A 57,671-nucleotide genomic window follows, 5' to 3' on the forward strand; every position below is an offset into this window, starting at 1 on the left:
TGAAATTCTTTTTTGGAGTGAAACTCGCTAAATTTCAAAGGCTTATCTTGCCGTCTCGCCGCGTTTTGCGTTGCCGCTCAAGCAGCGAGGGCGCGAACTATACGAGCCCATAATGGGCTTCGCAAGTACTTTTATGACAAAACTGTAAAAAAGATTTTTCGCGCCCGGAACGGTTAAATTTCGCTCACGCAACGCGGCTAAAAAGGTGGTACTTCTTCTTACCCAGGCGGACGATAAAGAAGCGTCCGTGCAAGGCCTTATCCGCAGTAAACACCGCTGCGGGATCAGCATTGACGTCCATACCGACACCAATGCCATTTACCAGTACCGCATTGCGCCCCAGCGCATCTTTGACCGGCTTGCCTGATGGCGCCATCCCGGCTTCAACCAGCAGCTGGATCAGACTCAGGTCACCAAAGGATTCCGGCAGGTCGGAGCTGGGCAGTCCATCCAGACGCAGCTGCTCCAGGTCGCTGGCGGACAGTTCGTCGATGGTTCCGGAGAACAGCGCCTCGGAGATACGCTCCGCGGCAGTCAGGCCTTCCTCACCGTGCACCAGGCGAGTCACCTCTTTTGCCAGGATACCCTGGGCTTCAGGGCGACCCGCGCGCTCGCTGTCAGCCTTTTCGATCTCGTCGATCGCATCCACGCTCAGGAAGGTGAAGTAGCGCAGGAACTTGTACACGTCCGCATCGGCAGTATTCAGCCAGAACTGGTAAAAGGCATAGGGCGAGGTGCGCTGGGGGTCCAGCCAGATGGTGCCGCTTTCGGTCTTGCCGAATTTGGTGCCATCCGCTTTGGTCACCAGCGGCAGGGTCAGGCCGAATACCTTCCCACGGTGCTGGCGACGGGTAAGGTCGACACCGCCGGTAATATTGCCCCACTGGTCAGAGCCGCCAATCTGCAGGGTGCAGTTGTGGCGCTTGTACAGTTCGGAGAAGTCCATGGACTGCAACAGAATGTAGGTGAACTCGGTAAAGGAGATGCCTTCCCCCTCACGCTGGATCCGCTGCTTGACGGATTCCTTGTTCACCATATTGTTGACCGAGAAGTGCTTGCCCACATCGCGCAGAAAGTCGAGCACGTTGAGGTCTTTGGTCCAATCCAGGTTGTTGACCACCAGCGCCGCATTATCCTTTGCGTCGAAATCCACAAACGCACTGACCTGGCGTTTGATTTTCTCAACCCAGTCGGAAACCACCTCGGGGGTATTGAGGGAGCGCTCCTGGGCTTTGAAGGAAGGGTCGCCAATCAGGCCGGTTGCGCCGCCAACCAGCGCAATCGGTTGATGACCTGCCGCCTGAAACCTCTTGAGAGTCAACAGCGGGACTAGACTGCCTATATGCAGGGAATCCGCAGTGGGATCAAAGCCGCAATACAGTGTGCGACTCTCTTCTGCCAGGTGCTGTTCCAGTTCGCCATCACCGGTGGCCTGATTGACCAGCCCGCGGCGCGTGAGATCTTCCAGCAGTGTCGCATCCACTCCGGCCATGGTATCCCCTTGCGATAAATTCAGATGTGCTCGAGACAACCCGCCAAACCACATTTGACGGGCAAAAATTGGGCTGCAAATGTACCGAATCCTGCGCTAAATACAAGCGGAGCCGTGCACTGGCGAGAAGCAGCCGGGTTTCGGCCCCACAACCGGATTTTGTGGCAGGGCAGAGGAACTGAATCATGGACAGACAGGTCAATTACCCCGTGAACCAGGGCGTGAATTTTGTTATAAAGTCGTCCCGGTGTTCGTTTTTTAGGCACAGTGACCGGAATCCAATTAAAACCAACGTCAGCGCTACCCTCGTTTAAGATCATGCAGAAACAACGCAACAACCCACGCCTGCTGGGCGCCCTGGGCAAGAATTTCCCTCGCACGCACGCTCTGGCAGCGGGTGCAGCCAGTTTTGCCCTGGCGCTGACGCTCTTTGTGTCTACCCCGGAAGTGGAGGCCAAGCGGACTTCGCTGGAGGTTTCCCTCAGTGCACCGGAAGATCTGGTGCAGACGGCGTCAGCCGAAGCCCCGGCACCTGCCGATGCACCACAGAGCGTCATGGAAGGACTGCGGGTGGTACAGGAAACCGTGCGCAATGGGGATACCCTGTCCGACCTGTTCCAGCGCGCCGGCATCAGCAGCGCCGAGATGTACCAGCTGCTGTCCAGTGGTAAAGAGGCAAAGCAGCTGGCCAAGCTGGTCCCCGGTGAGGAGCTGACATTCCAGATCGACGGCAAGGGCAGCCTGCAAAGCCTGGAGCTGCACCGCGATCGCCTGAGCAAGGTGGAATTCAGCCGCGATAACTCCGACCAGTACAAGTACGCCCTGCACCAGCGCGAAGCGGATAAGTACACCGCATTCCGACAGGCAAAGATTGAAAGCTCGCTGTTTGTGGACGGTACCAAGGCCGGCCTGAGCAACAACCTGATCATGGAGATGGCCGACATCTTCGGCTCGGATATCGACTTCGCACTGGATATCCGCAAGGGCGACAGTTTCAGCGTGATCTTTGACGAGAAGTTTCTCGACGGCGAAAAGATCGGTAACGGTTCAATTCAGGCGGTGACCTTCACCAACCAAGGCAAGACCTTCAGCGCGGTGCGCTACACCGACAGCAACGGTGACACCAATTACTACACTCCCGACGGCAAGAGCATGCGCAAAGCCTTTATCCGCACCCCGGTGGATATTGGCCGTATCAGCTCGCACTTCAACCCTCGCCGTTTGCACCCGATTTTCAAGACCCGCCGCCCGCACAACGGCACCGACTACGCAGCCCCGCGCGGCACCCCGGTGTACTCCGCCGGTGATGGCCGAGTCATCAAGGCCGGTTACAGCAAAGCCAACGGCAACTACGTGTTTATCCAGCACGGTGAGCGCTACATCACCCGCTACCTGCACCTGAACAAGAAGCGCGTGAAGCGTGGCCAGCGCGTCAAGCAGCGCCAGGTGATCGGCACTGTAGGCTCTACCGGTTACGCCACCGGCCCGCACCTTCACTATGAATTCCTGGTGGATGGCCATCACCGTAACCCTGCCACCATCGTGCGCAAGCTGCCCAAAGCGAAAGCCATTCCCAAGTCGGAGATGGCTCGCTTCCAGACCCAGACCCAGCCGCTGATGGCGCAGCTGGAACGCTTCGAGCAACCCGCACTGGCGCAGAACGGCGACGAGAAGGACTCCGTAAACTGAATGACGGACCTCTACATTGGCCTGATGTCGGGTACCAGCGTCGACTGTATCGATGCGGTATTGGCGGAGTTCTCCGAAGTTGACGGTGAGCTCCGCTGCCACACCCGGGCCGCCCTGGGGCACCCCATCTCAAACGAAATGCGCGAGGCAATACTCGCACTCTGCGCACCTGGCCCCTCGGAACTCGACCGAGCGGGGCAACTCGACCGGCGCCTGGGCGAGGAATTTGCCGCGGCCACCCTGGCGGTATTGCAAAAAGCCGGGGTAAAGCCGTCTGCGGTTAAGGCCATCGGCAGTCACGGGCAAACCGTGCGACACAGGCCCCCGGGTAGCGTTTCCACCCCCTTTTCCCTGCAACTCGGCGATCCCAACACCATCGCGGCACTGACCGGCATCACCACGGTGGCGGATTTCCGCCGCCGCGATATGGCGCTCGGCGGTCAAGGGGCACCGCTGATGCCCGCGTTCCACAACGCGGTATTCCGCACTGGTCGCGACCGCGCAGTGGTCAATATCGGCGGCATGGCAAATATCACCGAGCTGGCCGCCGACGGCCAGGTTCGCGGTTATGACACCGGTCCCGGCAACGCGCTGCTGGATTACTGGGTCAAACTGCACCTCGGCCAACCCTACGATGCCGACGGTGCGTGGGCGGCAAGTGGCGCCCCCCATCCCACACTGCTCAACCGCCTAATGGGAGATCCCTTTTTTGCCGCGCCGGCACCCAAGAGCACCGGACGGGAGGCTTTCAATCCCAGCTGGCTGGAACGTGCCAGCGCGGGGCTGGAGGTGCCCCCCGCCGACGTACAGGCGACGCTGGCGGAAGTTACCGCAGCCTCTATTGCCAACGGTGTGCGTGAATTTGCCCGCGGCGGCGAGCTACTGGTGTGCGGCGGCGGCGCTCGCAACAATGACCTGATGGAACGCCTGCGCAGACGCCTTCCCACCTGGTCGGTGACAGCTACAAACGAATACGGGATCGATGCGGACTGGGTAGAGGGAGCGGGTTTTGCGTGGCTGGCCCGTCAGACCATGCTGGGCCTGCACGGCAACTGCCCGGCAGTGACCGGCGCCGACAAAGAGACCGTGCTGGGCGGGATATACCCCGCCTGACGTCAGATCGCTGGCGCGGAATAGTCCGGGATTCAGATAGAGAAGGAAGATCCGCAGCCGCAGGTAGCGGACGCGTTGGGGTTCTGGACCACGAAGCGCGAGCCAGACAGCCCCTCTTCATAATCCACGCTCGCACCCACCAGATACGGGTAGCTCATGGCATCGACCAGGACCTGAATGCCGTCTTTTTCGACCACAGCATCATCCTCGGCCACCAGCTCATCGAAGGTAAAGCCATACTGGAAGCCGGAACAGCCGCCGCCAGTAACAAATACGCGCAGCTTGAGCTCCGGATTGCCTTCCTCTTCCAGCAGCCCTTTGACCTTGGCAACGGCCTTCTCGGTCACCTGAACGGGATCGGGAGAAAAGGAAACAGCTTCAGACATAAATCACTCTCGAAACGGGTTTACAGCCGTCGCCACGGAGGCGCGACTGCCCACTGCCGAATGACAGCGGTGCGGGCGCATTATGGGTAAACCCCAGCAAACAGGTCAAGTATTGCCAGTCTGAAGGGGTTTGACCAGTCGCGCCCGTCGCATTATTCCGCGTCGACGGTTACCTCTTCGGAATAACCCAGCATACGGGGCTCACTGGTGTTGTCGACTTCGACATTGGATACCAGGGAACCGTTGACCTGAGCGCCCTTGACCATTTCGATCAGCTTGTAGTGGACGTTGCCCTCAACGATCGCCTTGGATGCCAGCTCCAGGTGGCCGCTTGCGTGCACGTCACCCTTCACATTGCCGTTGACCACGACATTGGGTACACGGATTTCACCCTCAACCACACCGCCATCGACGATCTGCAGACGGGCATCACTGTCACTGTGCGCACATACGTTTCCGTTGACGCGACCTTCGATGACCAGATTACCGCGGAAGTGCAGGTCGCCGGTTACTTCAGTGTGACGCGCGATCAGGGTCGTATTGTTGCCACCAGTGCTAGCCATAGTTTTCTCTTTCTTTTTCAACATAATTCAACCAAAACCTCATGAATTGAGCGGAGCCTGGTCACTCCTTTGGTGCGCTGCTGCGCCCGCTTCAGCAATCAACTCTGCTGCACCAGCCAGCCGTAACGCTGGTCAATATTGAAACCTTTGCGCTTGCTGGATTTGAGCGACAGCTCGACGCCTTCAGGGACGAAGCCCTCCGGCAACTGTAGCTCTCCCTCGATATTCTGGAAGTACTTGAATCGCAGGGGGATAGACTCGCTCTCCACCTCCGACGAGAGGTCCGCCAGTGCGTACCGACGTGCCTCGCCATCCACCTGGCCGACGATGGTAAAGCGCACCGCACCGGTCACTACCTGGTGACGGGCGGCAGACTGCTGAACCAGCAACTTGTACTGATAGCGACGCTCACCCGCTTCGGAAATGCTGAAGCGGCCGATGGAGACCCCATCGCTCCCCTCTGAGGGTGCCATGATACCGCGGTAGAAGGAGATTTCCTGGCGCAATTCCGCAATCTGGTTTTCCTGTGCAATCAGCTCTGCACGCACAGACTCACTTGCCTGTTCGCCAATGGCCACGGACTGTTCGGCGGTGGCCGCACGCACCCGCAGGCTCTCTATCTCGGCGCGCAGACGATCGACTTCTTGCTGAGACTTAACGTGTGCACGGGTCTTCTGATCTAGGTTTTTGCTCAGCTGGTACTGGCCCGCAAAAAAGGCGCCGGCACTGGTAGACAGCACCAGCAGGGTCACCCCCAGCACAGAGAAAATGCCGTGGATGGGCCTGTGGGGCACCACCTTCATACGGTATTGCTTGCTGCCTTTAACTTTACGCGTCATGGATTCCGGATAGTGTCTTTTTGGTGTGGATTCTGTGTCGTGTATTTATCTATCGAGCCACTGCCAACGATTCTAAGGCAGCAGTGCCGGGCTCTCCAGCCCCTGGTTCTCATTTAAGCCAAACATGATATTCATATTTTGTATCGCCTGGGCAGAGGCTCCCTTGGCCAGGTTGTCGATGACCGATAAGACAACAACCGTATCGCGGCCCTGGGGTCTCACCACCGCCAGACGACACACGTTGGTGCCTTTCACGCTGCGGGTCTGCGGGTGGCTGCCGGCCGGCATCACATCCACAAACGGCTCGTCGCGGTAACGCTGCTCGAACAGCTGTTGCAGCGCCTCCTGGGTGGCCTCCGCGGCCGCCGGATTCTTCAGCTTGGCGTACATGGTGGCGTGGATACCGCGCACCATCGGCAACAGGTGCGGTACAAAGGTCAGATCCACGGCACCGCCAGCAGCGAGTCCCAGCCCCTGCTCGATTTCCGGCAGGTGACGATGCCCCGCGGCAGCGTAAGCGCGAAAGCTGTCGTTGTTCTCCGCAAACAGCAGATCGGTTTTGCCCTGGCGACCGGCGCCACTGGCACCACTGGCCGCATTGGCGATCAGCCCTGCGGGCTCCACCAGCCCCGCTTCCAACAGCGGGATCAGGCCCAGCTGGATGGCGGTGGGATAGCAGCCCGGGCAGGCGATCAGCTGGGCATCACCGATTTGCGCCCGGTTGACTTCCGGCAGGCCATACACCGCCTGCGCGGCCAGCTCGGGGCAGGCGTGCTCCTGTCCGTACCACTGCTCCCAGGTGGGGATATCCTGCAGACGGAAATCAGCGGACAGGTCGATGACCCGTACACCGCGCCCCACCAGCTCTGGCACCTGGGCCTGGGCCACACCGTGGGGCGTGGCAAAGAAAACCACATCGCAGGTCGCCAGCTCATCAACATCCGGGGCAGTGAATTTCAGATCGTAGTGACCGCGCAGGCTGGGGAAGAGTTCCGCGACCGGCGTGCCGGCTTCCGCACGGGAAGTAATCGCTCGCACCTCTACACCCGAGTGGCCCGACAGCAGGCGCAGCAATTCCACGCCGGTATACCCTGTTCCACCTACGATTGCCGCTTTGATGACGCTCACTTCTGTTCCTCGCTGATCACTGTCCTTGGCGGGGACCCCGCCGCCCTCTGCTGGCGGGCCATGTCCCCTGTATACTGAGCCGTGCACTCTACCATAAGCCATCGATTTTAAAGGACTAACCGTGCGGCGCCGCCAGCAGTCAGAACCCCAGGCCTTCTCCGCCCCCCTCCCCCATTCAAGCCGCGGCGGGCTGCTAGAGCGGGCGCGGACACAGTTATCCGCCCAGCAGGCGCTGTCCCTGCTGGTGCTACTGGCCCTGATCATCGGGGTCTGCGCGGGGCTGGTGGTCATCGGCTTCCGCCAGCTGAGCGAGGGTCCGGCGATCCTCTACCTTCCGCAACTGGAAGACTTTGAGTCACTCCCCCCCACATGGCGCTTTGCGCTACCACTGGGCGGCGCCCTGGTGCTCGGACTGATATTCCAGTGGGTCGCGCCGTCCGGACGTCCCACCGGGGTGGTGCACGTGCTCGACCGCCTGCACAACCACCAGGGCAAAATGCCGATCAAAAACGCCATTCTCCAGTTCCTGGGCGGCGCACTAGCGCTGCTCAGCGGCCAGTCGATCGGCCGCGAAGGCCCCTCGGTACATCTGGGAGCCGCCAGTGGCAGCTGGGTGGCGTACCGCCTGCGACTGCCCAACAACACCGCACGCACCCTGCTCGCTTGCGGTGTGGCCGCCGCCATTGCCGCCTCATTCAATACGCCGCTGGCGGGGGTGATCTTCGCCATGGAAGTGGTGATGCTGGAGTACACCGTGGCCGGGTTCCTGCCGGTGATGATTGCCGCGGTCAGTGGCAGCGCGGCAACACGCCTGGCGTTTGGCCACCAGGCTGCGTTCAGCGTTCCGGCCTCGCAGCTGGAATCCCTCGCCGAACTTCCGATTCTGTTTGTGTGTGCGCTGGTGATCGGCGCACTGGCTTCGCTGTTTATCGTCAGCCAGCGCCGTCTGGTGCCGCTGCAGCAGAAGCATTCGCCGATCTTGCGATTCCTGCTCGCGGGCGCAGCCACCGGTCTGCTGGCCCTGTGGGTACCGGAAATCCTCGGCACCGGTTACGACACCCTCGAGCTGGCCATGCTCGGGCAACTGGGTATTGCCGCACTGTCCGCCATTGTCCTCGCCAAACTTACCGCCACGGCCCTGGCCACGGGCCTGGGGATTCCCGGCGGCGTTATCGGCCCGAGCCTGATCCTGGGGGCCTGTATCGGCGGCGCCGGCGGTCACCTGGCGAACCTGTGGCTGGGCGCGGCCACCGCTAGCCCCGGGCTCTATGCGATGGTGGGGATGGCGGCAATGATGGCGGCGCTACTCAATGCTCCGCTCGCCGCGCTGCTGGCGATCCTTGAGCTTACCTACAACCCCAATGTGCTGTTTCCCGGCATGATGACCATCGTGGTAGCCTGCCTGGTCAGCCGCCAGCTGTTTTCCTGCGAGGGTATTTATCAGGAATCCCTGCGCGCACTGGGTAAAAGCGGCACCCCCAGCTGGCGCGCACAGCTACTTAGCCGGGTGGGAGTCGCCAGCGTGATGGAGCGTGCCGTAGCGGTCACCCCCCAGAGAATGGAGCGAACCCATGCCGAGCGACTGATCGAGCAGCAGCCCGCGTGGCTGCTGATTGGCGGTGTCGATACTCCGCAGGCACTGCGCACGGCTGACCTCGCCAATTTCCTGCAGCGCCCGCAAAAAGAACCGGAAGCGGAGGGCGCCCCTCCCAAGGAAGAGGAAAAAGTCGATCTGCTGCGTCTGCCCGGCGAGCGCCTGCAACTGGCGCCGCTCAGTTGGCGCGCCACCCTGCTGGAGGCCCAGGAGCAGCTGGAAAGGCACGGCGCCGACGCGCTGTATATTGGCCGCGACTACGATCAGGGCAACCCGGGTGTACTGAATAGCGACGTGGCGGGTATTATCCTGCCGCAGCATATCGAGCACTACTATCGGCAGTAACCGCCCGCGGTGATGGCCAGCGACATATTCAAAATAACTACGCAGACCGGACCAGATTCCGGATAAGGAGCTTCAATGCTTTGGGTCAAGGCTTTTCATATCGTCTCCATGGTGTGCTGGTTCGCCGCCCTGTTTTACCTGCCGCGCCTGTTCGTGTACCACGTGGACGCCACCGACGCACTCAGCAAAGACCGCTTCTGTATCATGGAGCGGCGCCTGTATCGCGGCATCGCCATTCCCTCGATGATCGCCACCATCGTGTTTGGCGTCTGGCTCTTCAGCTTTAACCCACGCTATTACGAAACTGCCGGCTGGATGCATGCCAAACTTACCCTGGTGATCCTGCTGATCGGCTATCACCATATCTGCGGCAGCTATGTGAAGAAATTTGCCGCCGGCACCATCACCAAAAGCGGCCGCTTTTTCCGCATTTTCAATGAGCTACCGGTACTGGTTCTGCTGGCGATTGTGATCCTCGCAGTGGTTCGGCCGTTCTGATCTCACGGGTCAGGGGCGCACCAGGACACCCAAGCGCCCCGTGCCCGGCCGATGGCGAGGCTAGAATAACTACATCGATCTTCAGGTCCTGAACGGTTATGGATACACGCCAGCCCATCATTCTCACCGTCACCCACCACGACCCCAGCGGCAGCGCGGGAATCACTGCAGATACGGAAACTGCTGCCAGCCTCGGCTGCCACTGCACCTCGGTGGTGTCGGCAATTACCGTGGGTGACACCCGCGACCTGGCCGGCGTTGCGCCGGTAGACGATAGCCTGCTGGTGGAACAGGCCCGCGCGGTACTCGAAGACATGCCAGTGGCGGCCATCAAGATCGGCTACCTGGGCTCGGTAGAAAATGTGCACGCGCTGCACAGCGTGCTGCGCGATTACCCGGACATTCCGCTGATCATCGACCCCGATGCGACCCTCGCGGACAAAGAGAGCCTGCTGGCACCGCCGCTGTGGCGAGCCATGTGCGACCTGCTGTTACCCCTAGCCACCCTGGTGGCGCCAAACCGTCGTGAAGCCCGCGCCATGGCAGGAGAAGCGGACGTGCACGATGCCCAGGCTCAGGAATTACTGGAAAGCGGCTGTCGCTACCTGCTGCTCACCGGCGTACCGGCGGCGGACCAGCAACTGGAAAACCGCCTGTACGAAACCCGCGGACTGATACGTGAATTCCGCTGGCAGCGTTTGCCGCCGGCGGCCTATGGCGTTTGCGGCACTCTGACCACTGCAATCGCCTGCCATATTGCCCACGGCCTCAATATTCTCGAGGCAGTGAACCGCAGTCAGCAGTTCACCTGGAGCGCAATCGCCGGCAGCCGTCGCCTGGGTATGGGTCGCCCGGTGCCAAACCGCCTGTTCTGGACCTGCAAGGACTGACGGCGAAGGCCGCGGCTCAGCGCCTAATCTCACCTCTACTGCCAATCCGGGCCTCCTGGATTGATTTCTGTTGCGCAAACCGCGTCAGCGTTTGCGGCAAGCGGCGGCGGTGAAGATAATACGCGCAACTTTCCATTCCATTTTGATCCCTTCTTTCAATCCAACCCGGTTCCCGAAAAGCTATGAGCAAGTCCGAATCCCTCTTCGCCGACGCCCAAAAGGTCATTCCCGGTGGTGTCAATTCACCGGTACGCGCATTCCGCGCGGTAGGCGGCACGCCCGTATTTATCGAGCGCGCCGAGGGCGCCTACCTCTACGACGCCGATGAAAAACGCTATATCGACTATGTGCAGTCCTGGGGACCGATGGTGTTGGGTCACGCGCACCCGGACGTGATCGACGCGGTGGTTGAGCAGGCCCAGTCCGGCCTGAGCTTTGGCGCGCCGACCGAACTGGAAACTGAACTGGCGGAAGAACTGTGCCGGGTATGGCCGAATATGGACCTGGTGCGCTTTGTAAACTCCGGTACCGAAGCCACCATGAGCGCGATCCGCCTGGCCCGCGGCTACACCGGCCGCGACAAGATCGTAAAATTCGAAGGCTGCTATCACGGCCACTCCGACTCCCTGCTGGTAAAAGCAGGCTCCGGCGCCCTGACCATGGGCGTGCCGTCCTCCCCCGGCGTACCTGCCTCGCTGGCAGACCACACCATTACCCTGACCTACAACGATATCGAGGGTGTGAAAAAGTGCTTCGCCGAAATTGGCGATCAGATCGCCTGTATCATCGTCGAGCCAGTGGCGGGCAATATGAACTGCATCCCGCCGGTACCGGGCTTCCTGGAAGCACTGCGTGAAGTGTGCGATCAGTCCGGTGCGGTGCTGATCCTGGATGAGGTGATGACCGGTTTCCGCGTCAGCCTGACCGGCGCCCAGGGCCACTTCGGTATCGAGGCGGACATCACCACCCTGGGCAAGGTGATCGGCGGCGGTATGCCGGTAGGTGCCTTCGGCGGCAAACGCGAGATCATGGAGCAGATTGCACCGCTGGGCCCGGTGTATCAGGCGGGTACCCTGTCGGGTAACCCGATGGCGATGGTTGCCGGCCTGGAAACCCTGCAGCTGATTCAGGAGCCGGGCCTCTACGACGCCCTGACCGAGAAAACCGACCGTCTGGTAGACGGGGTTCTGGCCGCGGCAAAAGAAGCGGGTATTCCGCTTACCGCCAACAAGGTAGGCAGTATGTTCGGTTTCTTCTTTACCGATGCGGATCAGGTGACCAATTACCAGCAGGTTATGGCCTGCGATACCGAGCGTTTCAATCGCTTCTTCCACGGCATGCTGGAGGAAGGGGTCTACCTGGCACCGGCATCTTACGAAGCCGGCTTTATGTCCGCCGCGCACAGCGACGAGGATATCGAAGCCACCATCGCTGCGGCGCGCAAGGTGTTTGCACGCTTGAAATAAACACGTCGCGAACCTCTTATCCGCCGGACTTTCCGACCTCGTCGAAAATTCAGGGCGAAGGCGCTGATACCGGGTGTGGTCTTGCGAGACCGTCTGCGGCCAGGACGGCCGCAGCCGAGCCTCCAGGGATGGGTTGAGGGGGGGCGCCTAGCTCGTGTATCGCAAGACCACACCCGGTAGCAGCGCCGCCACCAACCTGTCCGAACTCCACCAGCCCCCATTACTTGCCAGGGCTAGCGTTCTGTCATATAAAAATGTATACATTTTTTAAAGAGTATACATTGTGCAGCGATCCCTCTGGGCGGATACCAGCCTGTCCTCCGTCAGCGCCGGCTTTGTTGCGGTACTGGTGGGGTTTGCCAGCTCCGTTGCGATTGTCCTGCAGGCCGCCGCGGCTGCGGATGCCAGCGAGGCAGAAATGGTTTCCTGGATCGGTGCCCTCGGGCTCGGTATGGGCATCACCTGTATCGCCTTCTCCTGGTACTACCGCGCGCCGGTCATCACCGCCTGGTCCACCCCCGGAGCGGCGCTGCTGGCCACCAGCCTGGCCGGGGTTTCCATGGCAGAAGCGATCGGTGCCTTCCTGTTCAGTGCGGTACTGACCCTGTTACTGGGACTCTCCGGGGCTTTCGAGCGGGTGATGTCACGGGTGCCGCTGCCCATTGCCAGCGCCATGCTGGCGGGGATCCTGCTGCAGTTCGGCCTGTCGGTATTCACCTCGCTCGAGGCCAATCCGGTGCTGGTGGGCTGTATGCTGCTCACTTACCTCACATGCCGGCGCTGGCTGCCGCGCTATGCCATCATCCTCGTTTTATTCGCTGGCTTTGCTGCCAGCTGGGGACTGGGACAGGTGCGCCCCGAACAACTCAGTTGGGCATTGAGCCGGCCGGTGTGGGTGACACCGGTGTTCAATCCCGCGGTTTTGCTGGGTGTTGGGTTACCGCTGTTTATTGTCACCATGACCTCGCAGAATATTCCCGGTGTCGCCACCCTGCGCGCCAGCGGCTACCAGAAGGTTCCGGTTTCCCCGGTTATCAGCGGCACCGGTCTCACCTCACTGCTGCTGACGCCGTTCGGCGGTTTTGCTTTTAATCTGGCCGCCATCTCCGCCGCCATCTGTACCGGCCCCGAGGCCCACCCGGATCCGGAGCGACGCTACACCGCCGGTATCGCGGCCGGCGTTTTCTATTTACTGGCTGGCCTGTTCGGTGCCAGCGTGGTGGCGCTGTTCAGCGCTTTTCCGCAGGCGATGATCGCCACCGTTGCCGGACTGGCGCTGCTCGGCACCATCGGCAGTAGCCTGGCGGGTGCCAGCAGCGACAGCGACGGTCGCGAGGCCGCACTGGTTACCCTGCTGATCACCGCCTCCGGGGTCAGCTACCTGGGTATCGGCGCCGCCTTCTGGGGACTCGCGGGCGGGCTGATCTGTCACCGGTTGCTCCACAGGAAAAACTGAAATGGGCCTGTACCAAAGACTGAAATCAGACTTGCAGCAGGGACGCTTTGCCCCGGGCACGGTGCTCAAACAGACGGAGCTGGCCGAGCAGTACGATGTAAGCCGGATTCCGGTGCGGGATGCGCTCGCGCGACTGAAAAATGAAGGCTGGCTGACGGGACACGGTAAACGCGGCGTTGCGGTACCGCGGTTCGATCCGCTGGAAGTGGAAGACCTCTACCTGATGCGCATGCGTCTGGAGCCGTTACTGCAGGAGCTCGCCATACCGCATTTAAATGGGGAAATCCTTGGCCGTGCGCGAGATTACCTCGATGCGATGCAAGCATCAGCGCAACCGTTACAAACGCAGCCCCCGGAAATCAGCGCCACGGAAATCGGCGCACTCAACTGGCAATTTCACACCTGCTTGTACCGTCCCGCCAATCGCCCCACCCTGTTCGCCGCAGTGGAACAGCTGCACCTTCAGTGCGAGCGCTATATCGGTTTCCAGTCCCGCAGCCTCGATTACCAGGCCACCAGTCAGCGGGAGCACTACGAACTGCTGGACCTGTTGCAAAACGGTGATGGCAAAGCGGCGACCGCACTGCTTGAGCAGCATATTGCCGCGGCCGGCCGCGCGCTCGTCGAACACCTTCGCAGTGACGGCAGCGCCGAGTGAAGCTAAACCGCGAGCGCCGCCATGATTAGCAGCCCCAGACAACAGAAGAAACCGGAGAACCAGCACAGGGAGCGTGCGGCTGCCCAGTCTTTCAGATAGCAGATCCCGTAGAGAATCCGGGTGGCAATAAAGATCAGCGAAAGTCGCGCTAACCACTGCTCGTCGACACCCGCCGCGATGGCCGCAAACACCCCCGCGATAAATGCCGGCAATATCTCGAAACTGTTGCGCTGAGCCCAGTCCGCACGCCGCGACAGTCCGGACTGCTTTTCCAGAAATGCGCGCGGCGACCGGTTGTTGTACCTTCCCTCTGCGGTGGCTTTGGCGATGGCAGCAAATGTGGGCGGCATCAAAATCGCCACCAGCAGACACCAAAAGGCAACAGACATCAGAACCACTCCCGTTTTGTTATGATTGCGCCAGCTTAGTCGCCGCCCAGAGTGCGCGCCAACCCCTATCTACCAGCCGGAGTGACCATTCATGAGTATCAGCCTTCACCGCGGCGCTTACCCCCATTCCCGTCCGCGCCGCCTGCGTGCCAGCGAGTTCTCTCGCCGCCTGGTGCGGGAAAACCGGTTAACCACCGATGACCTGATCCTGCCCCTGTTTGTTATCGAAGGCCGCGGGGAGACCCAGCAAATTGCCTCAATGCCCGGTGTCGAGCGGCTGACCGTAGATCTGCTCACCGCAAAAGCCAAAGAACTGGTAAACCTCGGAATCCCCGCGGTTGCGCTGTTCCCGGTAGTCGACCCATCTGCCAAGTCCGACGATGCTCGTGCAGCCTTTGCCCCGGATGGCCTGGCACAGCGTGCCGTGCGCGCACTGAAAGAGGCTGCACCGGAACTGGGTGTGATTACCGACGTGGCGCTGGACCCGTTCACCAGTCACGGCCAGGACGGGCTGATGAACAGTGAAGGGTATATCGTCAACGACGACACCGTGGAGGTACTGGTACAGCAAGCGCTGTCACACGCCCAGGCGGGCGCCGATGTGGTGGCGCCATCGGACATGATGGACGGGCGTATCGGCGCCATCCGTGAGGCGCTGGAGCGCGACGGCCACGTAAACACCCAGATCATGTCCTACGCGGCGAAATATGCCTCCGCCTACTACGGCCCGTTCCGCGATGCCGTGGGTTCTGCAGGCAATCTGAAGGGCGCCAACAAATTCAGCTACCAGATGGATCCGGCCAACGGTGACGAGGCGCTGCACGAGTGCGCGCTGGACCTGCAGGAAGGTGCGGACATGATCATGGTGAAGCCGGGCATGCCATACCTGGATGTGGTGCGCCGGGTGAAGGACGAGCTCAAGGTACCGACCTTTGCCTATCAGGTCAGCGGTGAGTACGCCATGCACTGTGCGGCGTTCGATAATGGCTGGCTCAATCGGGAAGCGGTAATTCTCGAATCCCTGCTGGCATTCAAGCGCGCCGGTGCCGATGGGGTGCTGACCTACTTTGCGGAAGAAGCCGCCAAGCTGTTACAGGCGGGCTGAGGAAATCGGGCCGGCAAAACCGGCCCGTATAAATCTTTTCTGTCAGGCGATCACTGGTCGCCCTTGCCACCGCGCCGGAACAGTTTGAACAGTGCGCCAAAGGCCAGTGGAATCAGTATCCAGGCCTTTTTCAGAAACAGCAGCAAACCGGCTAACAGTCCGGTTTTGGCCAACACCTTGCCGGTTACCAGTGCACCGAGGCCATAGGCCGCCACTTTATCGATTTCTGGATCAAACTCCTCATAGCGATAGCCGGGATTAAAACTCGTCATTGCCAGCACTGCATCACGACTCTGTTTGATATCCTCCAACTGCGACATACCGGCAATAAAATTGAGCACCAGCACACCTTTGCGCCCAAGCACGCGGATGTTGTAGTTCAGCGTGTTGCTCTCCATTTCGCCAAAAGCCAGCTCTTTGGCCCAATAGAGTTTTTTCTGCTCGGTATCGTAATAAGGTCGCTCCGCCCACCCCACCAGGCTGATGGACTCATAGCCGTTTTCTACCCGGTACGCACTTTCTTCACGCGTTGAAGCCTGCATATCCTGCAACAGTTCGCTGTAGTCTATTTCCGCAGCATCGTCATCACGGATATAGCCCTCCTCGCTGTACTCGATAGTTACTCCCCAGGAATCACCATCAAACGGTGTGACATCCATCGGGAACAGCATTCCAAGGCCCAACTCGCCCTCCGGGTTGCCCCAGATCTCCTCCAAGACCACTTTGCTGTCTTCAGGATTCAGGTAGTAAAAAGAATCGGGAACCTCAAGGCTGGCGACACCTCCGGGCAACTCTACAGTGCCCGTGCGCCGTTCCATGCCGTCCCAGGTTTGCTGCGCCCACGCAATGTACTGTTGCTGCTCCTCGCTTAATTGTGGCTCTGCAGCCACCTCATTCGCGTCCTGTATCTGAGCCTGCGCCCCCAGGCACAGCAGCGCCAGTATCAGGCTCGCGATACCGGCCAACGATGCCGAATAAAATGAACGATTCATGGTTCCCCCCGAGTGTTTTTATGTTGTTTATGCTTTGTCGATTTAAGTATTAGCGAAGATCAGAGCAATCGCGCCCACGCCGCAGGATCGGTGAACAGGACAAATAGCAGACCGGTCACCGCCCCCCAGAAATGTGCGTCGTGATTAATACGGCTGTTTTTGTCGCGACTGGCATATACGCTGTACGCCAGATACAGCACGCCAAACAGCCACGCCGGCAACGGAATGGGCAGAAATAGCAGATAGAGTTCGGACTGCGGGTAATAGACGATATAGGCAAATACCACTGCGGATATCGCGCCGGAGGCACCTACACTCGCGTAGTTCGGGTTCTCATGCTCTTTAAATAGCGTTGGAATATGGCTCAACACCAGAGCCAGGGAATACAGCAGAATAAACAGGGTTCCGCCAATGCGGTGCGCCAATTCCTGGCCGAACAGCCAAAGGCACCACATGTTTACCGCAAGATGCAGCAGGTTCGCGTGTACAAACCCCGCCAGGTAAATGGAATCCCGGTTTTTTCCCCGCCAAACCCGATAGGGCCGGAAGGCGCACTCTTGCAACAGGCGCGGGGAGAGATACAGCGCAGCGAGGCTCACCGCCGTGGTCACCAGCAGCAGAATGGTCGTCGGGGTCAGTAATGACTGCAGGGAAGTGGTCTCGGCGGACAATGGCGGCGTCCTGTTCGCAATACGACGGTTAGATGGACAGCCATGCTACACCGGTTTCGCGCAGGGGTTTAGTCTGACGCCATTACACGACATTACAGCATCGAATTAGTTAGTCCGGACTTTGAGGCTCCCGACTAAATTAATCCCGCCATCTCTGACAGATGCGGGATCAAACCGCCGCGCACTGTCGAATCAGGTTGTGGTAAATGTGATGGAGCCGATCCAGTTCGGCTCGGTCCACCTGCCCCTGGCGCAACAGAGTCTGGATACTCTGGTCCAGTTCGAATAGCGTCTGACGCATAGCGCCATCAGCCACCATGCTCTGCATCCAGGTAATGGCGGCAATGCGCTGGCCCGCGGTGACCGCGGTTACCTTGTGCAGGCTGCTGGACGGATACACCACGGCGGAACCGGCGGCCAACTTTACCCGCTGCTCGCCAAACTCCGTCGCAATCACCAGCTCTCCGCCCGCATATTCATCCGGCTCGTTCAGAAACAGCGTCATCGACATATCGCTGCGCAGTACTTCAGCGGAACCGGGAATGCGCATGATGGCCCCGTCCACATGCCAGCCGTATTCCTCGGTCTCGCCGTAGCGATTGAAGACCGGCGGAAAGATGCGGTGTGGCAGTGCAGCGGAAACCAGCCGCGGGGTTTCGCCCATGCGTGCCAGCAGCTGATTGGCCAGCTGCTGGACGCCCGGGTTGGCCGGGTCGGCCTGATGGTTGTTCTTCACATCTGCCGCCATCCCCATGGCCGTCCCTTTGCCGTCGGCCCAGGGCAGCGACAGCAACACCTCGCGGAATCTGGCCACTTCCTGTGGCGCGAGCAGATTTTCAATTACAACCATCGGCCTAACCTCTCGAGATAAATTCTCGATTTGCAGATTTAACTTACAGGCTAAAGCTACCCGTTCAACAATCCCGTCAGAACTCGTAGGTGGCAGTAGCGCGTACGCTGCGACCGTCACCCAGGTACATGAAGGATCCGGAACGGTATGCCGCTGTCCAGTACTCCTCGTCCAGCAGGTTGCCGATATTTGCGCGCAGGGTCAGCTTTTCTGTCGCATTGAAGTTCGCAAACAGGCCGACCACCTGGTAGCTGGGCACCACGATACCGTATTCGCCGGTTTCCTGGTTGTAGCCCGCCGCGGTATCCGGCTGGCCGCCGTACATTTTGCTCTGGTAGCTGTAATCGCCACCGAAGGCAAAGCGCTCATTTGGCTGGTAGCGCAGCTGGAAGGTGTAGCTGTTGTCCGCGAAGTTACTCAGCGCCAGGCCGATGTTGTCTTCGTTGAAGGAGTCCAGTACCTCGGAGTCCATCAGTGTGGCCGACGCCTGCACACTCAGTTTGTCGGTGATATCACCACTCAGGCCAAACTCCACACCCTGTACCCGGTTTTCGCCGGTGTTGAGGGTGCCCAGGGTTGAGTAGCTGTCGCCGACACTTTCCATGACATCACTTTTGGTCATGCGGAACACTGCTGCCGTGGCCATCAGCTTGTCATCAAACAGCATCCACTTGGTGCCGAGCTCGAGGTTTTCCACCAGCTCCGGGTCCGCTTCCACCGCCTGCTCCGGGGAGCCACACAGGCCGCCGTAACCGCAGTTGGCTCCCAGGTCAGATTCCCCACCATTGATGTTGGTGGCGGTGCTGTAACTCACGTAGACGTTACCGTTTTCCGCCACATCGAACACCAGACCGAGGTGGCCGTTGTACATGGAGTCGGAGTAGGCGTACAGCTGATCACCACCGCGACCGCTGGTAGCGTTGCTGTAGTCGAAACGGTCCTGACGCAGGCCGAAGAACAGATCCAGTGAATCGGTAACCGCAACGGTGTCCATCACATAGGCGGAGACAGTCTCGATATCGTAAAGCGCATCGGCGCTGCCGCGACTGTAGCTGCGCCCCATCAGACCGCTCACGTTACCCACCTGATTGCCACTGGCATCGATGACACAATAGGAAGAGGAAACACCACCGCGACCGTTGGTCAAACAGTTGCCCTCATTGCCGTACGCAATATCGAATACACCGTTGTCCACAGACTCATCGGTGAACTCAAGTCCAAATACCAGCTTGTGTTCACGGCCCAGCAGCTGGGCGTCCCAGAACAGGTTGAACTGGGAAGTGGTGTAGTCCACTTCCTGCCAGCCCTGATGCGTACTCAGGGTCATGGTGGCGGCGCCCGGCGCGATCGGGTCTTCGTCCGCACGGTTGGTACTACGCAGGCCCGTGGTGATATAGCCATTCTCCGTCTGCCCCGTTCGGGTGGCGTTGAAAAAACGCACGCTGTCGGAGAACTGGTATTCCGTACGCAGAGTCAAAGTGGTCACCTCGGAGTCCAGGAAGTCGTTGTCCTGGGCATACACGAGGATATCTTCGATGGGCGCGCGTGCATCGCGGTCAAACACGCTACCCAGATCTGGTCTGTCGTGAGCGTCGAGATAATAGGCATCGGCAACAAACGACAGTTTTTCAGATGCCTGGAATAATCCGGATAGCTGCAGGCCGTCGCGCTCGCGCTCGATACCCTCGCGCCCGGGTTTATCCTCCTGGGAAGACAGGCCGTTGATACGCAGGGCCAGCGCATCGCTCAGGGACAGGTTGTAGTCCACGGTAAAGCGCCGGTGATCATCGGTACCACCGGCGAGGTCCACGCGCCCGAAGTTGTATTCAGTAGAGGCTTTCTTGGTGATGCTGTTGACCGCACCGCCGGAAGATCCGCGACCGGCAAAGGTAGAGCTCGGCCCCTTGGTGATCTCCACACGCTCAGTGGCAAAACTTTCCCGGGTCGTCATGCCCGGATCGCGCAGGCCGTCGACAAATACATCGCTGCGCGCTTCATGGCCGCGGATGATATAGCGGTCACCGAAGGCATTACCGTTTTCACCGGTACCCAGGGTCACGCCGGACTGCGCGGCGAGAATATCCTCCAGATCGGTTTTACCGGACTCCTGAATCTGGTCCAGGGTCAGGACACTGATGGTCTGTGGGGTATCCACCAGGTCTGCGACACGGCGAGGATCGCCTGAGCGGTCGTAGCGGTACACAGAGTTGCGCACCCCGTGAATCTCAATATGTTCCAACGAAGAATTACCGGCTTCGGTAACGCAGGACTTGTCGTCCTTCTCTTTGCAGGCGGCTTCCTGCTCTGCAGCGATAGCGGCGTGTGAACCGAAGGCGAGCGCTGCGGCGATGGTCTGCGCCCCCATGGAAAGCGGCAAGGACTTGATACGTGATCCTGACATTATCTGTTTCTCCCTAGATGACCGATTCGTCGGCGCGAAGTATAGGGAGCATTGAGAAAAAGTAAATATAAATGCGAACTATTCGCATAGGCGAATGCGAAACTGCGAAGCGTAAGTACCTGGGTCCAGGAGAGAACCCGCGAAAAGCATCCCCCAATGACGGGATAAAACCGAAAACCTTGCGAATAATGAGAGGAAAGGGGGATGAAGAAACTAAGCCAAGCTGCGCCGGAGAGGCCGGCGGCTAAAACATCGCTAGCGCGAAGCAGACATCCAGATGCCCGCGGACGCGGGCCCGTAAAGCAGGCTTCAGATAACACCCAGCGCCAGGCAGTGAGTAATCAGCTGGCCGGAGTTTCGGCAATTGGCCTTGCGCAGGATGTTCTTGCGGTGGTTCTTCACGGTATGCACAGAGATGTTCAGCTGCTCGGCGATCTCGACACTGGTGGCGCCGGCGGCGATCTGCGTCAGGACTTGCAGCTCACGGGTACTGAACTTTTTCGTCGCAGACTGCGCCGGCTTGTCCACCACCACCAACTGAGATCTCCCCGGACAACCCGCTGCAGTTTCCGGCAAGCTGTTCTGATCCCTGTTGTGACCACTCCGCTGACCACTAGCCGAAATCGGTGCCGATATCGCATTAGCCTCCGATTCCTGTGAGCGCGATTCCCGTGCCCCCGAATCCCGTCCGCCGACAAGCAATTCCGCCAACCCAGTCCCAAGCATAATTCCCCCTTTTCCCTGAGAATCCCCAGCTCCCTGACCGCGAAATACAGTCGGGAACCTTTGTCGCAATTTTGTCGCCGGGAATTTAGCTAGGAAGAGCCACGGGTGTCTTTGAAAGGTTTTGAATCTTTTTGAAACGCCCGTATCACGGGGCTCACAGGGGAGCGCCCCGATTGTGACAAGAGGATCAGGGAGACGGAGCAGAAGGCCGGGAGTCCGCGTCCGGCAGGCCGAAAATCGGTAAAACCAGGCCGAACAGTTCGTCCGCAGCCACCGCAACACCATTGCCGCCCCGCTGGCGCACCAGCTTGCGCTGGGAATCTGAGGGCATGATGGTGTAAAGGAAGTAAGGGGTACTGTCCTGTCGCGCGCGCATCCGCTCCATCAACTTGAAGCCGGCCAGCGGTTCCCCGCCCCGGCCCATATCGGAAATCACCGCATCGTAGCGGTACATGGACAGCAGCGTCAGGGCGTCATCGGTATTGGTTGCCAGATAGACGGCGATCCGCAGGGATTCGAAATGTGCGCGCTCGGCGAGGTTGTTGTCGGGGTTGTCGTCCACCCACAGAATCCTGCCGCGGACATCCGGCGCTTCGCCAATGACCAGGGGGGCACCGTCATCCGGGATCCGTCGTGCAGTAACCAGGTATACCAGCAGCGCGGTCACCAGCACCAGCAGCCCCATGCCGATCCACAGGCGCCAGAAATACGCTGCGGGTCGGGCCGCGGCGAAAGATGACGGGGAACAAGTTCGGTCGGGGGCGGGTGCGCTATCCAGAGCGGCCGGGTCGCCGACTGGCGCATTGCTGTCGCTATCAGATCCGGCAGTCTCAGGGGTATCACCCTGTTGTGGCGAAGAGCTGCGGACCTCCCGCAACTGCTCAGCGAGCTCCGGTGAAAGCCGGTAACCGCGTCCGTGCAAGGTCTGGATCAGCGGCCCCTCATACCCAAGCTCGCGAAACAGCTTGCGGGTGTCGGAAACCAGTCGCCCCAGGGACCAGTGGGAAACCACGGTGTTGGGCCACAGATCTTCCAGCAGCACGGCCCGTTCGCAGCACTCGGGAAAGCCTGCGATCAGCAATGAGAGCAGCTGCAATTGCCGCGCTTCCGCAGCCACTGGCTCTCCGTCAGCGGTCAGGTATAGCTGCTCTGTATCCAGAACGTACTTGTCAAAACGGTACTGCATCGCACTAGATTCAGGAAATGGGAATCATTTTCGGTGCGAAAGTATGCCCCCCGCCCCGACAAAGTTCCAGTCCCTGACTCTACGGCCACTGATCCGGCTCTTCCGGCGACCAGGGCTGCGCCTCCTCTACCGGCGCGCCGCGATCTGGCTGCGCCTGCTCCCGTTGCATGCGCTCCTCCAGTATTCGGCGCTCTTCCTGTGCCCGGCGCTCCTCTTCAAGATAGCGCTGCTCCTGAATTCGGCCGGATTCCTGCAGCCGGCGCAAACGCTCTTCCTCAGACTGTGGCACAGGCTGCTGTTGCAGCTCCGGATCGAGTTCTTCCTGGGGAACCGACTGACGCTCCCGCTCCAGTTGCTCACGCAATTGCTGCTCGCGCTGGCGCTGCTGCTGTTCCCGCCGCTGTTGCTCAGGATCTATGCCCCAGCCCGGCGTCATATCCTCGCGGGGCGCCACATCTTCTTCCTTGTCATCGTCAAACCAGTTGCGGAACCAGCCGCGGCGCTGGCAGCGCGGATCTGTCTGCAGCCTGCTCTCCACCGACACCGGCAACTCGCGCCCGCCCTGACAGTTGCGCGGGTCCATATACTGACCATCGCGATTCAGCGGTTTCCACTCGACCCCGCGCGGCGCCTGGATGCGCCCGTGGCGGTGCGGCAGCTTGCGCATGATGTCGGTCCACACCGTCAGGGCGCCGGTAGCGCCGGTGAGACTGGTGCGCTCGTTGTCGTCGCGGCCCAGCCATACCACCGCTGTCACTCCCGGGCTGAAGCCGGCAAACCAGCTGTCGCGATAGTCGTTGGTGGTACCGGTCTTGCCGGCAAACGGCACACTGTTGGGCAGGCGCCGGTAGGCGCTCTTGCCGGTGCCCTCGCGCATGACCTGCTCCAGCGCGTAGCGCAGCAGATAGGCGGGCACCTCTTCCACCCCGCGACTGGACTTGGGCCGGAAGCGCTGCACCTGCTCGCCATCGGCGTCAGACACCGCCAGCAATGTGCGCGGCTCCACGTGCTCGCCGCCGTTGGCCAGGGTCTGGTACATGCCCGCGACTTCAAAGGGAGTCATCTCCACCGCACCGAGAAACAGGGAGGGCACCCGCGGCAGACTCGCCTGCACCCCCAGGCGACGAATGGTCTGACGCACGTTTTCGATGCCGAGATCCAGCCCCAAGCGCGCGGTGGCCTGGTTGTAGGAGCGGGACAGGGCCACATACAGCGGCACCAGCCCGTGGCTGCGATTATTGAAGTTGGCCGGCATCCACACCTGCCCATCGGGGGCTTCCTCGCGGATCGGGGCGTCGTCAATCAGGGTGCCGAGGTTGTACTGGTGCGCCCGCTCCAGCGCTGTGAGATATACCGCCGGCTTGATCAGCGAGCCCACCTGGCGGCGCGCCTCCAGAGCACGGTTGAAGCCCGGGTAATGGGGACGGCGGTCGCCCACCATCGCGAGCACATTGCCGCTGTGATTTTCCAGCACCACCGTGGCCCCCTGCAGGGAGTCCTCCTTGAGGCCGCGGTCTTTTTCAAGGCGGTCGGCGCCCTGGCTCACCGCGTCTTCGGCCAGTTTCTGCACCGAGGGCGCCAGGGTGGTGTAGACCCGCAGGCCGGCGGTACGCAGTTCTTCCACGGAGTAATAGGGGCGCAGTTCTTCCAGCAGGCGCTCGGTGAACGCCGGGTAGGGGTTCTGCGCGGTGGCGCCGGCAGACGCCACTTCCAGCGGTTTCTTGCGCAGGCGATCGTGCTGCTCCTCGCTGATCAGGCCCTGCTCGAACATCACGTCCAGCACCGTGTTGCGCCGCTCCAGGGCCCGCTCCGGATTGCGCCACGGATTGTAATAGGAGGCGCCCTTGGCAAGGCCGACCAGCAGCGCAATCTGATGGGGCTCGAGCTGGTTCAGAGGCTTCTGGAAATAAAACTCGGAGGCCAGCCCGAAGCCGTAAATCGCCCGGCTGCCCTGTTGCCCCAGCCACACCTCGTTGATGTACTCCTGCAGGATATAGGCCTTGTCGTAATGGACCTCCATCAGGATGGCCATCAGCGCTTCGTTGAATTTTCGCCACAGGCTCGGCTTGTGGTCGAAAAAGATATTTTTCACCAGCTGCTGAGTGATGGTGGAGCCGCCCTGCACCACACCGCCGGCCTTGAAGTTGGCCACCATGGCACGCGCAATCCCGCGGGGAGAGACCCCGAAGTGATGCACAAAATCCTGGTCCTCTACCGCGATCAGGGTGGCGCCGAGCAGCGGCGGGATCTCCTCGATACGCACTGGCGTGCGGTCGTCGCCACCACCGAGCAGGGTGCCGATGGGCGCGGCGTCCAGGCGGAATTCCTTGAGTCGCTCACCGGTCTCGCTGCGCAAATTGGTCAGCTCGTCGTTGCGCAGGCGAAACAGGACCTGCTCCGCCGGCTCGCGCTTGTCCGCGTGGATAAAGTCCCGCCGCCACACGCGGTATTCCATCCCCTCGCGCTGCCACTGCCCCGGCTCTTCGATGGCCGGCATCTTCTTGTAATTGAGCGCAGCAAATTCGGACGCAAGTTCGTCCGGGCGCATCACCATACCTTCCTTGAGTATCAGCGGGCGCGCGTAAACCCTGGCGGGCAGCTGGTACTGACGGCTGTCCAGTCGCTCGCGCAACTGCACATCCAGCCACACCATATACCCGGCAAGCACCAGCACGCCGAGCAGGGCCAGCAGGCTGAGGCGCTTGATCCAGCGGCGCAGACGCCCGGGACGGCCTTTTCTGTTTGCAGTTTTCGCTTTGGTGCGGCGCTTGTTTGGTGGCATATGGATTCAGATAGATTGGTTACTTAACTTTGAAAGGCTGTGGCTTCCCACTAACGCCGCGGGCCAAATCAGGGCCGCAGGGTATGGGCACAACAACGTCTTTTATAGCCGGCATTTATAAGGTCACTTCTGTACAAGTCAAACCCAACGGGTCACACAATGGCCCTGCCGGCCCGCACTTGCACTTACCCCGCCGCCCGCCATAATGCGCCCAGCGCCCGCAAACCGGGCCGACTGAAACGAATTTAGCCAGCAGCAATGGATCCCCTATGCACCAGTACGACCTCTACGGCATCGGCGCCGCCCTTCTCGATACGGAAATTGAAGTGTCCGACAGCGACCTGCAGTCACTGGGCGTCGACAAGGGAGTCATGACGCTGGTAGATGACGCTCGCCAGGAACAACTGGTCGAGGATCTCAAAAACCATATGGTCACTGCCAGCCACGCCTGTGGCGGCTCCGGTGCCAACACCGTTATCGCCGCCAGTTACTTTGGCCTCGACACCTTTTATTCCTGCAAGGTGGCGGATGACGACAACGGCGACTTTTACCGCGACAATCTCGCCGCCGCCGGCGTCGGCTACCCGAAGGCTCTGCACAATGCCGCCAGCGGCGTTACCGGCAAATGCCTGGTGCTGATCACCCCGGACGCCGAGCGCAGCATGAATACCTACCTGGGCATCAGTGCTGAACTGTCGGTCAACGAGCTCGACAGCGAAGCCCTGGAAAAATCCCGCTGGGCCTATATCGAGGGTTACCTGGTTTCCTCACCCACCGGCCGCGCCGCCGCCATCGCTCTGCGCGAGCAGTCGCAAGCGGCCGGCGTAAAAACCGCCCTGAGCCTATCCGACCCCATGATGGTGCAACTGTTCCACGACGGGCTGAAAGAAATGCTTGGCGATGGCGTCGACCTGCTGTTCTGCAACCGTGAGGAAGCCCTCAAGTTCTGTCACACGGAATCCCTGGAAGAAGCGGCGCAAGCGCTGCGCGATCACTGCGGCGCCTTCGCCATTACCCTCGGCGCCGACGGTGCGCTGCTGTGGGATGGCGAGCAGGAACACCGCGTGTCCTCCCCCAAAGTGGAAGCCATCGACACCAATGGTGCCGGCGATATGTTTGCGGGCGCATTCCTGTTCGGAATCAATCGCGGTATGGGCTTTGCGGAGGCGGGAGAACTTGCCTGCCGCGCGGCGGCACAGGTCGTGAGTCAGTATGGACCGAGATTGCGTCCGGAGCAGCACGCAGAACTTCTGGAGCAAGTGGCAAACGCCTGAATCACATCCAGGAAAATGTGAAAAATCTGCCGACAGGAATAGAGTGCACGGGGACGGGGCTGGCGCAGTCCCGATAACCCGTACCCGGCACTCTGCCGCCACAGGCCCTGATTCGGGACCACTGTAATCTCAATTCACGGAAGTGGATTTTCTCGGACCAGTGATCTCGGGAAGACAGGCAGCTGCAGCAATTCCGAAGCCCTGGGCAAAATCCACCCCCATCAGGCGCAGCTTCTCCAGCAATTCCGGTGTCTCGGCAAACTCAGCAATGGTGCTGATCCCCATACGCTTGGCCAGGTGATCCACGGTACTCACCATCGCGCTGTCGATTTCATCTTCCAGCATATTGCGCACGAAAGAGCCATCGATCTTCAGGTAATCCACCGGCAACTGTCGCAGATAGGCCAGGGAAGAAGCGCCGCGACCAAAGTCGTCCAGCGCAAAACTGCACCCCGCCGCACGCAGCTTGTGGATAAACACCAGCGCCCGATCCAGGTTATTGATCGCACTGGTTTCGGTAATTTCAAATTGCACCCGCGACGGCGCGACTCCCGCCTCGGTCAGCTCACGTAGCACAAAATCGGCAAACTGCTCATCGCCGAGACTGATACCTGAAATATTGATCGCGTAATGGAAACCGCCAGCGCCGCTGCTCTGCTCCAGTGCCATGTACTGGAAAATCTTGCGGATCACCCAGCGATCGACCTCATCGATCATGCCGTAACGTTCCGCCGCCGGCAGGAAAAGTCCGGGGGAGATCACGTCCCCATCCCGCCCCTGCATCCGCACCAGTACCTCGTAGTGGTGCACGCGATTTTTGTCCTGTAGTGCCACCACCGGTTGGCGGTACAGCAGCAGACGATCCTCCTGGATGGCCGCGTGTATCTCCGCAAGCCAGGTACTTTCACGACGCTTTTCCAGTGCCTTGCGGGAATCGCCAAAAAACTTCACCCGATTGCGCCCCTGGTCCCGGGCCGCAGAACAGGCGTCGTTGGCCGAGGCCAGCAACTGACTGGCAGGCGGCGCATGCCGGTCCACACTCACCGCACCGATGGAGAGTGCCGGGCGCGTCTCGCTGTCTTCCCACTCGAAAACAAAACCGCTCACCGCCTCGCGCAGCCGGGTGACGATACGCTTCGCCTCTTCCAGCGTGCAGTCTTTCAGCAGCAGTGCAAATTCATCACTGCCCACCCGCCCCAGCAGGTCCCCGCGCCCCAGGCAACGGCTGAGAATTTTCCCCAGCGCGATCAGCAACGCATCGCCGGCACTGTAGCCGAGGGTGTCGTTGACCACCTTGAACTGATAGACGTCGAGGTAAAGCAGGATATGGTGTTGGCGCGGGCCGGTGTCGGCATTCAGAAGTTGCTGCAGGGAGTGCTCAAAGGCCTGGCGATTGGGAAGGTGGGTCAGGGCATCGTGGCTGTTCTGCCAGCTGAGACGGGAGGAGATACGACGCACCTCGGAAGTATGCCGAAGAATCAGCACATACCCCTGTAATTGCACGCCTTCCTTGAGGCTGTTGATCTGGACACTGACTTCCAGCAGCTCGTCACTGCTGCGGCGCAGATTGGCGCGCAGCTCGCGCCGGCTGGGGATATCGCCCTCGCTGTCACCGCTGGCCAGGTTCAGCTCGAGGGGCTCACCGCTATCATCGAAAAGCGGCAGACCTTCGGCGAGAGACTGCCCCGGCAGCAGGCCTACCAGGTTGCCGCAGAGTTCACTCACCAGCGGGTTACTGTAGCGAACCCTGCCGTAGCGGTCGGTCACGATCACGCCATCGGCCACTTCGCCCAGCGCCAACTCTGCTGCCGCCTGACTCAAGTGCCCCACAGCTATCGCATCGCCACCGGATTCCCGCAGCTGGCCGTGATACGCGGCATTTTTCGGTGTGAACTCAGTCAATGGAATTCCAACTCAACCGGCATTAGCGTCCGGTATTTACGCGGCGGCCCTACATCGGGGCCGCAGAATAATTCGGCGCGTAGCGCGCCCCCGCTCTATCAGGGAAAATAATAACGGCATATTCACCGGCGCGGAAACCTCCAACGGCAGCCTGGCGCCAAATGTGACCCGATTCGCACCGACAGACACAACTGACCTGGGTTTTCCACCGGGTATCCGCGCCTCATCACAGGTGCTGACGCAGGAACGACTTCAGTTTTTCGTCCTCAAACGCGCGCTGCAGGGTCGCACTGAGCAGGCGATTGATCGTGCTTTCCACCTCTTCCGGGCTGGGCTTGATCAGATTGCGATCCTTGCCACTGGTAGTGTAGTTGCCAAAGAAAGTGGCCCCTTTCACCGAAACCTGCAACTGGATGGAAGCGCCGGAATTAACCTTGGTAGTGTACAGCTTGTTGGGGCTGTCGTATTTGAGATCAGTGAGTTTCGCCACCACCTGTACATCGCCGCCGCTCTCGACGCTGCGGAACGACCAGGATTCCAGCCCCTGATACAGCGCGGATGCCATGGAACTCTCGATATCATTGGCCAGGGTCACATTCGACGCGTCCGCGTAAATTCCCCCGAGGCTACCCAGGCCACCGCCGGGCAACTGGTTCTCGCCGCGCGCATACACGGTGTAACCGGCGCCGATATTGTCCGGGGCGACGTCAACTTGCGGTTTCACCGCCACCTGCACCGGGCTGTGGGCACAGGCAGCCAACATGAATGCAAATCCGGTTACCAGCAATGTGGCAAAACTCTTCATCGGTGTACTCCAATTTCTTCAGTGACAACAAAGTGGATGGAATGGCGGTGCGCTCTGAACGCAGATCCCGCCAATCGGTCAGCCGCGATGATGGTGGGCGTGTTGGTGGTCGCCCTCATCCGCCTGAGTTTTTTCTTGCAGGCCGCGTACCGGCAGTGCTGCCTCGTGCGCGGATCCATCGGCAAACACCAGCCGCAGCGGCAATGTCTGCCCGGCTTTGAGAGCAACGCCGTGTACCATCAGGTGGGTGGCACCGGGGCGCATTTCAATGGTGCCGTTGCCTGGCAGAGTGATTTTTTTCAGCGCGCGCATGCGGCTCACGCCGTCCACCTGCCGGGTGGTATGCATTTCAACCTTGCCCTGCGGGTGCGCGGGTAATTCTACCCGCGCCAGTACCCGCGCACTGCCAGACAGGTCACGCAGTGTCACGTAGGCCGCCCCCATGGGCGCGCCAGGGGGCATCTCCCGGGCGTAGCCCGAGATCTCCAGATTTTCCGCGGCGCCCTTGCCGTGGGTGGTGTGGCCGCCGTGCTGCACACCACTCTGCTCTTTAGTGGCTGCGACCGAGCTCAGGGACAGTGCCACCAGGCACACAGCCAGGAGACCGCGCACAGCGCAACGATTGCGAAGATTCATAGTTACGACTCCCGCTTTTTGAGCTTGTTATTGTCAGCGGCACCCTTAAAAGGATGATTAAAGGGGCTACGGACTCTTTTGTAACAGTAATCGGGGTGGGTTGCCGAGTTTTATATCACCCCGCACCCGGTAACCGGGCACCGCCTGACGCAACTGGCTGTATACCCAGCGCCCCTCCGCGTCGGTACGCGCAACAATGATCACCCGCAACTGGTGGTCGCGAATCCGTTGCGCCACCGAAGTCAGCATCTGCACCATGGCGTCGGAGCGGGCGCTCAGCTCACTCTCTGCAAGGGGAACCGTCTGCGCACCCGGCCCGTCCAGGGTCACATCCTGGCGTGCGCGCTGTTGTTCGCGCTGTAACTGCGCACGCACTTCTTTGGACAGAGGATTGCCCGGGGATATTTCATCGGCGGTATTGAGGAAGCTTCTAACCTGCCCGAATGCGCGCTGGCGCAGCGCATCCCGCGCACGGGCAACCAGGTCCATCACCAGGATCTGGATACCCGCCGCCGCCTGGGTATTGCCCGGATCCAGTTGCAACACCTGCAGGTAAAAATCGTAGGCACTGGCGCCGGCGGGCATGGTGATAAAGCCCTCCCGCTGCGCCCGCTCGGCGCGCCCGAGGAAGTGTTGTACGGCGCGCTGCCGGATCTCTTCGGGGCTGGGGCCCGCAGGTTTCGGCGGCGGCACGGGCTTGGGCGGCGCCGGCGGAGGCGGCGTGGCACATCCGCCGAGCAGCGCCAGTAACACCAGCGCGCCCGTCGTACGCCGACAGCAATAAAAACGATCTGAGACCCAATTCACTGTTCTGATAACCGCCTCCACTCGATCACCGGCCCGCCACAGGGCTGTTGTTTTTTTGTACCGCAAGCACCGCTATACTCTTCCGCCCGATATACTGAGCCACCGGCACCCATCTTTCGGGTTTCGGGACCAGCCCGGAACGGAAGCCGGCAAAATCAGTCCAAACCAGACCGACTATAAAGAATTTTGTTACCCATGACTGCGAAGATCTCCGGCTTGCGAACGACAGAAGCGTCACATACCTCAGCCCGCACCGCGCTGTGGCCGTCCCCAGTTTTCGCGATCGCCGCCGCACTCTGCGCGATGTTGTTAGTCTGGGCAGCCCTGTTTGCCACGCCGGCAGCGGCCCGCGACGGTTTCTCTGCCGCGCAGTCCTCCTCGCCATTTGGCGCCCTCAGCAGCGGTCAGGACGAATTCCTGCCCGTGGATCAGGCTTACCAGCTGGATTTCCTGTTTACTGACAGCGGCGCCAGCGCCCTGTTCCAGATTGCGCCCGAGTATTACCTGTACCGCGACAAGCTTGCGCTCTATCGCATCGATGGCGACAACAAAACCCCGCTGCCGCTCACCCTGGAGAAAGGGGAAGTCATCTGGGACGACTATTTCGAAAAGGAGACCGAGGTCTACCGCTGGCAGCTGGAAGTGCCGCTGGACCTGGCAACGCAAGACAAGGTGCAGATACAGCTGCACTATCAGGGCTGCGCCGATGCCGGTCTCTGCTATCCGCCCCAGGTGCGCAACTTTACCCTGGACCCGGTAAGCAAGATCGCCGCCCCCTTTGACGGCGCACCGCCCGCCGGCGGTGCCGGATCCGCCGCGGGCCAGGGCCTCGCCTCGGCCGCAGGCCCAACCGCGGCGGGCAACACCGCCGGCAGTCTGCTGCTCGCCATGGTGTTGGCATTTGGTGGCGGCCTGCTGCTGAACCTGATGCCCTGTGTATTCCCGGTTCTCTCTATTAAGGCGCTGGCAATCACCCACGCCGGCGACCGCCAGCAACTGCACGGCTGGGCCTACACCGCCGGTGTCGTGGGCACCTTTGTACTGATCGCCGCAGCCATGCTGGCACTGCGCGCCGCCGGAGAGGCGGTGGGCTGGGGCTTCCAGTTGCAGTCTCCGGTGGTAGTGGCCGCTCTGGTCTACCTGTTCTTCGCCATGGGCCTGAGCCTTTCCGGTGTCACCGAGTTCGGCGGCCGCCTGATGGGCCTAGGGGCGCACAGCAGCCAGAATAGTGGTCTCGGCGGATCTTTCAGCACCGGTGCGCTCGCCACGGTGGTCGCCAGTCCCTGCACCGCGCCAATGATGGGCTCCGCCCTCGGCTTTGCCGTTACCCAGCCCGCACCGATGGCGCTGGCGGTATTCGCCGCCCTCGGCGCCGGTATGGCCGCGCCCTTCCTGTTACTCACCTATGTCCCGGCCCTGGCCAGGCGCCTGCCGCGCCCGGGCCCGTGGATGGAAACCCTCAAGCAATTGCTCGCATTCCCCATGTACCTGACTGCGGTGTGGCTGCTGTGGGTGCTCGGCCGCCAGACCGGCAGCGACGGGGTAGCCCTGGTACTCGCCGGGGCCGTAGCCATTGCCTTCGCCCTGTGGCTGTGGCCGGGGACTGCTGTCGACGGCCGCCGCAAGCTGCTGCGCAATGCATTCGCCATCGCCGCGGTCGCCGGTGCGGTTTGGGTGCTGCCCAACCTGGACAGCGCAGATCGGCAGATGGCGCAGGCCGGCAAAAGCGACTACTGGGAGGCCTATTCCCCCGAGGCACTGACTGCCGCCCGCGATGAGGGACGCCCGGTACTGATCAATATGACCGCGGCCTGGTGCATCACCTGCCTCGCCAACGAGAAGGTGGTGTTGTCCAGCGATGTAATCAGCGCCGCCGTGGGCGACCTGGGTTTTACCGCTCTCAAGGGAGACTGGACCAATCAGGACCCGCAAATTACCGAACTGCTGGCGCGCTACGGCCGCACCAGCGTGCCCCTCTATCTGCTGTTCCCCGCCGATGGCGGCGAGCCGCAGATTCTGCCCCAGATCCTCACCCGCGACGGGCTGCTGACCGCTATGCGCGGTGCGGTCAGCCAGGAAGCCCTGGTCGATTCGGCCACCGCCACCCCCTGATTCCGCCTTTGTGGCCATTCAAACAGGTGAATAGGCCACTCACCACAAAACTTTGCAGCAAATAGGGCGTGAATTTCGGCGAACTGCGGACAACGTCTCCATTTCCGGATTTAGGGCATGGACAGAGGGTCACTTTTGCGGCAAACTCCCGACCAATCTCGGCAATCTGCTGATTTACGCTGTTTACCGGCAAGTTCTCTGACTTTTTCCGGATTTTAGTCACAATTTCGTGCGCATTACCTGAGGCATAGAGCGAGGCACAGAATGGCTAGACTGCTTTTGCTACACGGCCCCAACCTGAACCTTCTGGGCACCCGCGAGCCGCAGATTTACGGCTCCACCACCCTCGCCCAGATCAATGAAGCGGCCCGCGCCCAGTGCGAAGCTGCCGGTTGCGAATTCGAATGCCTGCAGAGCAACAGCGAAGCAGAACTGGTGGAGCGTATTCACCAGGCCTACGCCGACAAGGTGGACTTCATCGTCATCAATCCCGCCGCCTTCACGCACACGAGCGTGGCCCTGCGCGACGCGCTGGCGGGTGTGGCCATCCCGTTTATTGAAGTCCACCTCTCCAACCCCCACGCCCGCGAAGCCTTCCGACACCATTCCTATCTGTCGGATCTTGCGCTGGGTGTTGTCTGCGGGTTCGGAGCAGATAGCTACACTTTGGCTCTGGAAGGGGCCCTGAAGCGACTTTAACCACAAATTTTTTCATTCGTCGGCTGCGCGCCGGCGTTTATGTATTCACAAATTGAGAGTGACACTGTTATGGATATTCGCAAGATCAAAAAACTGATTGAACTGCTCGAAGAGTCCGACATCGGCGAGCTGGAAATCAAGGAAGGGGAAGAGTCCGTACGCATCAGCCGCGGCTCTAGCGGCGCCTCGGTGCAGATGCCGCAGATGGCCATGCCAATGATGGCGCCTGCCGCACCTGTCGCCGCTCCGGCAGCGCCCGCCGCCGCTCCGGCACCTGCTGCCGAGAGCCAAGCGGAATCCGTACCCGCACTCACCGGGCACCCGGTGAAATCCCCGATGGTAGGTACTTACTACGCTGCTTCCAGCCCTGGCGCCGAGCCGTTCGTTAAAGTTGGCCAGCAGGTAAAAGTGGGCGACGTGATCTGTATCGTCGAAGCGATGAAAATGATGAACCAGATCGAAGCAGACAAGGCCGGCACCATTGAGGCCATCCTGGCAGACGATGGCCAGCCGGTAGAATTTGACCAGCCGCTCGTGATCATTTCCTGAGCGGGGGACCAACTATGTTTGAGAAGATACTGATCGCCAACCGCGGCGAAATTGCCCTGCGCGTATTGCGGGCCTGCAAAGAGATGGGGATCGCCACCGTGGCGGTACACTCCCAGATCGACCGCGACCTGAAACACGTGCGCCTGGCGGACGAGGCCGTTTGTATCGGCCCCAACCCGTCCCCGCAGAGCTACCTGAATATTCCCGCCATCATTTCCGCGATGGAGATCACCGATTCTGTCGCGGTACACCCCGGCTACGGCTTCCTGGCGGAAAATGCAGATTTCGCGGAACAGGTACAAAAGAGCGGCTTCACCTTTATCGGCCCCGACGCCGATGTGATCCGCCTGATGGGCGACAAGGTTTCCGCCATCGCCGCGATGAAGAAAGCCGGTGTCCCCACCGTACCGGGCTCCGACGGCCCGCTGCCGGACGACGGTGAAAAGTGCCTGGAAATCGCGCGCAAAATCGGCCTGCCGGTCATCATCAAGGCCGCAGCCGGCGGCGGTGGCCGCGGCATGCGCGTGGTACACAGTGAAGGCGCGCTGCTGAATGCGATCTCTGTGACCAAATCCGAAGCCGGTGCCGCCTTTGGCGACAGCACCGTCTATATGGAGAAGTTTCTGCAGAACCCACGCCACGTGGAGATCCAGGTGATGTCCGATGGCCAGGGCAATGCGGTGCACTTCGGCGACCGCGACTGCTCCCTGCAGCGCCGCCACCAGAAGGTTCTGGAAGAGGCCCCGGCGCCGGGCATCCCGGACGATGTACGCAAGGGCGTCCAGGACGCCTGTGTGCAGGCCTGTATCGACATCGGCTACCGCGGCGCAGGCACCTTTGAGTTCCTGTACGAAGATGAGCGTTTCTACTTCATCGAGATGAATACGCGTATCCAGGTAGAGCACCCGGTTTCTGAAATGGTGACCGGTGTCGACCTGATCAAGGAGCAGATCCGCGTGTGCGCGGGCCAGAAGCTGTCATTCAAGCAGGAAGACATCAAGATCACCGGCCACTCTTTCGAGTGCCGTATCAATGCCGAGGATCCGAAGACGTTCTTCCCGAGCCCCGGCAAGGTGGAAACCTACCACGCGCCCGGCGGCCTGGGCGTACGGGTGGATTCCCACCTTTACTCCGGTTACTCGGTTCCGCCGAACTACGACTCCATGATCGCCAAGATCATCACCCACGCCGAAGATCGCGAAACCGCCCTGGCGCGGATGCGTGTGGCACTGAGCGAGATGATCGTTACCGGCATCAAGACCAATATTCCGCTGCAGGAAGACCTGGTTCGCGATGCGGAGTTTGCGAAAGGTGGAGTGAATATCCACTATCTCGAGAAGAAGCTGGGGCTCGAATAGGCCTATTAGCTTCTCTTCCCGCCGCGGTGGTTAGTCGCTTTGATTGACCTCCGTGGCGGGAAAGCACCGGGTATCCATTTTCAAAACCGCTGTGAACCCATCCATGGGCGCTGCGTCGGCGACGTCCCTGTCGCCGACGCTTTTGAAAATGGATACCCGACACTTTCCCTTCAGTCTCACCCTTCCCACCCTGTAAGTAGCCCCACTCTAGTAGAATGCACAGAACCCAGAATTGAAGGCTTCGCTGCCGGTAAGGCTTTGCGAGACCGTCTGCGGCCAGGACGGCCGCAGACGAGCCCCCAGGGATGGGTTCACGGCGTGTCTCGCAAAGCCTTACCGGCAGTGGAGCCGCCACCAGACCTGACCGAAGCCACCACCAGCCCCGGAATCCAAAAAGAAATGCCCTGGCTCCAACTCAAAGTGAATACCAACCGCGAACAGGCGGAAAAAATCGAAGACGCCCTGCTGTTTGCCGGCGCCGTCTCCGTCACCCTGCAAGACAATGCCGATCAACCGATCCTCGAACCGGGCCTCGGCGAAACACCGCTGTGGGACGAAACCCTCGTCACCGGCCTGTTCGATGCAGAGATCGACACCAGCGTCACCGAAGCCAAAGCCGCCGCCCACCTGTGTGAACTGCTCCCCATTGCCCGCTGGGAACAGCTCGAAGACAAAGACTGGGAACGGGAGTGGATGAGCCACTACAAGCCCATCCAGTGTGGCGACAACCTGTGGATCTGCCCCAGCTGGTGCGAACCGCCCGCACCGGAAGCCGTCAACATCATGCTCGACCCCGGGCTCGCCTTCGGCACCGGCACGCATCCCACCACCTTCCTGTGCCTGCAGTGGCTCGCCAATGAACCCGTCAGCGGCAAAAGCGCCGTGGACTTCGGCTGTGGCTCCGGCATTCTCGGCATCGCCGCCCTGCTACTGGGTGCCGACACCGCCATGGGTACCGATATTGATCCGCAGGCCCTGCTCGCCAGTCGTGATAACGCCGTCCGCAACGGCATAGACCCGGATCGCTTCCCGGTTTTCCTGCCGGAAAAAGCACCGGCACCCGCAGACAGCAGCGCGGATATCATGCTCGCCAATATCCTTGCCGGCCCGCTGGTGGAACTGGCACCGCAACTGGTCGAGCGCACCAAGGTCGGCGGTCGTATCTGCCTGTCCGGCATTCTCAATAGCCAGGCAGAGAAGGTGAAGGCCGCCTACCGCCAGTGGATTGATTTCGATGCAGATGGCGAAAAAGAAGAATGGGTACGCCTGAGTGGAACAAGGGTGAGGTAAGTATTCGCGGTCAAAGGTCAAAAGCTAAGGCGCTGCAGCCACAAAACTAGCTACAGAGCCCGCCCGCACTACGCGGCAGGCCTACAGACTGATAAACTTCCCCGCCAAAGCAATAATCGTCGAATTCCATGTCGCAACTGGTCACCCGCTGCCCCCACTGCAGCACCTCCTTTCACGTCAGCGAGCAGCAATTGCGCGCCGCTCGCGGTGCTGTGCGCTGCGGCTCGTGCCTGCAGGTCTTCCGCGCCGATGAGAACATCGTCTTCAACGAGGGCGACCCGACCCCGGCCGCAACCAAAAAGGCCATCGACGAATTGCTCGAAGATGACGACTTCCTGATCCACGACGACATCGAACTCGACGGCGACGACCCTGCAGAAGAAGACACGCTGCCCAAGGCAAAGGCCAAGGCCGCCAAACCTGAGCCCAGCCCCCGGGAAAAAAGCGCAGACGCCCGCGAAAACCCACTGATCGACGACGCCTTCGGCGAACAGCAGTGGCAGGACCTGGATGCCGACGAAGAAGAACGGCAGCAGGATCTCGACCTGGACCGCGAGCTCAACCTCGAAGTCGACCACCTCAGCCCCGCCAGCGACGATCCCTGGGCCGAAGAGATCGCGCGCGAAGAATCCAGCGGCATCGGTGGCGCAGAGCCCGCCATGCGCAACAGCGAAGGCAACGAACCGCCGCTCAGTGAAGACCTGTTCAGCGACGATCCGCTGCTGGATCGCGACGAAGACGAATTTCCCCTGGCCGCAGAGCCAGCCGAGGAATTCTCCCCCCGCGAATCAGCGACCCCGGACCTGCCACCGCGCAAGTTATCCACAGGCAACGACCACGCGGACGACCATATCGACCCGAGCCAGCGCGACCAGGCACCGCTGCTGCCGCGGGATCAACTGATATCCGCCATCGGCCCCGCGCCGATCGAAGTCAACTGGCAACCCAAACGCCACCACCTGATCCCCAGCTGGGTGTGGGGCCTCGGCGTCGCGGTGATGCTACTGGCACTGGCCGCCCAGACCGCTTACTTCCGCTTCGACACACTGAGCAAGCGGGAGCCCTGGCGGGCCCTCTATGCGCAGGCCTGCCCGATACTGGGGTGTAAACTCCCGGCCCAGGTCGATATCGATGCTATCCACACCTCCAATCTGGTGGTACGCAGCCATCCGCAGATCGCCGGCGCCCTCGCCGTGGAAGCCGTGCTGCTCAATCGCGCGCCCTTCGATCAGCCGTTCCCGACCCTGCAACTGCGCTTCACCGATCTCAAGAATGCCCCGGTGGCCAGCCGTCACTTCTCCCCGCAGGAATACCTTAAGGGCGAGCTGTCGGGACGCCGCTTGATGCCCGCCGGCAACCCGGTGCATATCGCCCTCGATATTGTCGATCCGGGCCCCGAGGCAGTGAACTACGAGCTGAGGATTGCCACACAGTAGGCATCCCGGACGCTTCTCCGCTCCCAGCCATCCGCTTCCCCGCGCGCGCTACAGTCAGTGCGCGCGGCGCGTATTGCTACAATTTGTTGCACAAACTTCGCCCTAAACGGCCAGCCATCGAACAATTTGCGCGCTTTTTCGCTTTTCCAGCGGCGAACCAGCCGCTATCATAGGCGGCTCTTTTGACACACCAATATTCAAGACCTGATCCCGCGGGAGGGCGAGTTGCCCACGGAATTGCCAAGCAGCTTTGCCATAGGCCCCTACCAAATCGGGGCGCCAGTGATCCTGGCACCGATGGCCGGCGTTACCGATCGCCCCTTCCGCAAACTGTGCCGCGAGCTCGGCGCGGGGCTTGTGGTTTCTGAAATGGTGACCTCGGACACCAGCCTGTGGAACAGCCGCAAATCCAGAATGCGACTCGATCACAGCGGTGAAGCCGGACCCATTTCGGTGCAGATTGCCGGCGGTGACCCGGAGATGATGGCCGATGCCGCGCGCGCGAATGTCGAGCGCGGCGCGCAAATCATCGACATCAATATGGGCTGTCCGGCAAAGAAGGTGTGTAAGAAAGCGGCGGGCTCTGCCCTGCTGCGCGACGAAAAACTGGTCGCCGATATTCTGGAAGCGGTGGTTTCATCCGTCTCAGTACCAGTAACGCTGAAAATTCGTACTGGCTGGTGTCCGGATTCCCGTAACGGTGTGACGGTGGCCAAAATGGCCGAGGATCTCGGTATTACTGCCTTGGCAGTTCACGGACGCACCCGCGCCTGTGGCTACCATGGTCAGGCCGAATTCGATACCATTGCCGAGATTGCGTCTGCAGTGAAGATACCTGTCTTCGCCAACGGCGACATCACCGGCGCGGAGAAGGCCCGCGAGGTGTTGGACTACACCGGCGCTGCTGCTGTCATGATTGGCCGTGCGGCTCAGGGACGTCCATGGATTTTTCGGGAAATCGCCCACTACCTGGCAACAGGGGAGCGGTTACCGGAGCCCTCACTGGATGAAGTCAGGGATATATTGATCACTCACCTGAGTGAATTGCACCGTTTCTACGGTGAGGTTATGGGGGTACGTATCGCCCGTAAACATGTGGGTTGGTACGTGAAAACGCTCGCTGACAGCGAGAACTTTCGCAAGACCTTTAACCAATTGGATTGCGCAGAAGCACAACATGCCAGCGTTCGTGAGTGGTTTGAACGCCGAATAACTAGAGGGGCAAAAGCGGCATGAATAACGAAGCACTGATTCCGGATGCCAGTGATGTGGCATCCACCGGGGGCCAGACTCAACTTCAACAACCGCAGCAGCAGTCGCTGCGCGACGCGGTTGAACAGGCGATGGAAAACTACTTCCGTCACCTGGACGGTCAGATGGTGACCGATGTGTACGATATGGTGCTGTCCGAGATCGAAGCGCCGATGCTGGAAGTGGTAATGAAGCACACCCGCCACAACCAGACCCGCGCTGCACAGCTGCTGGGCCTCAACCGGGGTACCCTGCGCAAGAAGCTCAAGCGCTACGGTCTGCTGTAAGGCGGCCAACCGCCGCGGACAGTGACGTCCCAGGCGGTAAAAATTCGACGAGGGGGGATGGGCTCAGCCTATCCCCCCTCGCTATTTTCTGTTTAGGATGAAATGAATCATCCCTGATCCATTTCATCGTCGCCGCCAAAATACTGGCGCAGATATGTGAATCTGCTGGCATTTTGGCGGCTCGCGCCGGCCTCCGGCCGCGGCGGCACATCCATGTGCCGCATTTAATGACTGCTCTTTACACATCTGAATGGACGATGCGATATGACTGACAAGGTGGCCGTTCGCCGCGCGCTGATCAGCGTTTCCGACAAGACCGGCATTGTGGAATTTGCCCGCGAACTCTCCTCCATGGGCGTGGAGATTCTTTCCACCGGCGGTACCTTCCGCCAGCTCGGCGAAGCCGGCATCCCGGTAGTCGAAGTTTCCGACTACACCGGTTTCCCGGAAATGATGGACGGACGGGTAAAAACCCTGCACCCGAAAGTGCATGGCGGTATCCTCGGTCGCCGCGGCACCGACGACGCGGTTATGGATGAGCACGGCATCAAGCCCATCGACATGGTTGTGGTCAACCTCTACCCGTTCAAGGCCACCGTTGCCGACCCTAACTGCGACCTGCCGACCGCCATCGAAAATATCGACATCGGCGGCCCCACCATGGTCCGCTCCGCGGCCAAGAATCACAAAGACGTCGCCATCGTGGTCAACACCCACAGCTACGACACCGTGATCGAGGAAATGAAAGCCAACGAAGGTCAGCTGGGTTATGAAACCCGTTACGACCTGATGGTGCAGGCGTTCGAACACACCGCCCAGTACGACGGCATGATCGCCAACCACTTCGGCGCACGTAACACCAGCAACGAAGCCCGCGCATTCCCCAACACCTTCAACGTACAGTTCGAAAAAGCCCAGGACATGCGCTACGGCGAGAACCCCCACCAGCAGGCGGCGTTCTACGTTGAAGCCGACGCCGAAGAGGCCTCCGTCTCCACCGCGCGCCAGCTGCAGGGCAAGGAACTGTCCTTCAACAACGTCGCCGACACCGACGCCGCGCTGGAAACCGTCAAACTGTTCGACGAGCCGGCCTGCGTGATCGTCAAGCACGCCAACCCCTGTGGCGTCGCCGTTGCAGCCGACATCAAGACCGCTTACGAACTGGCCTTCGCCACCGACCCGGAATCCGCGTTCGGCGGCATCATCGCCTTCAACCGCGAGCTGGATGCCGAAACCGCCCAGCTGATCGTCGACAAGCAGTTCTCCGAAGTCATCATCGCACCCAAGGTCTCCGCCGCCGCGGCAGAAGCCGTATCCGCGAAGAAGAACGTACGCCTGCTGGAGTGCGGTGAATGGAGCGCAGAGCGCCCCACCGCGTTCGACTACAAGCGTGTCACCGGCGGCCTGCTGGTGCAGGAAAAAGACAACGGCATGGTTGCCAAGGAAGACCTCAAAGTGGTCACCAAGGCGCAGCCATCCGACGAGCAGCTGGACGAACTGCTGTTCGCGTGGAAAGTCGCCAAAATGGTCAAATCCAACGCCATCATCTACGCCAAAGACGGCCGCACCATCGGTGTTGGCGCCGGCCAGATGAGCCGCGTCAACTCCGCCCGCATCGCTGCCATCAAGGCCGAGCACGCCGGCCTCGAAGTGAAAGGCGCAGTGATGGCCTCTGATGCTTTCTTCCCCTTCCGCGACGGCATCGACAACGCCGCCAAGGTAGGTATCAGCGCCGTGATCCAGCCCGGCGGCTCCATGCGCGACGACGAAGTCATCGCCGCCGCGGACGAGCACGGCATGGCCATGGTGTTTACCGGCATGCGTCACTTCCGTCACTAATCAACGTCTGTGCGCGCCGAGTACCACTAAACTCGGAAGCGCAGGGCCGGATACCGGGGCCCATTCGCGAGACTGTCGAAAAGAGGGACCTTTTCGACAAGCCCCCAGGGATGGGTTTACAGCGTGTCTCGCGAATGGACCCCGGTATCTGGCCCGCCACGGAGCTGGCAAATATCTACCCTGCCATCACTCCGTCACCTGCCCGACAAGTTAAGAATGCTAAACTAGCCCACCTAAATAACAGGCACGGGGAAACTCAAGAATGAATATCCTGGTAATCGGCTCTGGTGGCCGTGAACACGCACTGGCCTGGAAGGCCGCCCAAAACCCCGCCGTAGACACCGTCTTCGTCGCCCCCGGTAACGCCGGCACCGCCCGCGAGCCGAAGCTCCAGAACGTCAACATCGGCGTCGACAACTTCTCTGCCCTCTCCGACCTCGTCGAAGAAAAAGGTATCGACCTCACCATCGTCGGCCCCGAAGCCCCGCTGGTAGACGGCATCGTCGACTACTTCAACAGCCGCGGCCACAACATCTTCGGCCCGGAAAAAGCTGCCGCCCAGCTCGAAGGCTCCAAAGCCTTCACCAAAGACTTCCTCGAGCGTCACGCCATCCCCACCGCCGACTACCAGAACTTCACCGAGGTTGAGCCGGCGATCGCCTACCTGCGCGAAAAAGGCGCCCCCATCGTGGTCAAGGCCGATGGCCTCGCCGCTGGTAAAGGCGTCATCGTCGCCGAAACCGTAGAGCAGGCAGAACTGGCCGTGCGCGACATGCTCAGCGGCAACGCCTTCGGCGAAGCCGGCTGCCGCGTGGTCATCGAAGAATTCCTCACCGGCGAAGAAGCCAGCTTCATCGTCATGGTGGACGGCGAAAACATCCTGCCCATGGCTACCAGCCAGGACCACAAGCGCGTCGGCGACGGCGACACCGGCCCCAACACCGGCGGCATGGGTGCCTATTCCCCGGCACCAGTGGTGACCCCGGACGTGTACGAGCGGGTGATGAAAGAAGTCATCGAGCCCACCGTCAAAGGCCTCGCCTCCGAGGGCATGCCCTACACCGGCTTCCTCTATGCCGGCCTGATGATCAATGAAGAGGGTGCGCCCAAGGTCATCGAGTACAACTGCCGTTTCGGCGACCCCGAAACCCAGCCCATCATGATGCGCCTCAAGTCCGACCTGGTAGAGCTGTGCATGGCCGCGGTCGAGAAACGCCTCGACCAGGTCGAAGTGGAGTGGGACTCGCGCCCGTCCCTGGGTGTGGTGCTCGCTGCACACGGCTACCCGGGCAGCTACCGCAAGGGCGATCCCATCTCCGGCCTCGACAAGGCCGACAGTGAAAACGCCAAGATCTTCCACGCCGGCACCGCGCTGGACGGCGAGCGTGTCGTCACCAGTGGCGGCCGCGTACTCTGTGCCACCGCACTGGGTGACACGGTGGCCGAAGCCAAGGAAAATGCCTACGAATGCGCCCGCAAGATCCACTGGGACGGTGTCTTCTTCCGCAAGGATATCGGTTACCGCGCGGTGGAACGGGAGCAGTCTGAAGAGGCCTGATTGGCCTTTTCCTGTCTGGCTAAATACGGAGCACACTGATGAGCAGTCAACGCCAGCTATCCGGTCTGGACCGCCTGCTGCTGCAGGCGGACCGCGCCCTGCGTACCTTAAGCCCGGGCTCACCCTGTCACGAGCGCCCGTCTCCCGCCAAGTCGGCGGACGAGGCGGACCTGTCGGACGCAGAGCGCCGCCATGCGGCGGGGCTGATGCGGGTGAATCACAGCGGTGAAGTCTGCGCCCAGGCGCTGTACCAGGGACAGGCCCTGACCGCCAAGCTGCCGCAGGTACGTGCGGAGATGGAGCATGCGGCGGATGAGGAGATTGATCATCTGGCGTGGTGCGAACAGCGCCTGCAAGAGCTGGACAGCCGTCCCAGCCTGCTGAACCCGCTGTGGTACGGACTCTCCTTCGGCATCGGTGCGACTGCGGGCAAGATCTCCGACAAGGTCAGCCTGGGCTTTGTCGCGGCCACGGAAGAACAGGTGTGCAAGCACCTGGAGAGCCACTTGCAGAAACTGCCCGCTCAGGACGACAAGAGCCGTGCGGTGGTGGAGCAGATGCTGGTAGATGAAGCGAAACATCAACACGCGGCACTGGATGCCGGTGGCGCACGCTTCCCGCGCCCGGTTAAGGGGCTGATGACGCTGGTATCGAAAGCGATGACTTCGGTGAGCTACCGGCTGTAAGCGGCCGCCTCTGTAAAGAAAATAAAAAAGGGGAGCCATCTGGCTCCCCTTTTTTATTCCGAATCGCTCGCAAGCCTTCAGGCTTCTTCAATCCGGTAGGTATGCACGATTTCTACACCGGCCTTGCCGAGCATAATCGAGGCAGAACAGTACTTCTCAGCCGACAACTCAACCGCCTTGGCCACGTGCTTCTCTTTGATGTCCCGCCCGCGCACCACAAATTCCATCTCGATTTTCTCAAAAGGCGCTGGCACCGCATCCGGGCGGTGACCCTTGAGTTCTACATGGCAACTCACCACGTCCTGACGGGTCTTCTGCAGAATGCCCACCACATCATAAGAGGCACAGCCACCCACACCCAGCAGGATCATCTCCATCGGACGGATGCCATTGTTCTTCTCGCCCCCTTCCATCACCACCGAGTTACCACTGCCGGATTCGCCGACAAACGTGACCCCATTCACCCAGGTCACCTGACCCTGCATAACGCCTGCCATGGAACTTTCTCCTTCAAAATTGACGCGGCCCGGGAGCTTATCACAAGGGAGCGCGATATCTGCAGCAGGGAAATTTACAATTCCGCCCCGGCTCGCAACCACCAATAAGTAAGCCTTCACTAACAGCGGTTGTCAGCGCTGTCCACAACCGCTATAAACAACACCCTATCCGAGTCCTTCGCAAACAGTGGCCCAGATCACATTGCGAAGCATTGCTGCGCTCTGCCCCTGTCGGCACCGGTGTTTTAGCGGGATAATCGTCCTCTTACCCGGGATCAGGCACAAAAATTCTAGAAAAAGGAGTAGATCCGTGACGGTCGCTACCGAAGAAACCCTTTCTACTGGCAACATCGAAGACTTCCTCGCCCATTGCCACCGCCGCCGCTACCCGGCAAAGAGCACCATCATCTATGCCGGCGACCGCTGCGAGTCCCTGTACTTCATCATGCGCGGCTCGGTAACCGTGCTGATCGAGGATGACGAAGGGCGCGAAATGATCGTCGCCTACCTGAACGACGGCGACTTCTTCGGTGAGATGGGCCTGTTTGACCAGGACACCCGCAGTGCCTGGGTGCGCACCAAAACCGAGTGTGAGGTAGCGGAGATCTCCTACACCAAATTCCAGGAACTGACCCGTCAGCATCCGGAATTCCTGTTCAACCTGGCCACCCAGATGGCCGTGCGCCTGCGCAACACCACCCGTAAAGTCGGTGACCTGGCGTTCCTGGACGTCACCGGCCGTGTTGCCCGCACCCTGCTCGACCTGTGCAACGAGCCGGATGCCATGACCCACCCGGAAGGCATGCAGATCAAGATCACCCGCCAGGAAATCGGCCGTATTGTTGGCTGCTCCCGCGAGATGGTTGGCCGGGTACTGAAGACCCTGGAAGAGCAGGGCCTGGTATCCGTAAAAGGCAAAACCATGGTGGTTTACGGCACCCGCTAGACGGCACCGTTTATTCCGCACCCCGAAAGGCGATCCATCCGGATCGCCTTTTTTATTTCCCCTCCCGGCCACCGCGCAATAACCCCACCCACTGCAGCACCATAAAGACGCACAAAACCACTACCTTTCAGATGCATGCACCGATCGAAAGCACCTGGGCGAAATTATCCTCTGCCTGAACCCCTTAATTAGCGATTTATTCTCTTCGACACTGGTACCGTGATTGCAGATATCACTAATAAACAAAAACAGTCTTAGGGAGCAATCATGCGTCACAGCAGCCGATCCAAAGTCCTGACCCAGTCCAATCTCGCCATCGCCATCTCCCTCGCCGCGATATCCTCGGGGCAGTCCGCCCTGGCCGAGGACGGCAAGGCCGAGAGCGAAAACAAACCGGTTTTTGAAGAGGTGGTGGTCACCGGTTCGCGGCGCGAAGAGAACGTGATGGATATCCCCATCAACATCTCGGCTGTGGGCGGTGAAAAAATCGAGGACCTGCGCCTCGACAGTATTTCCAAGATTGCCTACTACACTCCCGGCCTGACCGTGGTGGACCGGGGCCCTCGGGATGAAGTACCGGATATGATGGTGCGCGGCCTGAACACCGGTGGCCTGGGCCCGGGCTTCAGCAGCAGTACGGTTGCCATGTACCTGGGCGATATCCCCCTGCAGGTTGACCTCAAGCCGGTCGACCTCGAGCGCGTGGAAGTGCTCATTGGCCCCCAGGGTACCCTTTACGGCCAGGGCACCATGGGCGGTGCCATCCGCTATATACCAGCGAAGGCAGATCCCTCCGGGTTCAGTGCCAAATTCCGCGGTAGCGCCAGTAGCAATAGCGAAAGCTCCGGCCTCGGGCAGGAGTACGGCGCGACCCTGAATTTCGCCGTTACCGATACCCTCGCCATTCGGGTGAATGCGGACAGCGTCCAGGACCCGGGCTTCATCGACTACAACTACGTGGTGCGCGAATCCGGTATCTCTGACCCGGAACCGGATTTCAATAATCCCGAGGAAGTCGCCGCAAACCTGCGCCGCGCCAAAGATGCCAATGGCGAAGACACCACCTCTGCGCGAATCAATGTGCGCTGGCTCGCCAATGACTGGCTGGAAGCCAACCTGTGGCACTACTACCAGGACACCAAGGCCGAAGGCCGCCAGTTGGCCCACCAGCTCTCCTTCGGTACCGGGCCTTACGAATCGGGTATGCGCTACGAGGAACCCAACCACTACACCAACAAGCTCACCAGCCTGGAGTTGATCGGCGATCTGGGCTTTGCCCAGGCCACCATGGTGTATGGCCAGTCCGAGTACGAAGAGCTGGGCCAGCGCGACCAGACCGACCTGTTGCTGGATCTGGATTACGGCTACGACTCCTTCCCCTCCTTCTCCGCCTATACCCGGGAGGAAGTAAAGGATCAATCGGACACCTTTGAACTGCGCATGTCTTCCCAGCACGAAGGCCCGTTCAAGTGGGTAGCCGGATACTTCCAGAACAAGTACGTTTCCGACGCCATCAGTGAGGAATTCACCCCCTACTTTGACCAGTTTGTTGTGGACAACTGGGACGGTGTGCAATTGCGTCCAGACAGCCTGGAATATATCCAGCTCACCGATATCGACGAGAAAGAGTCGGCCTTCTACGGCGAGCTGACCTACAACATCACCGATACCCTGGCGGTAACCGGCGGCTACCGGCGCTACAAGTTTGAAACCGACATTACCGGTGGTTTCGGGCTGCCATTATTTGAAACGGTATTCCTTGGCGAACCGCAGGACGCCATTAACGTGGATCTTGGTCGCAACCAGGGTGAAGATGACGGTGATCTGCTCAAGTTCAACGTGGCGTGGGATGCAGTTGATAACGGCATGGTCTATTTCACCTACTCACAGGGTTACCGCAACGGCGGCGTGAACTCGGTTCCTCAATGTACCGCCGAGCAAATTGCCAGTGACAACCAGCAGCTCTGCGCACTCCCGGACGAAGTGTTGATCAATCCGGATCAGATCGATAACTACGAAATCGGCTACAAAGGCCTGGTTGGCGAGCGCTTGTCGGTGAGCACCGCGCTCTACTATATCGACTGGACCGACCTGCAGGTTGCGACCACTACCGCTAACGGCTCGCTGCCGATCACCGGTAACGGCAGTGCCGCGGTGAGCCAGGGCTTCGAACTTCAGGGCAGCTGGTTGATTACCGACAATCTGGACCTGGCCCTCACCTACGCCTATACCGATGCGGAACTGACCGAAGATGCACCCGGACTGGTCGGCCCCTTCGACGTCTATGCGGGAGCACGCCTGCCCGGCCATGCGCAACACCAGGGATCGCTTAACCTGAATTACGCGACTACGGTGATGGGCGGCTACGATCTCGACCTGAATTACGGCCTGGTATTCGCCAGTGATGTCTACAACATGGTGGGCGGACCGGAAGATCCGCTTTATATCGTCGAAGAGGATGGCAGCATCACCGCAGGTGACCGCGGTGGCGAAGCCATCCCGGGATACGCCGTACATCACCTGTCCGCCACCCTGGCCATGAACAACTGGACGGTACAGGCCTTTGCCGACAACCTGTGGGACAAGTACTACATCACCGGTACCCGCACCAGCCGCCGCAACCTGGAGGATGAAACCAACGGTCCGGGCATCGGGTGGGGCAACGGCTTTACCCAGCGCTCTTACGGCCAGTACGTGGGTACCCCGCGCACGATCGGTGCCCGATTCACCTACAGCTTCTGATTCGGCGCACTCACACAAAGCCGGTCTGGGATACACTGTCCCGGACCGGCTTTTTTATTTGGCCCTGAATTTATGCAGACACCGACAATAAAGCAGCTGCATGCTGCCGCCACTCAAGCGCTCAACCGGAGCGATATGCGCAGCCTGTACCAGTGCTGCCGCGAGATTTTGCAGCGGGAGCCCGGGCACAGTGATGCCTGGTTCCTTATCAGTATTGCCACTGCCGCCGCCGGACAGTTAAACAAAGCGCTGGAAATGATCGAGCGTGCCCTGCAGAAAGCGCCGCGCAACGAAGAATACCTGAGCCAGAAAGCGCGTTACTGCGCACAGCTGAATCGGTACGCGCCGGCAATTCAGGCAGCAGATGCGGCCATGGCAGAAAAGCCACAGCGGGCGCTGATACTCGACACCCTGGGCGTGGTCTACGCCAAATTCGATGAACACAATAAAGCCATAACCCCGCTGCGACAGGCCGTTGCGCTGTCACCGGACAATGCCCAGTTTCAGTTCAATCTGGGATCTGCCGAGCAGTTCCTCGGCAACCAGGAGGCCGCGCGCAACGCCTACAGGAAATCTATCGAATTAAAACCAGACTTCGCACGCGCTCGCTGGGCCCTGTCGGAGCTGGAAAAAAACACGGGCAATAGCGACAACCGCGATACATTGCAGAGCGCGCTGGAAAAACCCGGACTGAGTGCCGAGGACCAGCTCTACCTGAGTCACGCCCTGGCAAGGAATTACGAACAAGGCGGACTGTACCGCGATGCATTTTCTGTTCTTGCCGAGGTGAAAGGCCGCTATCGGCAAAAAGTGGGTTACACCTTTGCGCAGGATGCCGAACTTTTTTCATGCATAAAATCGGCCTTTCCAGTGGATACCGCAGGCGAATCAGAGAATGATCTCGGGGCCGAGTCTGTCTTTATCCTCGGCATGCCCCGCTCCGGAACCACACTGGTGGAGCAAATTATTGCCAGCCACTCGCAGGTGGCAACACTGGGAGAGCTGCACGAATTTCCGCTGATCATCAAGCAGTATTCAGCCACCTCCAGCTCGCAGACACTTTCCCCGGAAGTGGTATCCGCAGCATTGCGCAGCGCGCCGGAAGCAATAGCAAACGACTACATAAAACGTTGTCGGGAAAGAGGACAAACCAGCGCCCGGATTATTGACAAACTGCCGATGAATTTCCTCTATCTCGGATTTATTTTACGCAGCTTTCCAAAAGCTAAAATAGTGACCCTTGAGCGGCATCCTCTGGACGTCTGCCTGAGTAATTACCGCCAACTGTTCTCTTTCAATTTCCGCTACTACCACTACCACTACAGCCTCAGCGATACCGCACACTATATCTGCGCATACCAGGATTTAATGGCGCACTGGAAATCGATATTCGGCGACAGAATTTACACCGTGAACTATGAAAAGCTCACCGAAAACCCGGAACGGGAATCCCGGGAAATGATGCAATATCTCGATCTTGCCTGGGAGCATGACTGCCTGAACTTTTACCGTTCTGAAAATGCGGTCTCCACGGCCAGTAGTGTTCAGGTACGACAACCGATCTACCGGGATGCGGTCGAGCGGTGGAAAAAATACGAAAAGGAACTGGCTCCGGCCATCGAGATATTCAGCCGGGCAGGAATGATCTAGCAGGAACCGCCCCGCTCCAAGGGGAGGTTGACAGGGAGGGAACCGCCGAATTCGACACTAGAATTGGCGGGTCAACTTGAGGTAGTTCCATGCAGAAGCATTTGGGAGCTGCTCGACTCGTCAGTGGTATTGGGTTTTTCGCCATAACAATATTCCTGCTGCTCAGCGCCTGTAGCAAGCCGGAGTCAAACCGTGAAGCCGCCCCTAGTGAGCCAGCTCCATTCTCCAACTATACAGAGACAGGCGACCTGGATAACATCAGAAAACACGGTGTCATCCGCTTTGTAAATCTTTCCGGCCCAAGGCAGGACCTGCTTCCCCGAGACAGTATCGTTACCCTGCGAAGTCTTGATCTCGCCAATAAACTGGCCGAGAAACTGCGGCTGGAGGCCGTCTGGCTGCGCGCGGACACGCCCCAGCAGGCGATCGAAATGGTGCAAGCGGGTGAGGCGGATATTGCCGCCTACACCCTCACCGATAACCAGGCCCGTCGCGTCCTTGTCGACTTCACCGTGCCGCTGATGCAGGCCCGCCACAAACTGGTGACCAGCGTGGAAGGGCCGGACATCAGCGATCCATCAAAACTGAAAAATGTGGAACTGCTTGCCCAGGCGGGCTCAAACTATGTGGACACCGCGGAGCGCCTGCGCGCGGAATACCCGCAGGCAAACCTGAGCATCCTGCAACCCGTAGTTTACGAGGATCGTGATGCCCTCGTCGATCTGTTGAACGAGAAAAAAAACCGCGTCGCGATCCTGGATAACTATATCGCAGACAACATGCATAGCTACCGGAATGATGTGCGTACCGGGGCCGAAGTTTCCCCCAGTGAAAATATCGCCTGGGCTGTGCGCAAGGACTCAAAAAAATTACTCACCACGGTGAATAACTTCCTCACCCGCAACCTGGTCAAACCACCGGATGATCGGATCGCCGACTGGCATGCAATCAAGGAATCCGGCGTGATCCGTTTCCTGACCTACAACCGCCCTTCCGTGTATTACCTGTGGAAAGGCGTACTAATGGGTTTTGACTACGATCTCGCCCTGGCCTTTGCCGAACAGCACGAGCTACAACTACAGATTATCGTGGTGCCCTACAGCGAGACTTTGATTGATTGGCTGAAGGCCGGGCGGGGAGATTTTGCCGGGGCGGTTAAAAATATCACCCAAGAGCGCATCGACCAGGGGATTACCTTTACCACCTCCTACCGGGAAACCCCGGAACAGGTGGTGAGCAACAGACAGAAACCCGCAATCAACCAGGTGCAAGACCTGGCCGGACGCAAGCTGACCCTGCGCGCCTTTTCTCCTTTTATTACCACAGCTAATGCGATTAAAAACAGCGGTATTGATGTGACGGTGGAGGTGGCGGAACCGGAGGTTTCCATGGCGGAAATCATCAACAAGATCGCCGCCGGCGAGCTGGATGCCACCATCGTCGATACCGATGATGTATTGATGTCCGCCTCTCTGCAGCCAGAGCTGTTACCGGGCACGATGGTCAGTGACCCGAGACGTCAGGGATGGATGCTGATGCCCCAGAACCGGGAGCTGAAGAAAAAACTCGACAAGTTCATCGTCAAATACCGCAAGAGTGAACAGTACCAGCAGAAAATTGCCGCTTACTTTGAACCCAACAAGCGCTTTACCCAGCGGGTTGCCGCGCGAGTCGTACCCGGACAGGACCTGTCGCCCTACGACAAACTGGTAAAAGGAGAATCGCTGGTTTACAACTTCGACTGGCGGCTGGTGGTTGCGCAGATGTGGCAGGAGAGTAACTTCAACCCCAAGGCAATCTCACCGGTTGGCGCCCAGGGACTGATGCAGGTCATGCCGATGACCGGGGAAGAAATGGGCTACCCGCCCCCGCTGTTTGAGCCGGACCGGAATATTCAGGCAGGCGTCAAATACCTGAACTGGATTCGCGAACGTATTGAACCCACACTGCCCGCAGTGGACAGGCTCTGGTTCACCCTCGCGTCCTACAATGCCGGTTACGGTCACCTGCTGGATGCCCGCAGGCTGGCCAAGGAACTCGGCCTGAATCCAGACACCTGGTTTGGCAATGTCGAGTTGGCAATGCTGAAACTGGCGGAACCGCAATACTTCAACAATGCCCGTTATGGTTACGTGCGCGGCACGGAACCGGTGCAGTATGTACGCAAAATCAGCCACCTGTATCGCGCCTACACCGACGTCGCCGGTGCTGAGCCCTCGCATATGCTGCGTTTTATTCCCAACCCATCGGACGACTGATACAGGCTGATCAGCCGCGCTTCCCTGCGCGGCCGTGTACTGATTACCCTTCGGTCGGCTTGAGTCCGCGACGGACCAGCAGTGCGTCAGTGGTCGGCTCCTTGCCGCGGAACTTGACGTAAGACTCCATGGGCGCGCGGGAGTTACCCACTTCCAGGATATTCTTGCGGTACAGGTCGCCGTTCTTGCGGGTCAGGCCACCGCGCTCGCGCAGGTAGGCAAAAGCATCCGCAGCCAGGATCTCACTCCACATATAGGCGTAGTAACCGGCGGAGTAGCCGCCGCCGATGGAGTGGGCAAAGTAGGTGGATTTGTAACGCGGCGGTACCGCGGCCAGGTCAACGCCGTGCTTTGCCAGGGCCTCGGCTTCAAACGCTTCCACATCCTGTTGCTCTGCGTCGGCGGGCAGGGAATGCCATTCCATGTCCAGCAACGCGGCAGACATGTACTCCAGGGTGTCGAAGCCCATATTGAAGTTCTTTGCCTTCAACACTTTTGCCAACAGCTCGTCGGGGATGGCCTCACCGGTTTTGTAGTGATACGCGTAGTTCGCCAGCACCTCGGGGTGACTCGCCCAGTCCTCTTCAAACGTGGACGGGAATTCGACGAAGTCGCGGGATACGGCGGTACCCGCCAGGCTCGGATAATGCACCTTGGAGAGCATACCGTGCAGGCCGTGTCCCAGCTCGTGGAACATGGTGGTGACGTGGTCGAAGCTGACCAGGGTCGCCTCACCCTCGGGGCCTTTGGGGATGTTCATCACGTTGACGACCACCGGCTTTTGCTCCAGCAGCTCTGACTGGCCGACGAAGGAGCTCATCCAGGCTCCGCCGCGCTTGCCTTCGCGCGCGAAGTAATCCGCGTAGAAAATTGCCAGGCTCTCGCCATCGTGATCGAACAGTTCAAATGCCTGAACATCCGGGTGGTATACCGGCAGGTCCGGACGGGGCTTGAAGGTGATGCCGTACAGACGGTTCATGGTGTAGAACAGACCGTCGTTCAGTACCCGGTTAAATTCGAAGTACTCGCGCACCTCGCTTTCATCCAGCTCGTACTTTTCCTGACGCACTTTTTCCGCGTAGTAGGCCCAGTCCCAGGGCTGCACGTCGAAGTCACCGCCTTCGCGCTCGATCAGTGCCTGGATATCGGCCTGTTCGGCTTTGGTGTTTTTCACCACCGCCGGCACCATGGAGTTCAGCATGCTCAGGACGTTTTCCGGTTTTTCTGCCATGGTCCCGGTCAACTGGTACTCAGCCCAGTTGTCAAAACCCAGCAGGCCCGCTTTCTGCGCACGAATCTGTACCAGGCGCTTGACCAGCGGGCGGTTGTCCAGCTCGCCGGAGGTACCGCGGTGGGCGGAAGCTTCCCAGATGCGCTGGCGCAGCTCGCGATTCTTCAGTGAGGCGAGCACCGGCTGACGGGTGGTATTAGTGATGCTGATCAGGTATTTGCCTTCGTGGCCCGCATCGGCAGCCGCCTCTGCGGCAGCTTTGATCTTGCTCTCAGACAGGCCGTCCAGCTCGCTCTTGTCGTCGACAATCACAGCAATGTCTTTGCTGAGTTTCAGCAGGTTCTGGCTGAACTGGGTGGTGAGCTTGGAGTGCTCTTCATTCAGCGCGCGCAGGGTCACCTTCTGCTCCACGGAAAGCTTGGCACCTGCCTTGACGAAATTGTCGTAGACGTCTTCCAGCAGACGCGCGGATTCCGCATCCAGCTCTTCTTCAACTCGCTGGTTGTAGAGCTTTTCCACACGGGCAAACAGATCCGCATTCAGGTAAATGCTGTCGGAGTGTGCCGCCAGCTGCGGGGCGAGCTTGCTCTGCAGTTCACGGCGGGCTTCATTGCTGTCGCTGCCAACCAGGTTGAAGAAGATACGCGATACACGGGTCAGCAGCGCGCCGGACTGCTCCATGGCAACAATGGTGTTGTTGAAGCTGGCCGGTTCCGGGTTATCCACGATCGCCTGGATTTCCTGCAGGTGCTCGCGCATCCCCTGTTCGAAGGCCGGGGCGAAGTGACCGTCCTTGATTTGACCAAAATCCGGGGCCTGGTATTGCAGGGTGCTGGGGCTAAGCAGCGGATTGTCCTGCGCAGCAGGGGCAGTCTGATCACCAGCCACCTGGGCCTTCTCGACTTCCGTTGCCTGCACAGACTTGGAATCCGGCTTGGGCGCCTCGGAACAGGCGGCAACAGCCACAATGGCTACCGCGAGCAGGGATTTGCGCATGTCATTCTCCGATGAGTGTGTCTGTTATTGGCGCCAATGGTTTGTGCGGGTATCGCGGGCAACCGCTACCGCCGCAGTGCAGATATCGGCACCAGCTAAGATGTCTAATGCGCCAATATATCATTTCATGGATGACTGGGAATTCATCCACCTGTGGTTTATCCCGGTGGCGCAACCACTCATCCCATTGACCTGCCGCTAGCAGTGCAAGATACACACCAGCACGCTGCTAGCCGGCAACTTCACCGATATATTCGCCGAGAAAATCCAGCAGCATGCTGACCTTGGGCGAGAGGTGCCGGTTGTGCGGGTAGATACCCCAGATACCGTCATCCCGCTCCCGGAAGTGCTCCAGTAGCGATACCAGCTGCCCTCCCTGCAGGTATTCATCCACGTAATAATCGGGCAACTGTACGATACCGATCCCCTTCACCGCCGCATCCACCAGTGCGCGGCCGCTGTTGCAGCGGAAACTGCCGTTCACCCGGATATTGCGTGAGCGCCCCTGTTCGCGGAAACGCCAATAGTCGAGGGTACCCGGCAGACAATTGTGTCGCGCCAGCTCCGACAGGCTGTGGGGTTCACCGTGGGAAGACAGGTAGTGCGGGGAGGCGCAGACATGCAGGGTGCGCGAGCCCAGCCGCCGCGCCATCATGCTGGAATCCGTCAGCTGTCCCAGGCGGATGGCGAGGTCGTAGCCCTCCGCCACCAGGTCCAGTTTCTGGTTGGTCAGTTCCATCTCCACCTGCAGCTCCGGATACTGCAGGGCAAAATCATTCACCAGTGGCGCCAGGGTGGTCTCGCCATAAGTGACCGGCGCCGTCAGCCGCAACCTGCCCCGGGGCACCTGCTGCAGATCGGTCACCGCACGCTCGGCCTCCGCCAGCCCGTCCAGTACCTGGCGACAGTGCTGGTAATACACCGTCCCCACTTCCGTGACCGACACCTTGCGGGTGGTTCGGTACAGCAGCTTGGTGGAAAGCCTCGCCTCCAGTGCACTCACCTGCCGACTCACCTGGGCCGTGGAAATACCCAGCTTGCGCGCGGCACCGGTAAAGCTGCCGGCCTCGGCCACGGCGACAAATTCGCTCACTCCTTCCCAGTTACCCATGCTCACTACCCGGTCACCTCGCTACCTGATCGCCTTTCGATCACGAAATCAATTATTACAAATATGCAAAAATGAATTTCAATTTTCACGGATTATAAGCGAAACAGAAATAGATACACTGCGCTCCATCTGGTGGCAGAACGCCGCCTGCAACGAACAGGAGTCCGCCATGACCGAGACCATCAAATCCAGAGCAGCCGTGGCCTGGGGCCCGGGTAAACCGCTCACCATCGAAGAAGTGGACGTGATGCCGCCGCAGGCGGGCGAGGTGCGTATCCGCGTGATCGCCTCCGGCGTGTGCCACACCGATGCGTTCACCCTGTCCGGAGACGACCCGGAAGGTATCTTCCCGGCGATCCTCGGCCACGAGGGCGGCGGTATCGTCGAGTCCGTGGGCGAAGGCGTAACCAGTGTTGCGGTGGGCGACCACGTGATCCCCCTGTACACCCCGGAATGCGGCGAGTGCAAGTTCTGTACATCCGGCAAGACCAACCTGTGCGGCAAGATCCGCGAGACCCAGGGCAAGGGCCTGATGCCGGACGGCACCACCCGCTTTTCCAAGAACGGCGAGCCCATCTATCACTACATGGGCTGTTCCACCTTCTCCGAGTACACCGTGCTGCCGGAAATTTCCCTGGCCAAGGTCAACAAGGACGCACCGCTGGAAGAAGTCTGCCTGCTGGGCTGTGGTGTCACTACCGGTATGGGTGCGGTGATGAATACCGCCAAGGTAGAGGAAGGCGCGACCGTGGCCATCTTCGGTCTCGGTGGTATCGGCCTGTCTGCAGTGATCGGCGCGGCCATGGCCAAGGCAGGGCGCATCATTGCCATCGACATCAACGAGAGCAAGTTCGACCTCGCCCGTCAGCTGGGTGCCACTGACTGTATCAACCCGAAAAACTTCGACAAGCCGATCCAGGAAGTGATCGTCGAACTGACCGACGGCGGTGTGGACTACTCCTTCGAGTGCATTGGCAATGTAGACGTCATGCGCTCCGCGCTGGAATGCTGCCACAAAGGCTGGGGCGAATCCGTAATCATCGGAGTCGCCGGTGCCGGCCAGGAAATCTCCACCCGTCCATTCCAGCTGGTCACCGGCCGGGTCTGGAAAGGCACTGCCTTCGGCGGCGTGAAAGGACGCTCGGAACTGCCGGACTACGTCGAGCGCTACCTGGCGGGTGAGTTCAAACTGAACGATTTCATCACCCACACCATGGGCCTGGATGCGATCAACAGTGCCTTCGACCTGATGCACAGCGGCGAGAGCATCCGCTCCGTGATCCATTTCGACAAGTGATCGGAGCCAGCGATGACCATCGAAAACCTGAGCAGTAACAAAAGCTTCGGCGGCTGGCACAAGCAGTATCGCCACCGCTCAGAGGTACTCAATTGCGATATGCGCTTCGCCATCTACCTGCCGCCCCAGGCGGCGGGTGGACAGAAAGTGCCGGTGCTCTACTGGCTGTCCGGCCTCACCTGCACCGATGAAAACTTCATGCAGAAAGCCGGCGCCCAGCAGGTCGCTGCCGAACTGGGTATGGCCCTGGTGGCACCGGACACCAGCCCGCGCGGGGATACCGTCGCCGACGATGCAGGGTATGACCTGGGGCAGGGCGCAGGTTTCTACGTCAACGCGACGCAAGACCCGTGGAGCCGTCACTACCGGATTTACGACTACGTGCTCAACGAGCTTCCGGCCCTGGTGGAATCCCTGTTTCCGGTCAGCGACAAGCGCGCTATCAGCGGCCACTCCATGGGCGGCCACGGCGCGCTGGTACTGGCACTGCGCAACCCGGAACGCTTCCGGTCGGTGTCGGCATTCAGCCCCATTGCCAACCCGGTCAATTGTCCCTGGGGGCAGAAAGCGTTTACCGCCTACCTCGGCGATGACGGCGCAGACTGGGCCCAGTACGACGGTAGCCTGCTGATGCGCCATGCGAGCAGCAAGCTGCCCGCACTGGTGGATCAGGGGGAGGCAGACGACTTCCTCGCCGAGCAGCTGAAACCGGAAACCCTAGAAGCGGCGGCCGCCGCCAGCGATTTCCCGCTGCAACTGCGCCGCCACGAGGGCTACGATCACAGCTATTACTTTATCGCCAGCTTTATCGGCGAGCACCTGCGCTTTCACGCCCGGCACCTGGGATTGTGACCTCGCAGCAGAGCCTACCCACATAAAAAAACCGGGCCATGGCCCGGTTTTTTTATGTGGCAGCGATTGTCTCTATCCTGAACAACCCGGTTAATTCACCTAGTTGAACAGTTCCATCAGGCGGCGGCCCGGCTCCTGATCGCGCATAAACGCCTCACCCACCAGGAAAGTATCCACATTATGGCCGCGCATCGCCGCCACATCGTCGGTGGTGTGAATACCGCTTTCGGTTACCACGATGCGGTCATCGGGAATCAGGTCCAGCAGCTTGAAGGTGGTCTCCAGCTGCACCTCAAAATTGTGCAGATTGCGGTTGTTGATACCGATCAGGCGGTTGGGCAGTTTCAGCGCGCGCTCCAGCTCCTGGCGATCGTGCACTTCCA

48 protein-coding genes (1 of these 48 cut by a window edge) are annotated in these 57,671 nt (G+C 60.1%); 27 read left to right on the forward strand and 21 right to left on the reverse strand.

All coding sequences use genetic code 11. From position 1 onward, the window contains the following. Positions 1-184 precede the first annotated feature (184 nt). Positions 185-1,492, reverse strand: a complete 1,308-nt coding sequence (gene tyrS, locus ACONT6_RS15160; protein WP_428819274.1) for a tyrosine--tRNA ligase — start codon at positions 1,490-1,492, stop codon at positions 185-187. Positions 1,493-1,810: 318 nt separating this feature from the next. Between tyrS and ACONT6_RS15165 the strand changes: the two genes are divergently transcribed. Together ACONT6_RS15165 and ACONT6_RS15170 are read left to right on the forward strand one after the other, a co-directional pair. Further along, a complete protein-coding gene (locus ACONT6_RS15165; protein WP_428819275.1) occupies positions 1,811-3,181 on the forward strand; it encodes a peptidoglycan DD-metalloendopeptidase family protein in 1,371 nt (456 codons plus the stop codon). Next, positions 3,182-4,294: an anhydro-N-acetylmuramic acid kinase gene (locus ACONT6_RS15170; protein ID WP_428819276.1), complete on the forward strand. Its 1,113-nt coding sequence runs from the start codon at positions 3,182-3,184 to the stop codon at positions 4,292-4,294. A gap of 32 nt (positions 4,295-4,326) precedes the next feature. Here the strand turns inward: ACONT6_RS15170 and erpA are convergent, their stop codons facing one another. From erpA to argC, 4 genes are all read right to left on the reverse strand, one after another. Further along, on the reverse strand, positions 4,327-4,680 hold the full coding sequence (gene erpA / locus ACONT6_RS15175) for an iron-sulfur cluster insertion protein ErpA (protein WP_078083188.1): 354 nt from the start codon (positions 4,678-4,680) through the stop codon (positions 4,327-4,329). Positions 4,681-4,832: 152 nt separating this feature from the next. After that, positions 4,833-5,243 (reverse strand): bactofilin family protein, encoded by a 411-nt coding sequence (locus tag ACONT6_RS15180; RefSeq protein WP_428819277.1) that lies wholly within the window; start codon positions 5,241-5,243, stop codon positions 4,833-4,835. Between the two features lie 98 nt (positions 5,244-5,341). Then, on the reverse strand, positions 5,342-6,082 hold the full coding sequence (locus ACONT6_RS15185) for a DUF6776 family protein (RefSeq protein ID WP_428819278.1): 741 nt from the start codon (positions 6,080-6,082) through the stop codon (positions 5,342-5,344). Positions 6,083-6,154: 72 nt separating this feature from the next. Further along, complete coding sequence (gene argC, locus ACONT6_RS15190) at positions 6,155-7,210, reverse strand: N-acetyl-gamma-glutamyl-phosphate reductase (RefSeq protein ID WP_428819279.1); 1,056 nt, start codon at positions 7,208-7,210, stop codon at positions 6,155-6,157. A 121-nt stretch (positions 7,211-7,331) separates the two neighbouring features. Between argC and ACONT6_RS15195 the strand changes: the two genes are divergently transcribed. The 6 genes from ACONT6_RS15195 to ACONT6_RS15220 all read left to right on the forward strand — a co-directional run bounded on the left by ACONT6_RS15195 (position 7,332) and on the right by ACONT6_RS15220 (position 14,117). Next, the gene (locus ACONT6_RS15195) at positions 7,332-9,149 is read left to right on the forward strand and encodes a chloride channel protein (RefSeq protein WP_428819280.1); all 1,818 of its coding nucleotides are present in this window, start codon (positions 7,332-7,334) and stop codon (positions 9,147-9,149) included. 75 nt (positions 9,150-9,224) lie between these two features. After that, the gene (gene hemJ, locus ACONT6_RS15200) at positions 9,225-9,647 is read left to right on the forward strand and encodes a protoporphyrinogen oxidase HemJ (protein WP_428819281.1); all 423 of its coding nucleotides are present in this window, start codon (positions 9,225-9,227) and stop codon (positions 9,645-9,647) included. A 98-nt stretch (positions 9,648-9,745) separates the two neighbouring features. Then, complete coding sequence (thiD, locus tag ACONT6_RS15205; protein ID WP_428819282.1) at positions 9,746-10,537, forward strand: bifunctional hydroxymethylpyrimidine kinase/phosphomethylpyrimidine kinase; 792 nt, start codon at positions 9,746-9,748, stop codon at positions 10,535-10,537. Between the two features lie 182 nt (positions 10,538-10,719). Then, positions 10,720-12,003, forward strand: a complete 1,284-nt coding sequence (hemL, locus tag ACONT6_RS15210) for a glutamate-1-semialdehyde 2,1-aminomutase (protein WP_428819283.1) — start codon at positions 10,720-10,722, stop codon at positions 12,001-12,003. Between the two features lie 283 nt (positions 12,004-12,286). Continuing rightward, positions 12,287-13,459: a benzoate/H(+) symporter BenE family transporter gene (locus tag ACONT6_RS15215; RefSeq protein ID WP_428819284.1), complete on the forward strand. Its 1,173-nt coding sequence runs from the start codon at positions 12,287-12,289 to the stop codon at positions 13,457-13,459. A 1-nt stretch (position 13,460) separates the two neighbouring features. Further along, positions 13,461-14,117, forward strand: a complete 657-nt coding sequence (locus ACONT6_RS15220) for a GntR family transcriptional regulator (RefSeq protein ID WP_428819285.1) — start codon at positions 13,461-13,463, stop codon at positions 14,115-14,117. A 2-nt stretch (positions 14,118-14,119) separates the two neighbouring features. Here ACONT6_RS15220 and ACONT6_RS15225 read toward each other — a convergent pair whose 3' ends face one another. Continuing rightward, entirely contained in the window at positions 14,120-14,506 is a 387-nt protein-coding gene (locus tag ACONT6_RS15225) for an MAPEG family protein (protein WP_078083760.1), read from the reverse strand. Positions 14,507-14,597: 91 nt separating this feature from the next. Between ACONT6_RS15225 and hemB the strand changes: the two genes are divergently transcribed. Next, entirely contained in the window at positions 14,598-15,611 is a 1,014-nt protein-coding gene (gene hemB / locus ACONT6_RS15230; RefSeq protein ID WP_428819286.1) for a porphobilinogen synthase, read from the forward strand. A 50-nt stretch (positions 15,612-15,661) separates the two neighbouring features. On the opposite strand, the gene ACONT6_RS15235 is transcribed toward hemB, so the two are convergent. From ACONT6_RS15235 to mrcB, 7 genes are all read right to left on the reverse strand, one after another. Then, on the reverse strand, positions 15,662-16,603 hold the full coding sequence (locus ACONT6_RS15235; RefSeq protein WP_428819287.1) for a DUF2167 domain-containing protein: 942 nt from the start codon (positions 16,601-16,603) through the stop codon (positions 15,662-15,664). Between the two features lie 59 nt (positions 16,604-16,662). Then, positions 16,663-17,274, reverse strand: coding sequence for a rhomboid family intramembrane serine protease (locus tag ACONT6_RS15240; protein WP_428819288.1), 612 nt, complete (start codon positions 17,272-17,274; stop codon positions 16,663-16,665). Positions 17,275-17,443: 169 nt separating this feature from the next. Further along, positions 17,444-18,124 carry a Fe2+-dependent dioxygenase gene (locus ACONT6_RS15245; RefSeq protein ID WP_428819289.1) on the reverse strand — a complete coding sequence of 227 codons (681 nt, stop codon included), beginning with the start codon at positions 18,122-18,124 and terminating at the stop codon, positions 17,444-17,446. 76 nt (positions 18,125-18,200) lie between these two features. Next, complete coding sequence (locus tag ACONT6_RS15250; protein ID WP_428819290.1) at positions 18,201-20,525, reverse strand: TonB-dependent receptor; 2,325 nt, start codon at positions 20,523-20,525, stop codon at positions 18,201-18,203. A gap of 309 nt (positions 20,526-20,834) precedes the next feature. After that, a complete protein-coding gene (locus tag ACONT6_RS15255) occupies positions 20,835-21,101 on the reverse strand; it encodes a response regulator transcription factor (protein WP_428819291.1) in 267 nt (88 codons plus the stop codon). A 337-nt stretch (positions 21,102-21,438) separates the two neighbouring features. Then, positions 21,439-22,437, reverse strand: coding sequence for a winged helix-turn-helix domain-containing protein (locus ACONT6_RS15260; RefSeq protein ID WP_428819292.1), 999 nt, complete (start codon positions 22,435-22,437; stop codon positions 21,439-21,441). A gap of 79 nt (positions 22,438-22,516) precedes the next feature. After that, positions 22,517-25,219, reverse strand: coding sequence for a penicillin-binding protein 1B (gene mrcB / locus ACONT6_RS15265; RefSeq protein ID WP_428819293.1), 2,703 nt, complete (start codon positions 25,217-25,219; stop codon positions 22,517-22,519). Between the two features lie 269 nt (positions 25,220-25,488). Between mrcB and ACONT6_RS15270 the strand changes: the two genes are divergently transcribed. Further along, the gene (locus tag ACONT6_RS15270) at positions 25,489-26,493 is read left to right on the forward strand and encodes an adenosine kinase (protein WP_428819294.1); all 1,005 of its coding nucleotides are present in this window, start codon (positions 25,489-25,491) and stop codon (positions 26,491-26,493) included. 129 nt (positions 26,494-26,622) lie between these two features. Here the strand turns inward: ACONT6_RS15270 and ACONT6_RS15275 are convergent, their stop codons facing one another. The 4 genes from ACONT6_RS15275 to ACONT6_RS15290 form a co-directional block, all read right to left on the reverse strand. Further along, a complete protein-coding gene (locus ACONT6_RS15275; protein WP_428819295.1) occupies positions 26,623-28,395 on the reverse strand; it encodes a putative bifunctional diguanylate cyclase/phosphodiesterase in 1,773 nt (590 codons plus the stop codon). 226 nt (positions 28,396-28,621) lie between these two features. Next, positions 28,622-29,200, reverse strand: a complete 579-nt coding sequence (locus ACONT6_RS15280) for a YajG family lipoprotein (protein ID WP_428819296.1) — start codon at positions 29,198-29,200, stop codon at positions 28,622-28,624. 78 nt (positions 29,201-29,278) lie between these two features. Then, positions 29,279-29,836 (reverse strand): copper chaperone PCu(A)C, encoded by a 558-nt coding sequence (locus tag ACONT6_RS15285; RefSeq protein WP_428819297.1) that lies wholly within the window; start codon positions 29,834-29,836, stop codon positions 29,279-29,281. 66 nt (positions 29,837-29,902) lie between these two features. Further along, positions 29,903-30,643: an N-acetylglucosaminyltransferase gene (locus ACONT6_RS15290; RefSeq protein ID WP_428819298.1), complete on the reverse strand. Its 741-nt coding sequence runs from the start codon at positions 30,641-30,643 to the stop codon at positions 29,903-29,905. Positions 30,644-30,838: 195 nt separating this feature from the next. Between ACONT6_RS15290 and ACONT6_RS15295 the strand changes: the two genes are divergently transcribed. The 11 genes from ACONT6_RS15295 (at position 30,839) to coq7 (ending at position 43,708) form a co-directional block, all read left to right on the forward strand. Next, entirely contained in the window at positions 30,839-32,755 is a 1,917-nt protein-coding gene (locus tag ACONT6_RS15295; RefSeq protein ID WP_428819299.1) for a protein-disulfide reductase DsbD family protein, read from the forward strand. Positions 32,756-33,019: 264 nt separating this feature from the next. Then, positions 33,020-33,454, forward strand: coding sequence for a type II 3-dehydroquinate dehydratase (gene aroQ, locus ACONT6_RS15300; protein WP_428819300.1), 435 nt, complete (start codon positions 33,020-33,022; stop codon positions 33,452-33,454). A gap of 69 nt (positions 33,455-33,523) precedes the next feature. Beyond that, a complete protein-coding gene (accB, locus tag ACONT6_RS15305) occupies positions 33,524-34,003 on the forward strand; it encodes an acetyl-CoA carboxylase biotin carboxyl carrier protein (protein WP_428819301.1) in 480 nt (159 codons plus the stop codon). Positions 34,004-34,017: 14 nt separating this feature from the next. After that, the gene (accC, locus tag ACONT6_RS15310; RefSeq protein ID WP_428819302.1) at positions 34,018-35,361 is read left to right on the forward strand and encodes an acetyl-CoA carboxylase biotin carboxylase subunit; all 1,344 of its coding nucleotides are present in this window, start codon (positions 34,018-34,020) and stop codon (positions 35,359-35,361) included. A gap of 399 nt (positions 35,362-35,760) precedes the next feature. Further along, entirely contained in the window at positions 35,761-36,651 is an 891-nt protein-coding gene (gene prmA / locus ACONT6_RS15315) for a 50S ribosomal protein L11 methyltransferase (protein WP_428821522.1), read from the forward strand. Positions 36,652-36,779: 128 nt separating this feature from the next. Next, positions 36,780-38,087, forward strand: a complete 1,308-nt coding sequence (locus ACONT6_RS15320; protein WP_428819303.1) for a DUF3426 domain-containing protein — start codon at positions 36,780-36,782, stop codon at positions 38,085-38,087. A 225-nt stretch (positions 38,088-38,312) separates the two neighbouring features. Beyond that, positions 38,313-39,323, forward strand: a complete 1,011-nt coding sequence (dusB, locus tag ACONT6_RS15325) for a tRNA dihydrouridine synthase DusB (RefSeq protein ID WP_428819304.1) — start codon at positions 38,313-38,315, stop codon at positions 39,321-39,323. Next, positions 39,320-39,625, forward strand: a complete 306-nt coding sequence (gene fis, locus ACONT6_RS15330; RefSeq protein ID WP_143735464.1) for a DNA-binding transcriptional regulator Fis — start codon at positions 39,320-39,322, stop codon at positions 39,623-39,625. Before dusB ends, fis begins: the two co-directional genes overlap by 4 nt. Positions 39,626-39,889: 264 nt before the next feature. Then, positions 39,890-41,464 (forward strand): bifunctional phosphoribosylaminoimidazolecarboxamide formyltransferase/IMP cyclohydrolase, encoded by a 1,575-nt coding sequence (gene purH / locus ACONT6_RS15335; RefSeq protein ID WP_428819305.1) that lies wholly within the window; start codon positions 39,890-39,892, stop codon positions 41,462-41,464. A gap of 262 nt (positions 41,465-41,726) precedes the next feature. Next, positions 41,727-43,022, forward strand: coding sequence for a phosphoribosylamine--glycine ligase (gene purD, locus ACONT6_RS15340; protein ID WP_428819306.1), 1,296 nt, complete (start codon positions 41,727-41,729; stop codon positions 43,020-43,022). 38 nt (positions 43,023-43,060) lie between these two features. After that, the gene (gene coq7, locus ACONT6_RS15345) at positions 43,061-43,708 is read left to right on the forward strand and encodes a 2-polyprenyl-3-methyl-6-methoxy-1,4-benzoquinone monooxygenase (protein ID WP_428819307.1); all 648 of its coding nucleotides are present in this window, start codon (positions 43,061-43,063) and stop codon (positions 43,706-43,708) included. 77 nt (positions 43,709-43,785) lie between these two features. Here the strand turns inward: coq7 and ACONT6_RS15350 are convergent, their stop codons facing one another. Then, complete coding sequence (locus ACONT6_RS15350; protein WP_428821523.1) at positions 43,786-44,193, reverse strand: OsmC family protein; 408 nt, start codon at positions 44,191-44,193, stop codon at positions 43,786-43,788. A gap of 322 nt (positions 44,194-44,515) precedes the next feature. On the opposite strand from ACONT6_RS15350, the gene crp reads away from it, so the two are divergent. The 4 genes from crp to ACONT6_RS15370 all read left to right on the forward strand — a co-directional run bounded on the left by crp (position 44,516) and on the right by ACONT6_RS15370 (position 51,801). Continuing rightward, positions 44,516-45,151 carry a cAMP-activated global transcriptional regulator CRP gene (gene crp, locus ACONT6_RS15355; protein WP_078083318.1) on the forward strand — a complete coding sequence of 212 codons (636 nt, stop codon included), beginning with the start codon at positions 44,516-44,518 and terminating at the stop codon, positions 45,149-45,151. 267 nt (positions 45,152-45,418) lie between these two features. Continuing rightward, positions 45,419-47,893 (forward strand): TonB-dependent receptor, encoded by a 2,475-nt coding sequence (locus ACONT6_RS15360; RefSeq protein ID WP_428819308.1) that lies wholly within the window; start codon positions 45,419-45,421, stop codon positions 47,891-47,893. Between the two features lie 135 nt (positions 47,894-48,028). Next, positions 48,029-49,543 carry a tetratricopeptide repeat-containing sulfotransferase family protein gene (locus tag ACONT6_RS15365; RefSeq protein ID WP_428819309.1) on the forward strand — a complete coding sequence of 505 codons (1,515 nt, stop codon included), beginning with the start codon at positions 48,029-48,031 and terminating at the stop codon, positions 49,541-49,543. Positions 49,544-49,632: 89 nt separating this feature from the next. Continuing rightward, positions 49,633-51,801, forward strand: a complete 2,169-nt coding sequence (locus ACONT6_RS15370; protein ID WP_428819310.1) for a transporter substrate-binding domain-containing protein — start codon at positions 49,633-49,635, stop codon at positions 51,799-51,801. Between the two features lie 43 nt (positions 51,802-51,844). On the opposite strand, the gene ACONT6_RS15375 is transcribed toward ACONT6_RS15370, so the two are convergent. Continuing rightward, positions 51,845-54,028: a M3 family metallopeptidase gene (locus tag ACONT6_RS15375; protein WP_428819311.1), complete on the reverse strand. Its 2,184-nt coding sequence runs from the start codon at positions 54,026-54,028 to the stop codon at positions 51,845-51,847. Positions 54,029-54,257: 229 nt separating this feature from the next. Then, complete coding sequence (locus tag ACONT6_RS15380; protein ID WP_428819312.1) at positions 54,258-55,139, reverse strand: LysR substrate-binding domain-containing protein; 882 nt, start codon at positions 55,137-55,139, stop codon at positions 54,258-54,260. 169 nt (positions 55,140-55,308) lie between these two features. Here ACONT6_RS15380 and ACONT6_RS15385 point away from each other — a divergent pair, with 169 nt between their 5' ends. Both ACONT6_RS15385 and fghA read left to right on the forward strand, forming a co-directional pair. Further along, a complete protein-coding gene (locus ACONT6_RS15385; RefSeq protein ID WP_428819313.1) occupies positions 55,309-56,436 on the forward strand; it encodes an S-(hydroxymethyl)glutathione dehydrogenase/class III alcohol dehydrogenase in 1,128 nt (375 codons plus the stop codon). A 12-nt stretch (positions 56,437-56,448) separates the two neighbouring features. Further along, positions 56,449-57,288 carry an S-formylglutathione hydrolase gene (gene fghA, locus ACONT6_RS15390; RefSeq protein WP_428819314.1) on the forward strand — a complete coding sequence of 280 codons (840 nt, stop codon included), beginning with the start codon at positions 56,449-56,451 and terminating at the stop codon, positions 57,286-57,288. A gap of 99 nt (positions 57,289-57,387) precedes the next feature. Here the strand turns inward: fghA and trpC are convergent, their stop codons facing one another. Beyond that, positions 57,388-57,671, reverse strand: partial view of an indole-3-glycerol phosphate synthase TrpC gene (trpC, locus tag ACONT6_RS15395; protein ID WP_181255172.1) — the 3' end only. Its footprint extends 511 nt past the window's final position; 284 of the gene's 795 nt are visible here — the last part of the coding sequence; its start codon lies off the right edge, out of view; its stop codon occupies positions 57,388-57,390.

Source organism: Microbulbifer sp. MCCC 1A16149, from assembly GCF_050368945.1.
Taxonomy (GTDB): Bacteria; Pseudomonadota; Gammaproteobacteria; order Pseudomonadales; family Cellvibrionaceae; genus Microbulbifer.

Coding starts and splice junctions, on each gene's coding strand:
- tyrS (WP_428819274.1), bottom strand. CDS start 1,492: ATGGCCGGAGTGGATGCGACACTGCTGGAAGATCTCACGCGCCGCGGG.
- ACONT6_RS15165 (WP_428819275.1), top strand. CDS start 1,811: ATGCAGAAACAACGCAACAACCCACGCCTGCTGGGCGCCCTGGGCAAG.
- ACONT6_RS15170 (WP_428819276.1), top strand. CDS start 3,182: ATGACGGACCTCTACATTGGCCTGATGTCGGGTACCAGCGTCGACTGT.
- erpA (WP_078083188.1), bottom strand. CDS start 4,680: ATGTCTGAAGCTGTTTCCTTTTCTCCCGATCCCGTTCAGGTGACCGAG.
- ACONT6_RS15180 (WP_428819277.1), bottom strand. CDS start 5,243: ATGGCTAGCACTGGTGGCAACAATACGACCCTGATCGCGCGTCACACT.
- ACONT6_RS15185 (WP_428819278.1), bottom strand. CDS start 6,082: ATGACGCGTAAAGTTAAAGGCAGCAAGCAATACCGTATGAAGGTGGTG.
- hemJ (WP_428819281.1), top strand. CDS start 9,225: ATGCTTTGGGTCAAGGCTTTTCATATCGTCTCCATGGTGTGCTGGTTC.
- thiD (WP_428819282.1), top strand. CDS start 9,746: ATGGATACACGCCAGCCCATCATTCTCACCGTCACCCACCACGACCCC.
- hemL (WP_428819283.1), top strand. CDS start 10,720: ATGAGCAAGTCCGAATCCCTCTTCGCCGACGCCCAAAAGGTCATTCCC.
- ACONT6_RS15220 (WP_428819285.1), top strand. CDS start 13,461: ATGGGCCTGTACCAAAGACTGAAATCAGACTTGCAGCAGGGACGCTTT.
- ACONT6_RS15225 (WP_078083760.1), bottom strand. CDS start 14,506: ATGTCTGTTGCCTTTTGGTGTCTGCTGGTGGCGATTTTGATGCCGCCC.
- hemB (WP_428819286.1), top strand. CDS start 14,598: ATGAGTATCAGCCTTCACCGCGGCGCTTACCCCCATTCCCGTCCGCGC.
- ACONT6_RS15235 (WP_428819287.1), bottom strand. CDS start 16,603: ATGAATCGTTCATTTTATTCGGCATCGTTGGCCGGTATCGCGAGCCTG.
- ACONT6_RS15245 (WP_428819289.1), bottom strand. CDS start 18,124: ATGGTTGTAATTGAAAATCTGCTCGCGCCACAGGAAGTGGCCAGATTC.
- ACONT6_RS15250 (WP_428819290.1), bottom strand. CDS start 20,525: ATGTCAGGATCACGTATCAAGTCCTTGCCGCTTTCCATGGGGGCGCAG.
- ACONT6_RS15260 (WP_428819292.1), bottom strand. CDS start 22,437: ATGCAGTACCGTTTTGACAAGTACGTTCTGGATACAGAGCAGCTATAC.
- mrcB (WP_428819293.1), bottom strand. CDS start 25,219: ATGCCACCAAACAAGCGCCGCACCAAAGCGAAAACTGCAAACAGAAAA.
- ACONT6_RS15270 (WP_428819294.1), top strand. CDS start 25,489: ATGCACCAGTACGACCTCTACGGCATCGGCGCCGCCCTTCTCGATACG.
- ACONT6_RS15280 (WP_428819296.1), bottom strand. CDS start 29,200: ATGAAGAGTTTTGCCACATTGCTGGTAACCGGATTTGCATTCATGTTG.
- ACONT6_RS15285 (WP_428819297.1), bottom strand. CDS start 29,836: ATGAATCTTCGCAATCGTTGCGCTGTGCGCGGTCTCCTGGCTGTGTGC.
- ACONT6_RS15295 (WP_428819299.1), top strand. CDS start 30,839: ATGACTGCGAAGATCTCCGGCTTGCGAACGACAGAAGCGTCACATACC.
- aroQ (WP_428819300.1), top strand. CDS start 33,020: ATGGCTAGACTGCTTTTGCTACACGGCCCCAACCTGAACCTTCTGGGC.
- accB (WP_428819301.1), top strand. CDS start 33,524: ATGGATATTCGCAAGATCAAAAAACTGATTGAACTGCTCGAAGAGTCC.
- accC (WP_428819302.1), top strand. CDS start 34,018: ATGTTTGAGAAGATACTGATCGCCAACCGCGGCGAAATTGCCCTGCGC.
- prmA (WP_428821522.1), top strand. CDS start 35,761: ATGCCCTGGCTCCAACTCAAAGTGAATACCAACCGCGAACAGGCGGAA.
- ACONT6_RS15320 (WP_428819303.1), top strand. CDS start 36,780: ATGTCGCAACTGGTCACCCGCTGCCCCCACTGCAGCACCTCCTTTCAC.
- fis (WP_143735464.1), top strand. CDS start 39,320: ATGAATAACGAAGCACTGATTCCGGATGCCAGTGATGTGGCATCCACC.
- purH (WP_428819305.1), top strand. CDS start 39,890: ATGACTGACAAGGTGGCCGTTCGCCGCGCGCTGATCAGCGTTTCCGAC.
- purD (WP_428819306.1), top strand. CDS start 41,727: ATGAATATCCTGGTAATCGGCTCTGGTGGCCGTGAACACGCACTGGCC.
- coq7 (WP_428819307.1), top strand. CDS start 43,061: ATGAGCAGTCAACGCCAGCTATCCGGTCTGGACCGCCTGCTGCTGCAG.
- ACONT6_RS15350 (WP_428821523.1), bottom strand. CDS start 44,193: ATGCAGGGTCAGGTGACCTGGGTGAATGGGGTCACGTTTGTCGGCGAA.
- ACONT6_RS15360 (WP_428819308.1), top strand. CDS start 45,419: ATGCGTCACAGCAGCCGATCCAAAGTCCTGACCCAGTCCAATCTCGCC.
- ACONT6_RS15365 (WP_428819309.1), top strand. CDS start 48,029: ATGCGCAGCCTGTACCAGTGCTGCCGCGAGATTTTGCAGCGGGAGCCC.
- ACONT6_RS15370 (WP_428819310.1), top strand. CDS start 49,633: ATGCAGAAGCATTTGGGAGCTGCTCGACTCGTCAGTGGTATTGGGTTT.
- ACONT6_RS15375 (WP_428819311.1), bottom strand. CDS start 54,028: ATGCGCAAATCCCTGCTCGCGGTAGCCATTGTGGCTGTTGCCGCCTGT.
- ACONT6_RS15380 (WP_428819312.1), bottom strand. CDS start 55,139: ATGGGTAACTGGGAAGGAGTGAGCGAATTTGTCGCCGTGGCCGAGGCC.
- ACONT6_RS15385 (WP_428819313.1), top strand. CDS start 55,309: ATGACCGAGACCATCAAATCCAGAGCAGCCGTGGCCTGGGGCCCGGGT.
- fghA (WP_428819314.1), top strand. CDS start 56,449: ATGACCATCGAAAACCTGAGCAGTAACAAAAGCTTCGGCGGCTGGCAC.